Source organism: Aliikangiella maris (assembly GCF_040719265.1).
GTDB lineage: Bacteria > Pseudomonadota > Gammaproteobacteria > Enterobacterales > Kangiellaceae > Aliikangiella > Aliikangiella maris.
The window spans coordinates 1-57,671 of sequence record NZ_JBFDAH010000018.1; the positions used below are offsets into that span (position 1 = coordinate 1).

At 38.2% G+C, this 57,671-nt stretch carries 40 protein-coding genes and 1 other annotated feature; of the genes, 22 read left to right on the plus strand and 18 right to left on the minus strand.

Translation table 11 applies throughout. The annotated features are described in order from the left end of the window. Nucleotides 1–833: 833 nt before the first annotated feature. On the plus strand, nt 834–1,622 hold the full coding sequence (locus tag ABVT42_RS15235; RefSeq protein WP_353896515.1) for a TIGR00266 family protein: 789 nt from the start codon (nt 834–836) through the stop codon (nt 1,620–1,622). 358 nt (nt 1,623–1,980) lie between these two features. On the opposite strand, the gene ABVT42_RS15240 is transcribed toward ABVT42_RS15235, so the two are convergent. Then, entirely contained in the window at nt 1,981–2,592 is a 612-nt protein-coding gene (locus ABVT42_RS15240) for a protein-methionine-sulfoxide reductase heme-binding subunit MsrQ (RefSeq protein ID WP_353896516.1), read from the minus strand. Nucleotides 2,593–2,641: 49 nt separating this feature from the next. After that, the gene (gene msrP, locus ABVT42_RS15245; RefSeq protein WP_353896517.1) at nt 2,642–3,598 is read right to left on the minus strand and encodes a protein-methionine-sulfoxide reductase catalytic subunit MsrP; all 957 of its coding nucleotides are present in this window, start codon (nt 3,596–3,598) and stop codon (nt 2,642–2,644) included. A 386-nt stretch (nt 3,599–3,984) separates the two neighbouring features. Between msrP and ABVT42_RS15250 the strand changes: the two genes are divergently transcribed. Both ABVT42_RS15250 and ABVT42_RS15255 read left to right on the plus strand, forming a co-directional pair. Then, the gene (locus ABVT42_RS15250) at nt 3,985–4,257 is read left to right on the plus strand and encodes a DUF3579 domain-containing protein (protein ID WP_353896518.1); all 273 of its coding nucleotides are present in this window, start codon (nt 3,985–3,987) and stop codon (nt 4,255–4,257) included. Nucleotides 4,258–4,373: 116 nt separating this feature from the next. Continuing rightward, entirely contained in the window at nt 4,374–4,799 is a 426-nt protein-coding gene (locus ABVT42_RS15255) for a DUF4124 domain-containing protein (protein WP_353896519.1), read from the plus strand. A gap of 161 nt (nt 4,800–4,960) precedes the next feature. Here the strand turns inward: ABVT42_RS15255 and ABVT42_RS15260 are convergent, their stop codons facing one another. Both ABVT42_RS15260 and rlmKL read right to left on the minus strand, forming a co-directional pair. Then, nucleotides 4,961–5,233 (minus strand): glutaredoxin family protein, encoded by a 273-nt coding sequence (locus ABVT42_RS15260; RefSeq protein ID WP_353896520.1) that lies wholly within the window; start codon nt 5,231–5,233, stop codon nt 4,961–4,963. 147 nt (nt 5,234–5,380) lie between these two features. Further along, nucleotides 5,381–7,567, minus strand: a complete 2,187-nt coding sequence (rlmKL, locus tag ABVT42_RS15265) for a bifunctional 23S rRNA (guanine(2069)-N(7))-methyltransferase RlmK/23S rRNA (guanine(2445)-N(2))-methyltransferase RlmL (protein WP_353896521.1) — start codon at nt 7,565–7,567, stop codon at nt 5,381–5,383. A 397-nt stretch (nt 7,568–7,964) separates the two neighbouring features. Here rlmKL and ABVT42_RS15270 point away from each other — a divergent pair, with 397 nt between their 5' ends. Next, a complete protein-coding gene (locus ABVT42_RS15270) occupies nt 7,965–10,979 on the plus strand; it encodes a YfiR/HmsC family protein (RefSeq protein ID WP_353896522.1) in 3,015 nt (1,004 codons plus the stop codon). A 236-nt stretch (nt 10,980–11,215) separates the two neighbouring features. On the opposite strand, the gene ABVT42_RS15275 is transcribed toward ABVT42_RS15270, so the two are convergent. From ABVT42_RS15275 to ABVT42_RS15290, 4 genes are all read right to left on the minus strand, one after another. Continuing rightward, on the minus strand, nt 11,216–12,244 hold the full coding sequence (locus ABVT42_RS15275; RefSeq protein WP_353896523.1) for a quinone-dependent dihydroorotate dehydrogenase: 1,029 nt from the start codon (nt 12,242–12,244) through the stop codon (nt 11,216–11,218). A 95-nt stretch (nt 12,245–12,339) separates the two neighbouring features. Beyond that, nucleotides 12,340–15,018, minus strand: a complete 2,679-nt coding sequence (gene topA / locus ABVT42_RS15280; protein ID WP_353896524.1) for a type I DNA topoisomerase — start codon at nt 15,016–15,018, stop codon at nt 12,340–12,342. 398 nt (nt 15,019–15,416) lie between these two features. Continuing rightward, nucleotides 15,417–17,933, minus strand: a complete 2,517-nt coding sequence (locus tag ABVT42_RS15285) for an ABC transporter permease (protein ID WP_353896525.1) — start codon at nt 17,931–17,933, stop codon at nt 15,417–15,419. Further along, on the minus strand, nt 17,920–18,615 hold the full coding sequence (locus ABVT42_RS15290; RefSeq protein WP_353896526.1) for an ABC transporter ATP-binding protein: 696 nt from the start codon (nt 18,613–18,615) through the stop codon (nt 17,920–17,922). The genes ABVT42_RS15285 and ABVT42_RS15290 overlap by 14 nt, the downstream gene beginning before the upstream one ends. A gap of 104 nt (nt 18,616–18,719) precedes the next feature. Here ABVT42_RS15290 and ABVT42_RS15295 point away from each other — a divergent pair, with 104 nt between their 5' ends. Then, a complete protein-coding gene (locus tag ABVT42_RS15295; protein ID WP_353896527.1) occupies nt 18,720–19,418 on the plus strand; it encodes an arylesterase in 699 nt (232 codons plus the stop codon). Between the two features lie 281 nt (nt 19,419–19,699). Continuing rightward, nucleotides 19,700–20,905: a methionine gamma-lyase gene (gene megL, locus ABVT42_RS15300; RefSeq protein WP_353896528.1), complete on the plus strand. Its 1,206-nt coding sequence runs from the start codon at nt 19,700–19,702 to the stop codon at nt 20,903–20,905. A gap of 310 nt (nt 20,906–21,215) precedes the next feature. Here the strand turns inward: megL and ABVT42_RS15305 are convergent, their stop codons facing one another. After that, nucleotides 21,216–22,424: an aspartate aminotransferase family protein gene (locus tag ABVT42_RS15305; protein WP_353896529.1), complete on the minus strand. Its 1,209-nt coding sequence runs from the start codon at nt 22,422–22,424 to the stop codon at nt 21,216–21,218. A 541-nt stretch (nt 22,425–22,965) separates the two neighbouring features. On the opposite strand from ABVT42_RS15305, the gene astA reads away from it, so the two are divergent. The 5 genes from astA (at nt 22,966) to ABVT42_RS15330 (ending at nt 28,914) form a co-directional block, all read left to right on the plus strand. Continuing rightward, nucleotides 22,966–23,985 carry an arginine N-succinyltransferase gene (astA, locus tag ABVT42_RS15310; protein ID WP_353896530.1) on the plus strand — a complete coding sequence of 340 codons (1,020 nt, stop codon included), beginning with the start codon at nt 22,966–22,968 and terminating at the stop codon, nt 23,983–23,985. Between the two features lie 265 nt (nt 23,986–24,250). Next, nucleotides 24,251–25,588 (plus strand): N-succinylarginine dihydrolase, encoded by a 1,338-nt coding sequence (gene astB / locus ABVT42_RS15315; RefSeq protein ID WP_353896531.1) that lies wholly within the window; start codon nt 24,251–24,253, stop codon nt 25,586–25,588. 340 nt (nt 25,589–25,928) lie between these two features. After that, complete coding sequence (locus ABVT42_RS15320; protein WP_367024048.1) at nt 25,929–26,168, plus strand: cation:dicarboxylate symporter family transporter; 240 nt, start codon at nt 25,929–25,931, stop codon at nt 26,166–26,168. After that, nucleotides 26,159–27,235, plus strand: coding sequence for a dicarboxylate/amino acid:cation symporter (locus tag ABVT42_RS15325; protein WP_367024050.1), 1,077 nt, complete (start codon nt 26,159–26,161; stop codon nt 27,233–27,235). The genes ABVT42_RS15320 and ABVT42_RS15325 overlap by 10 nt, the downstream gene beginning before the upstream one ends. 1,109 nt (nt 27,236–28,344) lie before the next feature. Beyond that, on the plus strand, nt 28,345–28,914 hold the full coding sequence (locus ABVT42_RS15330) for a MarR family winged helix-turn-helix transcriptional regulator (protein WP_353896533.1): 570 nt from the start codon (nt 28,345–28,347) through the stop codon (nt 28,912–28,914). Nucleotides 28,915–29,268: 354 nt separating this feature from the next. Here ABVT42_RS15330 and ABVT42_RS15335 read toward each other — a convergent pair whose 3' ends face one another. The 4 genes from ABVT42_RS15335 to ABVT42_RS15350 all read right to left on the minus strand — a co-directional run bounded on the left by ABVT42_RS15335 (nt 29,269) and on the right by ABVT42_RS15350 (nt 35,420). Next, nucleotides 29,269–31,203 (minus strand): S9 family peptidase, encoded by a 1,935-nt coding sequence (locus tag ABVT42_RS15335; RefSeq protein WP_353896534.1) that lies wholly within the window; start codon nt 31,201–31,203, stop codon nt 29,269–29,271. A 64-nt stretch (nt 31,204–31,267) separates the two neighbouring features. Continuing rightward, nucleotides 31,268–31,918: a thiopurine S-methyltransferase gene (tmpT, locus tag ABVT42_RS15340; RefSeq protein WP_353896535.1), complete on the minus strand. Its 651-nt coding sequence runs from the start codon at nt 31,916–31,918 to the stop codon at nt 31,268–31,270. Between the two features lie 18 nt (nt 31,919–31,936). After that, the gene (gene sohB / locus ABVT42_RS15345; protein ID WP_353896536.1) at nt 31,937–33,049 is read right to left on the minus strand and encodes a protease SohB; all 1,113 of its coding nucleotides are present in this window, start codon (nt 33,047–33,049) and stop codon (nt 31,937–31,939) included. A gap of 151 nt (nt 33,050–33,200) precedes the next feature. After that, complete coding sequence (locus tag ABVT42_RS15350; protein WP_353896537.1) at nt 33,201–35,420, minus strand: hypothetical protein; 2,220 nt, start codon at nt 35,418–35,420, stop codon at nt 33,201–33,203. Nucleotides 35,421–36,224: 804 nt separating this feature from the next. Between ABVT42_RS15350 and ABVT42_RS15355 the strand changes: the two genes are divergently transcribed. Genes ABVT42_RS15355 through ABVT42_RS15365 form a run of 3 tightly spaced genes read left to right on the plus strand, consistent with a single transcriptional unit; the run spans nt 36,225 to nt 40,949 of the window. Further along, the gene (locus tag ABVT42_RS15355; RefSeq protein WP_353896538.1) at nt 36,225–38,147 is read left to right on the plus strand and encodes a PrkA family serine protein kinase; all 1,923 of its coding nucleotides are present in this window, start codon (nt 36,225–36,227) and stop codon (nt 38,145–38,147) included. Between the two features lie 15 nt (nt 38,148–38,162). After that, nucleotides 38,163–39,419 (plus strand): YeaH/YhbH family protein, encoded by a 1,257-nt coding sequence (locus tag ABVT42_RS15360; RefSeq protein WP_353896539.1) that lies wholly within the window; start codon nt 38,163–38,165, stop codon nt 39,417–39,419. Between the two features lie 9 nt (nt 39,420–39,428). Further along, nucleotides 39,429–40,949 (plus strand): SpoVR family protein, encoded by a 1,521-nt coding sequence (locus ABVT42_RS15365; RefSeq protein WP_353896540.1) that lies wholly within the window; start codon nt 39,429–39,431, stop codon nt 40,947–40,949. Nucleotides 40,950–41,101: 152 nt separating this feature from the next. On the opposite strand, the gene fadR is transcribed toward ABVT42_RS15365, so the two are convergent. Further along, entirely contained in the window at nt 41,102–41,836 is a 735-nt protein-coding gene (gene fadR / locus ABVT42_RS15370) for a fatty acid metabolism transcriptional regulator FadR (RefSeq protein ID WP_353896541.1), read from the minus strand. A gap of 512 nt (nt 41,837–42,348) precedes the next feature. Here fadR and nhaB point away from each other — a divergent pair. Continuing rightward, entirely contained in the window at nt 42,349–43,986 is a 1,638-nt protein-coding gene (gene nhaB / locus ABVT42_RS15375; protein WP_353896542.1) for a sodium/proton antiporter NhaB, read from the plus strand. Between the two features lie 200 nt (nt 43,987–44,186). On the opposite strand, the gene putP is transcribed toward nhaB, so the two are convergent. The 4 genes from putP to ABVT42_RS15395 form a co-directional block, all read right to left on the minus strand. Beyond that, nucleotides 44,187–45,710, minus strand: coding sequence for a sodium/proline symporter PutP (gene putP / locus ABVT42_RS15380; RefSeq protein ID WP_353896543.1), 1,524 nt, complete (start codon nt 45,708–45,710; stop codon nt 44,187–44,189). Nucleotides 45,711–45,765: 55 nt separating this feature from the next. Beyond that, nucleotides 45,766–47,334, minus strand: coding sequence for a glutamate--cysteine ligase (gene gshA / locus ABVT42_RS15385; RefSeq protein ID WP_353896544.1), 1,569 nt, complete (start codon nt 47,332–47,334; stop codon nt 45,766–45,768). Nucleotides 47,335–47,751: 417 nt separating this feature from the next. Further along, the gene (locus ABVT42_RS15390) at nt 47,752–48,147 is read right to left on the minus strand and encodes a DUF2802 domain-containing protein (protein ID WP_353896545.1); all 396 of its coding nucleotides are present in this window, start codon (nt 48,145–48,147) and stop codon (nt 47,752–47,754) included. A gap of 140 nt (nt 48,148–48,287) precedes the next feature. Then, nucleotides 48,288–48,788 (minus strand): chemotaxis protein CheW, encoded by a 501-nt coding sequence (locus ABVT42_RS15395; RefSeq protein WP_465251063.1) that lies wholly within the window; start codon nt 48,786–48,788, stop codon nt 48,288–48,290. 527 nt (nt 48,789–49,315) lie between these two features. Next, nucleotides 49,316–49,414 (plus strand) — a sequence feature (Trp leader region). Nucleotides 49,415–49,666: 252 nt separating this feature from the next. Here ABVT42_RS15395 and aroF point away from each other — a divergent pair. The 7 genes from aroF to trpA all read left to right on the plus strand — a co-directional run bounded on the left by aroF (nt 49,667) and on the right by trpA (nt 57,580). Continuing rightward, nucleotides 49,667–50,683 (plus strand): 3-deoxy-7-phosphoheptulonate synthase, encoded by a 1,017-nt coding sequence (aroF, locus tag ABVT42_RS15400; RefSeq protein WP_353896546.1) that lies wholly within the window; start codon nt 49,667–49,669, stop codon nt 50,681–50,683. 74 nt (nt 50,684–50,757) lie between these two features. After that, entirely contained in the window at nt 50,758–52,455 is a 1,698-nt protein-coding gene (locus tag ABVT42_RS15405; RefSeq protein WP_353896547.1) for an anthranilate synthase component 1, read from the plus strand. 14 nt (nt 52,456–52,469) lie between these two features. Further along, the gene (locus tag ABVT42_RS15410; protein ID WP_353896548.1) at nt 52,470–53,120 is read left to right on the plus strand and encodes an aminodeoxychorismate/anthranilate synthase component II; all 651 of its coding nucleotides are present in this window, start codon (nt 52,470–52,472) and stop codon (nt 53,118–53,120) included. A gap of 15 nt (nt 53,121–53,135) precedes the next feature. Further along, entirely contained in the window at nt 53,136–54,158 is a 1,023-nt protein-coding gene (gene trpD / locus ABVT42_RS15415; protein ID WP_353896549.1) for an anthranilate phosphoribosyltransferase, read from the plus strand. A gap of 4 nt (nt 54,159–54,162) precedes the next feature. Next, on the plus strand, nt 54,163–55,527 hold the full coding sequence (gene trpCF, locus ABVT42_RS15420) for a bifunctional indole-3-glycerol-phosphate synthase TrpC/phosphoribosylanthranilate isomerase TrpF (RefSeq protein WP_353896550.1): 1,365 nt from the start codon (nt 54,163–54,165) through the stop codon (nt 55,525–55,527). 49 nt (nt 55,528–55,576) lie between these two features. Next, complete coding sequence (trpB, locus tag ABVT42_RS15425; RefSeq protein ID WP_353896551.1) at nt 55,577–56,761, plus strand: tryptophan synthase subunit beta; 1,185 nt, start codon at nt 55,577–55,579, stop codon at nt 56,759–56,761. 12 nt (nt 56,762–56,773) lie between these two features. Beyond that, the gene (gene trpA / locus ABVT42_RS15430; RefSeq protein WP_353896552.1) at nt 56,774–57,580 is read left to right on the plus strand and encodes a tryptophan synthase subunit alpha; all 807 of its coding nucleotides are present in this window, start codon (nt 56,774–56,776) and stop codon (nt 57,578–57,580) included. Nucleotides 57,581–57,671 lie beyond the last annotated feature (91 nt).

Sequence of the window (57,671 nt, forward strand, 5' to 3'; positions counted from 1 at the left end):
TTTCACAACCCTGTCAACGTTTATTTTTAAAAGTTTTTTTAACTTTTAAACCGCCAACCTTTGCCTCAACTTTGCTTTCGCTTTTCGTTGAAGCGGGGCGCGCATTATACAATGCCTTTCGCCCTTGTCAACACTTTATTGAAATCTTTTTTTCTTCAATAACTCGTTGACTTGCCAGAAGATTTTAGTCTTTCTCAATCTCCCGAAGTGGCGCGCATTATACAGTGCCTTCGCCACCTGTCAATCATTTAATGTCATTTATTTTTGCATTATATCATTGCGTTTAAACTTCCAGTTCGTTTCTTCGTTTCCCCTCGAAGTGGACGCGCATTATAGGCACTCCTCACAACTTCGCAACCTTTTTATGAAACTTTTATTAAATTATTTTTAACTTGGCTATTAAGCATACTAAAAGGTTTAAATTTTGGTCAAAGGTTGTTTGTTTTTTATCTCATTTGTATTTTTTGGATAAGATTACTAAGTTGATATTAATAAAAATCTAGCGACATTTATTCTGAAAGACAGATAAATAATTCGCTATTTAACTCGAGCTATCTATATTTTTTCATCGGTAACTAAAATAAATACCAGCTATCCGGCATAATAGCATTACATTTTGCGCAAAAATCATTCAACATTTAAAAGCAGATACTAAATTTAATTGATACTCTTACTAGGACTCTAAATAAGATTAAGCAATTTGGTAATGAATTTAGAATGGAATAATTGGTTTTTCGTTAGGATTAGTCTCGCATATTTGATTAAATAACAACGAGGCTTGAGTTTAAACTCAAATCATTATCAGCTAGTTTAATTAATAAAAGGTAATAAATATGAGATGTCATGAGGTTGATTACGAAATTATCGGTCACGATATTCAGCTGGTTGAGGTTGAATTAGATCCACACGAAACCGTAATTGCTGAAGCAGGCGCAATGAATTATATGGAACAGGGAATCGACTTTGCTACCAAAATGGGTGATGGCTCAGATCCTGATCAGGGCGTGATGTCGAAATTGTTTTCTGCAGCCAAGCGAAAATTAACGGGAGAATCTATTTTTACGACTCACTTTACTAATACGGATAACCAAAAGCGCAAGGTTGCCTTTTCAGCACCCTATCCCGGCACGATCGTTCCCTTAAACATGGCTCAATTTGGCGAAAAAATTATTTGCCAAAAAGACTCATTTGTTGCCGCCGCACTAGGTACCAAAATATCAATTACTTTTAATCGTAAGCTTGGCGCTGGCTTTTTCGGTGGTGAAGGTTTTATTTTACAAACCATTGAAGGTGACGGTATGGCATTTATTCACGCAGGTGGCACCTTGGTGAAAAAGGAACTACGCGGAGAAACACTACGCGTAGATACGGGCTGTATTGTCGGCTTTACTAATGGTATTGACTACGATATTCAACGAGCTGGCAACTTAAAATCAATGATTTTTGGTGGTGAAGGTTTATTTTTGGCAACTTTAAGTGGTCATGGTACTGTCTGGTTACAAAGCCTACCATTTTCAAGATTTGCAGATAGAATCTTTGAAAATGCCCCTAGTCATGGCGGAAGCGATCAGGGTGAAGGTTCAATTTTAGGTGGCTTAGGTAGAATGGTTGATGGAGATTAAGTTTAAAATTGCTAGATAGATATGTCAGCAAAGATTGTTTATCTGCGGGTCGGTCATAAAACATAGCCTAGCATGGGCAAAGTACTAGCTTATATTAGGCCGACTTGAATAAAAGTTAAACACGTACCTGAGCACAGCAAAAAGTTAGTTGCTATGTGAAATAGATTGAAGAGCTTACCTGTAATTACTCACCAAATTTATAATTCAGCAATCGACTAGCTCACCAATAGTCCAACTCACAAAATGCTGGATTTACCGAGTTGTTGCATGCACCATCTCTAACGGTCGTAGTTTAATCTGAATAATACTCCTGTTTATAATCTCAAATAAAAATTATCCAGGTTGGAATTTGATATAGTTACTCTGCCCGCCGCCGCCAGAAATTAAATGAAAAATTTAGAAAGGATTTGTCATATATTCGACGCATGATAAACAACAGTATCGCCCAGATAATATAAATAAGCGGTTCATTTAGATCTGATTTGCTTTGCCATATAAAATGTATCAATACCAGAATAATAATGAAATAAACAAGCTGGTGTAATTTTTTCCAACGCTGCTTTAACCTTCTTTGTGCAGCCTTGGTCGATGTCAATACCAATGGAATTAACCCTATAAATGCCAACATGCCAAACCAGATGTAAGGCCGCTCAACCGTTTCATTGATGAATTCACTTAAGTTAAAATCCAATATAAAAATAAAGTAACTTAACAAATGCAGTAATGAGTGAAATGCGGCATATAATCCGAGCATTCGCCGAAATTTAACCCAGGGAATATTCGGGATTACATATCTTGCAGGCGTCATACTTAAAGACAAGAGTAAAAACACCATCCCCCAGTAACCTAACTCATGTAATAGTTTTTCTTGCGGATCGGCCCCTAGTTGATTCGTGAAAATTCCGAAAATTAACCAAGTTAATGGCAACATTGCGGCAACATGAGCAAAAATTCTGACTGTTTTTATCATTGACTAAAACAACATTATCTTAAAAGTTTTGATATTTAACCTAAATTCCCTAAAAATAGCGGGTTAAATCGATACCTTTGTAAAGTTCACTGACATAATCGCCATAGCCATTAAACATTTTAGTCGGTATCTTTTTTACACCAAAAAATGACTCATCAGAAATACGCCGCTCCGTAGCTTGACTCCAACGTGGATGATCAACCTTGGGATTTACATTAGCGTAAAAGCCATATTCATTTGGAGCGCGTTTATTCCAGGTTGATTCAGGCTGCCTAGTTGTAAAACGTATAGAAACTATTGACTTAATACTTTTAAAGCCATATTTCCAAGGCAATACCAAGCGAACTGGTGCACCATTTTGGCCCGGCAAATTTTTTCCATAAACACCTGTGGCTATAAACGCTAAAGGATTCATCGCTTCAGCCATTGTAATCCCCTCGGAATATGGCCAAGGCAAGGTATGCATTCCAAATGTTCCTCGCTTTTGTCCTGGGAAAACTTTGCTGTCGTGCAGGGTTTTAAACTCAACAAATTTTGCTTTAGCCGTGGGTTTAACTCTTTCTATTAATTGACTGAGTTGAAAACCATACCATGGAACAACCATCGACCAAGCTTCAACACAACGTAACCGATAAATTCGTTCTTCCTGATTAACCCAGCTTTTGATATCACCCAATGAATAACTGCCACCATTTTCAACTTCACCACCAATTTCGATTTTCCAATCATCTCCTGGTTTAAAGTCTTTTGCCATTTCAGCTGGTTTTTGTTTACTCGTCGAAAACTCATAAAAATTATTATGATGTGTAATAACATACTCACTACTTAATTGGTCTTGGAGCGCTTTTCCCTGTAAATTATTTTTTGAGTCGGCACCAGCATAAAACGCATAACCTAAGCCAAAAGACGCAGCCCCCCCCACTAAAGAACGAATAAACTCTCGTCGTTTCCAAAATAAATTTTCTGATGTAACAGAAAACTCTTTTTCATCAGAATTAAATTTCATTCAATACCTCGATTTATATTTTATGACCCAACATAATTTCCATTTCAGTTAATAGACTAAAAGCTAATTAACTTGTTACACGCTACAAGGAAAAATAACTGCTTTATTCCAAGGACACCGATAAATTTAGAAATACCTATAAAAGACGATAGCGACATTTTATGGTTCTTCATGTCGCATATTAATATACGCAAGAATTAGGAAATAATAGCGAAGCTTTTTATATTTGCTAAACTTAGTAATGAATGAATACCGTTCAAGTCAAATTCAAATCGGGTTTCAAATTAAATTAATTCGATAGCAACCTGATTCGGGTCTATTGACTTTAACAGGTAATCTGGCATCATGCCGCGCGACCAACAAAAATGTATGAGAAGTCATTACCAATGAATCAAGTTGATTTCACTCGATTGATCCTAAAAGGGGTCACTATCGAAGGTAGCAAATTTCGTCCTAGTGACTGGGCAGAACGTTTATGTGGTAATTTGTGTACTTTTCGAAATCGACGTATGTATTATTCTCCACTATTACGCCCCGCAGTTATCGAAGGTATCAAGTGCGTTATTGTTGATTCAAAACTTAAGCAAGAGCATGCTAATTTACTTAATGATGTAATCCACTTTGCCGAAAAGAACCATTTACAAATAGAAAAAGAGTAATAAGCATCTCAAAATTAAAGATTTTTTAATAAAATTCTTAACTTTTAACCCTATTTAAGTCTATATTAGCCATATTGGTTTTTTATCAGGTATCTTGTATGAAAATAAGTATTTTATTGTCCATTTTCTTGGTTTTAACTTCGGGATTTGCACTTTCCGACTCGGACGATCAGTACATTTATAAATGGAAAGATTCTGAAGGTATGGTTCACTACACCGAAAGAAGACCTGAGCCAGGAATAGAATATGAAAAAGTCCGTCGGCCATCAAATAAAGCATCTTCTAGCGTTCCAGTCAATAAAGTTGAAGAAAAGATAGAAGAGTCAACTGACAAAAAAGATGATCGATACACGGCTTGGCGTAAAGAAAACTGCCGCATTGCAACAGAAAACCTAGATGTTCTGCAAAACGCATCCAGAATCGCACAAGATGACGGCCAAGGCGGCACTCGCTTAATGACCGACGAAGAGAAAGCGGCTCAAATTAAACAAATGCAGGAACAGATTCAGAAGTTTTGTACTAAGAAAACAGACGAACAATAGTCATCATTTTAATCGCCATAGTTTTGAATAACTATGGCTTTATTCTTAATACCTTTCCTGTAACTCTAAATTCGTTTTTTATTTAATAACCTACTTTAATGATTTGACTGCCCTACGAAATTCAAAATAAGACATTTATAACAAACTAAACACGCCAACAATCAAACAGACAAATCCCCGCTCAACCATTCACTTAACTGGTGTAGTTCAAACGGCCAGCCTAATTCTGACCTTTTACCATTATACGCTCTTATGAAAACAGGTATGCGAATTCCGTATTCATCAACTAGTTCATCTTTATCAATGATATCAATAAGTTGCAAGTCAAAGTTTTGCTTGATATTTTCATCATTGGCAACCAGATATTGAAACATAGCATGGGCTTGTTCACATAAGTGACAACCAGCAGTTGTCATTAATTGAATTGTTAACACAGATATCCCTCTACAAAACATGCATATTTGCTAAAAGTAGAATACTCACCAGTCAATCGCTCAGCCAATTTAATAGTCACCACTAACTTGATCATTTGATTGATAGCGCATTCTTTTCTATAAACAATTTGACTAATTAATATTTGATTAAACAGCGTCTGATTTATAAGTTATTTGCCAACAGCGATGTAAGCTACGCCGAGCAAAATCAGGCGTTACGGTTTGTGAAGTGATCTCTTTAACTTGAATACGCTCAGAAGACTCCACCATCATTTCAAACTTTTGAAAATTATTAGAAAAGTATAAAATTCCATCTTTATTGAGTAACTGCAAGCATTGTTCTATCAAGACCGGATGCGATCGTTGAACGTCAAAATGCTCGATCATCCGCTTTGAATTTGAAAAAGTCGGTGGGTCTAGAAAAATAACATCAAATTTTTCATCCAACTTAACCGCTTCGGCGAGCCATTGAACACAGTCTTCTCTGATAAATTGGTGCTTTTGTAAATTGATATGATTTTTATTAAAGTTTCGTTTTGCCCAGTCAAGATAAGTGTTTGATAAGTCGACATTAGTCGTTGATGTTGCCCCGGCGGTGGCAGCATAGACAGAAATACTGGCGGTATAGCAAAACAGATTGAGTAATTTGTGTCCTTTAGCCTGCTCAGCAATTAACTGACGAGTTTTGCGGTGATCAAGGAAAAGTCCCGTATCAAGAAAATCACTCAGGTTAACAATGAATTGACGCCCAGCTTCTTCAACTAAGAAATCATTTGCATGTGCATCGTTGTTCGTGTGCTGGGTCTGGTATTGCCAGTCGCCTTTTTGCTTTTGGCGCTGTTTTAAATAAACCTGATTCCGTGGAATTTGAAAAACACCAGCAGCAACTCGTTCAATATCTTTTAGTCTTCTCAGCGCTAATTTTTCATCAATGTTTTTTGGTGGTCGATATTCCTGTATATGCAATTTATCGCCATAAACATCAATGGCAGCGTTATAATCTGGTAAGTCGGCATCATAAATTCGATAGCAAGAAATGTTTTCACTGTTTAAATATTTTTTTAGCTTCTGGCGATTTTTTTCCAGTCGATGGCATAACTGTAATGCTTGGTCAGTCAGCTTTTCTTTAAAATCTGTTTCGACCTGATTATATGACACACGTTGAACAAATTGTTTTTCTTCAATCGACAAATTCAATAATTCACAAGGGATACTACCATTATTAAATTTATAAATTTTCTTCGCCCTGACACCCAGTGCGTGACCAAATGCTTTATCAGGTGACAATACTGAAGCTCGCCATCCCACAAACTGACTTTTCAACAATTGACCCAGTTGAGTATATAAAGCTTTGACTTCTTCAAATTCGCCCAATCGTTCACTATATGGCGGATTAACGATAATTAATCCCTTTTCTTCTGGCTCAATAGGTAGAGCCAGTTGTTCTACCTGATCGATGCCACCAATAAAAACCTTTATTTTTTCTTCTAAAGATAATAAAGCACAATTCATTTGTGCATTTCGAACGGCGCGAGGGTTAATGTCACTTCCGATAATGGTTACACCTGACTTATTCAGCCCCTGCTCTGCTCGCGCCTTTGCTTCATCAACTATTTGTTGCCATAGTGGCGCATTAAACTGCTGCCATCTTGCCAATCCATTATGTTCGCGATGCAATCCTGGCGCAATATCATAGGCCATTAATGCAGCTTCTAGCAAAAATGTGCCAGAACCACACATAGGATCATAAATAACTCCTTGCGGCTCAGCAGACCAGCCTGCACGGATCAGCAATGCAGCAGCCAGATTCTCTTTAATTGGTGCACTCCCCCCAGTAATTCGATAACCTCTTCGGTGCAGTGCCTGACCAGCTAAATCGATCGATAGTGTAACTTTATCTCGCTTGACGCGACAATGAATCACAACATCGGGTTCGTGGAACTCAACATCGGGACGCTTTTCATCGTTGTCAGCAAAATAATCAACGATAGCATCTTTAATACGCTGTGATATATATTGTGTATGTGACAACTTTGAGCGAAAACTCTGAGAATTAACCAGAAAACAACCACCCGATGGAATATGCTGTAGCCAGTCAATCAATGAAGCCTGTTGATAAAGCATATCATCGTCTTTCGCCTCGAAAGTTGCTATTGGATAAAATAATCGACTGGCTACCCGGCTCCACATGAGCACTCGATAAGCACCGGCCCAGTCACTTTCAAATTTAACCTGCGACAAACCTTCTTTAGGATTATCAATTTGTAAAGACTTTAGTTCATCAACCAGTAAATACTCCAAATCTTTGGCACAGGTCGCAATAAATTGAGGCATGAAGAAGGGCCCTATAGAAAAACAAAAGATAACAGTTTATAAAGGCCAGATTATACGCTGCTCTAACAGTTTAAACACGAATAATAACAGTTTAATTACTTTGATTTTTATTATTCAAACATAATAATCAATAATATAATGGTGATTTTATATCAGACTGTAAAAAACATGTTAGGCTGGAAAAGCAGTTAAAATCGGCTAATATTGGTTATAAATATGTTAATGATATTACGTAGTAATTATAAAATAGTACACAAACCTGCCATAGCACTAACAAACCGATTAAATTTAAAACAATTTCGATTTATGGAAAATCTGATAGATGGTGCGTAAAAAGCCTCAATTCCGCAAACCTAATTATTTCTTTAACTTCCGACACTTTAAGGCTAAAGCCTGCTTGTTGATAAATAATAGACAAAATCAACATACTTTTGGTTTAAACTCTCTTTCACATATTTTTCAGTTAATACTCTTGCTAATGTTAGGGACAATCTGGCTTTTACCAGTAAATGCGGAACAACAAGCCACACCTAACATGGAACGAGCGAAAGTCATTACAGCGTTGCTCAAAGAGATTAAATGGGCTAATCATCAATCAAAAAAAGACATTCGCTTAGGAGTGATTGGACAATCTGATGTGCTGGTTGATTTGCTAAAAAAACAAATCCCACAAACATCACCAGTTTTAATCTCTAAAGAAAACGCACAAAACGCATCGCGCAAGCATCAACCTTATGATATTTTATTTATCCACAATCAACATGATCATATTTTACCGCTCATCACCTCAAAACTCGCCGATAGCAATACCATTGTTATTTCAGAAAATACTCAGCACAAGATATTCTCAACAATTAACTTACAATTTATAAACGGCGGTATCAAGTCATTTGAAATCAACCCCATAAGTTTGGAAAATAGTCACTATAAATTAACACCAGCCCTTTTAAAACTTGGTGGTAAAACACTTAATCAACAAGAGCTCATGCAACACGCTAATCAAGCATTCATTAATCAGAATGATTTGCTACAGCAACAGCAGATTTTAGTCAGTCAATATCATGCTCGAATGAATGATTTGCAACAAAATAATACAGCTGCGCCAAACAAAACTTATATTATTTCGAGCGAACAACAAAACTCACTATTACAAAAACAAAAGCGCAACCTGCTAGCACAAAGTGAAACTATTAAAACACAGCAAGGCTGGTTAATTTTTGTCGGTTCGTTATTGTTAATCATAAGTGCTTCTCTCGGGGTAATCATTTATTTAAATACCGCAAGAAAGAAATCTAACTATGAATTAATGCAAAAAAACATCGCACTGAACAATGCACAAAAAGCACTTAGAATAGCACGAGATCAAGCACAACTAGCCAATGAAGCAAAGTCATCATTTCTAGCCAATATGAGTCATGAAATTCGGACACCAATGAATGCCATAATTGGTATGCTTCATTTAACCCAAAAAACAGAACTGTCAAACAAGCAAGAAAATTATATTCAAAAAATTGATGCAGCTGCCAACTCACTTCTCAAGATCATCAACGACATTTTAGATTTTTCAAAAGTTGAAGCGGGTAAATTGACTATTGAAAATATTGAGTTTGATTTATCCAAAATATTGGATAATCTCACTCACTTAACAGGAATAAAAATACAACAAAAAGATCTTGAACTATTATACGATATAGACCCGCAAATTCCTGAAAAATTAATTGGCGATCCTTTTCGTTTAACTCAAGTACTTATCAATCTAACCAACAATGCAATGAAATTTACCGCTTCGGGTTTTGTTAAATTATCTGTTGAATTAGATAGCATCAAGAATGATAAATTAAAGCTTTACTTTAAAGTATCAGACTCTGGTATTGGTATGACTAAAGAAGTCTGTGAAAAATTATTTAACCCTTTCGATCAAGCTGATAGTTCAACCACTCGAAAATTTGGTGGGACAGGGCTTGGTTTAGCAATATGCAAAAAGTTAGTTGAGTCAATGGGTGGTAATATTTCAGTCAGTAGTAGTCCTAATCAAGGCAGCATATTTCAATTTACGGTTGAATTGGGATATCACTCTTCTACTAATATTTTACAGCGAGCTGAAAAATATCAGCCATTAAATAACTTTTGTTTTTACAGCTTTGTTACCAGTGTACAAAATGGCTCAATTATTCAATCAATCTTGCATAACTTTGAATGCCATTTTATTAGTTGTTCAACACTTGATGAATTTGTCGCGCAATTAAATCAAAACCCTAACTTTAAACCCGTATTAATGATTGATTTTTCGCTGGCAGAAAAATACCAATTACCAATAATTCAATTGAAAGAACAGCATCAATTTCAGCTGGTAATTCTCTCCGTGACAATTTGTGAACAAGAAACTCAGCAGTTGAAAAACTTAAAACCCGATCTTGTCATCAAAAAACCGCTTACCCCGTCTTCAATTCTCGATGGTTTGATGATACTCAAAGGGATAAAAAACTCAATTAAAAAATCCAGTCGTCTGGTTTATTACGCAGATAAAGATGAGTCCGCCAAAATTTTGGAAAAGCTAGCAAGTGCCCATGTTTTAGTTGTCGAGGATAATGAAATTAATCAAGAAGTTGCCAAAGAAATTTTATCACAAATTATCGGTAAGGTTACACTTGCTAATAATGGTGCAGAAGCCGTTAAATTAGTTTGCCAAGAAAAATTTGACTGCATATTAATGGATATACAAATGCCCATTATGGATGGCTATGAAGCAACCCGAACAATTCGTCAACAATATTCAAAATTGGAGTTGCCGATTATTGCCATGACGGCCAATGCACTTGGAACTGACCGAGAAAAATGTCTTGCTGTGGGTATGAATGAACATATTTCAAAACCTATAAAAATTGCCGAGTTGTTTCAAGCATTAAATTATGAAATTAATCGTAATGACAATTATAATTTTGAGCATAATAAGCAGAGTATTTCACCTGTTTCACTTACAAAAAGTACTTCTAAAGCTTTAGATAACATGGACAACACAACTTTATCTAATGCCAAAAAGCAAACAGTTACCGAAACCGATACTGATATTAATATTGATGTCGAAAGCGGTAGTGAAATGATGGGAGGCACCCAGGAATTTTTTGACCTATTGGATAAATTCAAGTCTCAACAAAGTGATTTTATTAAGCGATGTAATCAATTCTATGCAAAGCAAGACTTATCTTATATTGCAAAAGAAGCGCACAATTTAAAAGGGGTCTCAGCAAATTTATTTATTCATCAATTACCAGAGCAAGCACATCATTTAACGCAGGCTTGTCGGCAGGAGAATAGAAATCTGGTCAAACAAAGGCTAGAAGAGCTTGGAGTAAGTTTAAGCAACGTATTTCAACAGATCGAGCGATTAAATCGGCAGAAAGTACAAGATTAGCTCTGCACATTGGCATTCAAAAGAAATGTTTTATTGAGTGCTCAAGACAATGTTAAAAATTTTAGCGAATGATTTATCCAAAGATATCCAAACCATTGGTTTTAATTTGCCCGAGGTCATTTAAATCCAATTCATTTAATAGTAAGTCATTTAATCCAAAGTTATTTAACATCAAGTTATTTAACATCAAGTTATTTAACATCAAGCTATTTAAACTGAATTTATTTGGCCTAGAATTATTTAGCCAGCCCCTTTGCTATTTGTGGTATTAAACCAGGTCCCTGGTATATGAAACCCGAATAAATTTGCACTAATGAAGCACCTGCTTGTATTTTTTGCTGTGCTGTTGCAACGCTATCAATACCTCCAACACCAATAACAGGAAATGCGCCATCAATAAACTTGACTAATTGTGCAAGAACTTGCGTGCTTTGTTCAAACACAGGGCGCCCACTCAAGCCGCCTTGCTCATCGGCATACTTTAAGTGCTCAACACCCGCGCGTGAAAAAGTTGTATTCGTAGCGATAATGCCATCAACCTGATGATCAACAAATGTTTTTGCCAAAGACTCAATTTCAACCTTTGACAAATCAGGCGCAATTTTTATTAATACAGGAATTCGGCGGCCAAATTGCTGTGCCAGGGAATCTTGCTTAGTTCTAATTGCACTCAACAATTGGCTTAATGCTTCACCAAATTGTAACTGTCTTAAATTAGCCGTGTTGGGTGAAGATATATTGACGGTAATATAGGACGCATAAGGATAAACTTTTTCCAAACAAATTAAATAGTCATCAACTGCTTTTTCGACTGGTGTATCAAAGTTTTTGCCTATATTAATACCAAGCACACCCGTATATTGAGATTGCTTAACATTAGCTATCAATTGATCAACACCTAAGTTATTAAATCCAAATCGATTAATTATTCCATTGGCTTGAGGTAAACGGAACAATCTTGGTTTTGGATTACCCGGTTGTGGTCTTGGAGTTACTGTACCTACCTCAATATGCCCAAACCCCATTGCAGCAAAAGCATCAATGCAAGCACCATTTTTATCGAGTCCCGCCGCTAACCCTAATTTATTGGGAAATCGAATGCCAAATAATGTAACCGGATCTTCAACCAGTTTTTGCGTAATTAATCCTTTAAAAGCAGAGTGTTGAATTTTATTTAACCAAGAAAGTGTTAAGTCGTGGGTCTTCTCAGCGTCTAGGCAAAATAATAAATTTCTAATAAGCGGATAAGTGACATTCAACATCATGAGGTGAGGGTTTAGCTAAATAAAATTAACCGACATTATAACGCGAGCCATTTAAAATGTCGCGCCAAGTCGGTTAATTCTATCTCAAAGAATAATTATTTCTTAGTTGCCGTTTTTTTCTTGGTGGTTTTTTTAACCGCCTTTTTCACAGCTTCCTGCCATCGGTTATCAATATAATGCGCAGTCCAACCGGTGGCTTTAGCATCTTTTTCAGTCATCACATACTGTTCTTTATTTTTTCGACTAAAGCGTAAAATTGCTTTATTTCCATCAGGATCTTCTGTTGGAGCCGAAGTTAAATAACTGAATTTTGGATCGAGTTCATCTTTAACCGTCAACAGCTCTTCGACGGTTGGAGCCCGAGTTTCTCTATTTTTAGGAAACTGACTGGCAGCTAGGAATAAACCTGAAGCACCATCACGTAGGACATAGTGATCATCAACTTTCTGACACTTTAAATCAGGCATCGCAATAGGGTCGGCCTTTGGTGGAGCCGCTTCACCGTTGCGTAATAATTTGCGAGTATTTTTACATTCTTCATTAGTACACCCAAAATATTTACCAAAACGGCCTACTTTCAACTGCATCTCACTACCACACTTATCGCAATCGATTATCGGTCCGTCATAGCCTTTAATTTTAAAACTACCTTCTTCAATAAAGTAGCCTTTGCACGTTGGGTTATTACCACAAACATGTAATTTTTGATGTTCATCAATCAAATAACTATCCATTGCTGATTCGCAAACTGGACAGCGTTTCTTGAGCAACAGGTTACGACTTTCAGCCTCTTCATCTTTATCAACAGCTTCAATTTCATCACCAGGAATCAAATTCATCGTATGTTTACAGCGCTCTTTGGGAGGTAATGAAAATCCGCTACAACCTAAGAAGGTCCCCATTGAAGAATTTCGAATCATCATGTTATTGGTCTGACAACTTGGACAAATCATATCCATTTCAACAGATTTAACATTATCCATACCGCCTTCTTCAGCGGGCAATTCAGCTTTACCTAACCGTTCCGTTAAATCAGCATAAAACTCGCTAAGCGTTTGTTTCCACTGTTTGTCGCCATTTGCAATAATATCCAGAGTTTCTTCCATGTTGGCGGTGAAAGAATAATCCATCAAATTATTAAAGCTTTCAGATAATCGGTCAGAAACAATTTCACCAATTTTAGTTGCATAAAAACGTCGACTTTTGACGACTACATAGCCGCGATCCTGAATAGTAGAAATAATTGATGCGTAAGTTGAAGGCCGACCAATTCCGCGCTTTTCAAGTTCTTTAACTAATGCGGCCTCACTATAACGCGGTGCAGGTTTGGTAAAATGCTGTTTTGGTTCTAATGATGATAGTTTTAAAACTTGTCCTTTTTCAACAGCAGGTAACACAATATCATCATCGTTTTTCGATTTAGGTGGCTGCACTTTAGTCCAACCATCGAAGCGCACAACACGCCCTTTAGCGGCTAGTTTAAAATCACCTGCCATCACAATCAAACTAGTGACATCATAAACCGCATCGGTCATTTGGCAGGCAATAAATTGTCGCCAAATCAGGTTGTATAGTTTGACCGCATCATCATCTACATTTTTTAGATGTTTTTCTACAGTACGAGCATTCGTAGGACGAATTGCTTCATGCGCCTCTTGTGCCCCTTCTTTATTCGAGTAGTTGCGTGGCGAATCGGGTAAATATTTATCGCCATAATTTTCCTGAATGTAGTCACGACACATATTTAATGCATCACCGCTCAGAGTTGTTGAATCGGTTCGCATATAAGTAATATAACCCGCTTCATAAAGACGCTGAGCCAACATCATGGTTTTCTTAACATTAAAACCTAATCTGGTACTTGCCGCCTGTTGCAAAGTAGAGGTAATAAACGGAGCTCCCGGCTTACTTTTAGAGGGTTTAGACTCACAGCTATCAATAACAAAAGACTGCGCTTTTAAAATCGCCTGTAATTGATCGCTCTGTTGTTTATTTTCTGGACGATACTTTTCATTTTGATAACGTCTAACCTCTAGCTTCAGCGGCTCAGTATTTTCCGTTAGCGTATTGGCCCATAAAGTCCAGTATTCATCGGGGATGAATGCTCGAATTTCCCGTTCGCGTTCAACGATAAGCTTAACAGCTACGGACTGTACTCGTCCGGCCGAAAGCCCACGTGAAACTTTTTTCCAAAGTAACGGTGATACCATAAAGCCCACAACGCGATCTAAAAATCGTCTTGTTTGCTGAGCGTTAACGTAGTTCATATCTAATTCAGAAGGATGAGAAAAGGCTTCCTGAATTGCTTTTTTGGTAATTTCGTTAAATACAACACGCTGATATTTGTCGCTGGCACCACCAATTTCTTCTCTCAAATGCCAGGCAATGGCTTCCCCCTCACGATCCAAATCCGTTGCGAGAAAAATTTTATCAGCATCTTTTGCATAGCTTTTCAGCTCTTTGATAATTTTTTCTTTACCCGGAAGAACCTCATAAGTTGCTTGCCAGTTTTTTTCCGGATTAATTCCCATCCGTTTAAACAGTGCTTCTTTAGCAACCTTTTGTTTATGTTTTTGTTTAGCTTCTGGAGATAGCTTACGGGTTTCCGCAGCTTTTCGAGCGCGTTCTTTTGGATCAACTGGCGAAGTAGCAACCTTGGTCGGTAAATCTCTCACGTGACCAACACTTGACTTTACAATAAAATCATTGCCAAGGTATTTATTGATTGTTTTCGCTTTTGCCGGTGATTCGACAATAACTAATGACTTACCCATTCGAAGTATATCAACGTTCCAAAATAGTAATAGCGGTAAATATTGGTCTTTAGTTTTCTAATGACTTACTTTTTAACGCTTACACTATATTTAATTAATTGAATAAATTTAGACTAAAAAGTCTCCGAGTTAAACCAGTTAAGTATAAAATCTTTATCGCCAACAGAGTGATAAAACCGTCGCGAATTAATCGCAATCAGTCTGCAAAAATATCAATTACGCTTACTTAACTACCCCCAGAGAAGATAATTCCCTGATTTTCGGGGATGTTCCTTTTTTATTTTATGGCGAATTACCCAGCCCGAGTCAACCATTAATTTGGCTTTTTTTATCTTTATAGTGCAATCGTTTATTTTTGCAACAAATTTAATTCGATTATTTCGCGATGATAATTGTCCTTAGGAAGCGTTATCTCCCTGACGAAGTAATACCATAGGTGAAGGTGAAGTGACTCTTTTAACGCCTCTCCAGGATGCCAGCAGCATCAGAATAATCGTTGCAGCGGGTAAAATAGCCCACAATTCCCAGTGTATTTCAAAAGGTATTTCAAAGACTTGTTGATAGAGAAAATAAGATATTGTTTCTACCGCAGCAATAGCCATCACTGAAGAAAGTAGCGCAAGCCACAAATATTCAAAACGGAAACTTCGCACAATAAATGATTTGCTGGCCCCTAAGGTTCTTAAAATAGCTGAATGTCGGTATTTCGCTTCAAAAGTATGCTCAAGCGCAGCCCAGAGTAACCCCATTCCGGCAGTAACCACAAATATCATAATGAGTTGCACAGCACCAGAAACTTTATGAATGATACTTTGTACTTCTTCTAATATCAGGTCTAGCTCAACAATTGTGATGCTTGGATAAGTTTTAACCAGCTCCGCTAATAAAGGCTTTTGTAATTTGGGTAAGCGAAAACTAGAAATATAAGTCGCACTAAATTGCTCGAGATTACCCGGCTTGGTAATAATATAAAAATTAGGGGTAAAGGTTTCCCAGTCAATTGAGCGTATACTGGTAATTTGTGCATTCCAGGCCTGCGAACCAATAATAAAATTGAGTGTATCGCCTATTTTTAATTCAAGTGCTTTAGCTGTTTTTTCTTCAATTGAAATTTGATTGTCTGTTGTCGCATCCTGCCACTGCCAGTTCCCATCAACAATTTCATTACCTTTTGGTAGTGATTCTGACCAGGTAATGTTCAATTCACGTCGCAAAGAATTGTGTTGCTGCCCTTCCTCTGACACAGCAGTTTTAATATCTTCGCCATTGATGCCAACAATACGCCCTCTGATCATTGGATAGAGGCCAGAGAAAGTTAAATGATTTTGTTCAAAAAAGTTTTGTAATTGTGGCACTTCATCAGGCTTTATATTGACCATAAAATGGTTTGGTAAATCATTACCGAGGCTTTGTTGCCATTTCGTCAGTAATTCACTTTTAATTAACACTATCAAGGCAATCACAAAAAGAGTAATACTAAATGCCAGTAAATGTAGCAGTGTAATATTTTTGTTCGCTTCTAATTGTCGTAAACTGAAATTGACAGCCGCACTATTACTTTTTGCCATTTTTTTCAATATTTTTAAGATAGTTACCGCAAATAAAGTAAAGATGACTGTCACTCCGGCCAGCCCCAGAATGACGGTTAATATTAATTTGATATTCCCTGCCTGCAACCACATGACAAAAGTAATCGTTGCAACAGCAATGCTATAAACTAACAATCCATTTAATCCCATTGGGGTTAATTGACGGCGTAAAACCCGCATTGGTGAAACAGCTTTTATTTGAATTAATGAAGGAAATGAAAAACCAAATAATAAAATTATCGATGCAACCAGTGGCAAAGCTAACACGGCGTAATTAGCCGCAGGCAGATTATCAACAAACTGTTCCGCAAAAAAGAAAACGATCACTTCCTGAATTATTATGCCAAGTAAACTGCCAACTAAAACACCGCTAACACACACAAAAATTAAAACCAATGCAAATATTTTGAGGACTTCAGTATTTGTCATACCAAAACTTCGCATCAACGCGCTAGTATCAAATTGACGACGCGCATAACGGTTAGCCGACATAGCAATCGTAACGCCCAACAAGATCATCGTTAACAGGCTGGATAAACCAATATACTGCTTGCTGCGAGTGATTGCAGAACCGGCTACTGGTGACTCATCATAAACAGTACGAAGGCGTTGCGAAGTAGTAATTTGGAGTTTTAATTTGGCAGCAAATGATTGTATATCAGATGGCTCTCCGGCGAATAAATATTGATAATAAATTCGGCTTCCAGGTTGGATCACTTGAGTAGTGGGTAAATCTTTTACATTAATAATTGCACTTGGAGAAACATTAAACAAGGTATTTCCCTGGCCCGGTTTTAACATCAAAACGCCAGCAAATTGAAAGTTTGCATAACCCAACTCTATGGCTTGATTAGATTGTATTTCAAGCATATTAAATATTCGCGGTTCGACCCAGATTTTACCACTGTCAGGAGCGCGATTCATCAGGCGGTTTTGTGCATAAGGCGTATCAGCAATTTCAACACGACCTTTCAATGGATAATTGTCGGAAACTGCTTTAATTGATGATAGTTGCAATTTGTCATTAGCAAAAAGAACACTGGAAAACTCTACACTAAGCGCTTGTTCAAGGTTTAATTCTTGCGCCAGACTTAACCACTGAGGATTAATTTCTTGTGGAGAAGAAATAACCAGATCAGCGCCTAAAATATCAGCAGCCTCTCGTTCAGTGGCACTTTCAATTCGATCGATAATCAAATAAATCACACTGATTGATGCCATAGAAATACACATGGCAAACAACAAAACCAACAAATCTCCTCGATGCCAATCGCGCTTGAATATTCTAAGAGCAATATTAAAAAGCAAACCATTACCGACTTTCATTATTTTGCACCTGCGCTGTTCTGCTGCTAATTATTTTTCCACCATTTAATGTTAATGATTCCTGACATAACCCAGCAAGATGTGTATCGTGCGTGACCAATACTAAAGTGGTATTTAACTCTTCATTCAAGGCAAACATTAGCTGAATAATCTTTTCACCTGTCGCAGTGTCCAGATTACCAGTTGGTTCATCAGCAAATAGCAGTTTTGGCTGAGTTACAAATGCTCTGGCGATGGCAACTCTTTGCTGCTCTCCACCAGAAAGCTGGTTGGTATAATGTTCCAGTCGGGCGCCCAATCCAACTTTAGTTAACATTTCTCGAGCTTTTTCTCGAGCTTTATTGTCACCACGCAACTCTAAAGGCATCATGACATTTTCAAGTGCAGTCAAACCAGAAATTAACTGAAAACTCTGAAAAATAAATCCAATAGTTTCTTTACGCAAATAAGCGCGTTCTTCTTCGCTCAACTCAAATAACGATGTTTGATTGATTTCTACACTACCTTGAGAGGGAGAATCTAATCCAGCCAAAATACCTAACAATGTTGTTTTGCCTGATCCTGATTCGCCCAATATTGCCAGACTTCGACCACTCTCAAGCTGAAAAGAGATATCATCCAGTATGGTTAGTTCGCTATTGCCGGTGAAAACTTTCTTTGATAATTTTTTTGCGGTTAACATTTATACACTCATTTGTGATATTCAAGCTTGAATGAATTATGCTAGATTGTTAATAATAAAATGACTTAATTCACACAACTAATTTGATGGTAAATCGATTTTTGATGAAAACAATTACTTTTATACGATGTTTTTTTATCTTTGTCTCACTTTTCACTTGTCAGTATTTATTTGCACAAAATACCACCAACCAACAAAGCCCAAAATCTCATGCTTCACTATCAATTTTGGTTTTTGGAGACAGCTTAAGTGCAGCATACAACATTCAGCGCGATCAAGGTTGGGTTAGTTTGTTACAAGATTTTGTGCACCAGTCTTATCCTCAAGCTGTAATTACCAATGCCAGCATCAGTGGAGAAACTACCGATGGTGGTTTAGTGCGCTTACCGGCAGTATTAAAGCAAGTTCAACCAGATATTGTAATCCTTGAACTGGGTGGAAATGATGGTTTAAGAGGCTTTAATTTAGCAACAACCCGTGTGAACTTGCAAAAAATGATCGAATTAGCCCGCCAACATCAAGCACACGTGCTGTTAACTGAAATTCAGCTTCCCCCTAATATGGGAAAAACCTATACACAGCGTTTTGCCCAAATTTACAGTGATTTAAGCCTAGCCGACGATGTTACTTTGATTCCTGGCTTCTTAACAGAAGTAGGACTTAATCCCGAATTCATGCAGCCAGATGGCCTACACCCTAATGCAAAGGGACAACCAATTTTAATGCAAACGGTGTGGCGATATTTAAGCCCCTTAATAAAAGAATTAAACACGTCTGATTTGACCTCACACCAAAGAAAATAAGATAATAGCCACCGCAATATGCGATTATTTAAATTTAATCGCTATTTTGTACTTAGTTGATGACTAATTAACCCCAAACTTCAAAGCATTTTCTTTTTATTTATTCTTAAAAAACACACAATAACATTATTATATTTTTATTTTTAAAAATACATCAAAATTTTATTGCGGCCTAATTAAATCTCAATATACTTTAAATCTGTTTTCTATCAATTTTAATTAGCTATTCACTGTTAATTCAATTATTTTGGTTCAGTGAACGGGAAATAAAGGAAGCCTTTATGACAGATTCAAAGCATATTGAAACGCTCACCATTCATGCTGGCAAAATTAAAGACAAGCAGTTTGGTGCATTAAGCACCCCTATTTTTCAAACTTCGACATTTACCTTTGAAAATGTTCAGCAAGGCTCTGCCCGATTTATGGGAGAAGAAGAAGGCTTTATTTATGGTAGACTTGGTAATCCAACAGTGCGTGAACTTGAACTGCGCATGGCGGCATTAGAGTTTACTGAAGATGCAGCCGCATTTGGCTCTGGAATGGGCGCTGTATCAGCTACTTTGCTGGCTAACGTCAGTCATGGCGACCATGTCGTTGCATCAGCAGCACTCTATGGCTGTACATTTGCCCTGTTAAATCATAAGTTTGCGGATTTTGGTATTGAGGTCAGTTTTGTCGATATGACCAACGAGAACGAAATTCGTGCAGCGATAAAGGAAAACACTAAAGTTATTTATTTTGAGACACCAGTAAATCCTAATCTGGTTGTCATTGATATTGCCATGATCGCGAAAATAGCCAAAGATCACCGCTTAATCTCGATAGTAGACAATACATTTATGTCGCCAGCTCTGCAAAATCCAGCTAAATTCGGCATTGATTTAATAATACATAGTGCAACAAAATACTTAAATGGTCATGGCGATGTTATTGCAGGAATTACTTGTGGCAGTAAAGAACAGATAGAAAATATCAAGCTAACGACGCTAAAAGATATGGGAGCCGTCATGAGCCCTCAAGATGCCTGGCTTGTCATTCGCGGTTTAAAAACATTATCCGTCAGAGTTGAGCGACATTGCAGCAATGCCCAAAGAGTTGCAGAGTATCTCGAAGCACATCCACGTATTAAGCAAGTCAACTACCCAGGCTTAAAATCGCATCAGGGTTATTCGCTGCTAGGCCAGCAAATGCGTTCGGGCGGCGGTATCATGGCTTTTGAAATTGAAGGCAGTTTCGATGATGCAGTTCACTTTATGAACAACCTGAAAATGTGCTCAATTGCGGTCAGTCTGGGTGATGCAGAAACACTGATCCAGCACCCAGCTTCAATGACTCATTCACCATATGAGCCTGAAGAAAGAGCTGCGGCAGGAATTAGTGAAACACTGGTTAGGCTATCAGTTGGACTGGAAAATGTTGAAGACATTATCGCCGATCTCGCTCAGTCACTAGAATCAATGGAAAACAGACTGAAACAAGTCATATAAAAATCGAAAAGCATTTAATTTAATTTAATTCAATGCTTGCAAATGATCCTTTTCAGATCATTTTCCTCTGAACAGTTCAAATGTCTGGTTTACTACTGAGTCAACCAGACTTTGAATTTAACAGTCAGTTCATGATAAATCCCTAAATCTCATCCAATTAACACCACCTAAAATTAAAGTCATTTTAAGAATATAAATCAGGTATAAAAAAACATAAAAAAAGAGCGATATAATCACTCTTTTTTTGTCATATAAACCTGTTTTTCAACTGGGTAAATATTTATAGGCATTCTTGAATCACAAGGTATTGTTATCCGTTTACAACTTTGGCAACTGCTTTTTCGAATGCCACCATACCTTTCTCAATTTCGGCCTCTGTAACCACTAATGAGGGTGCGAATCGAATAACATCAGGACCAGCCATCAAAATCATTAAATTCTGTTCCAATGCTGCAACCATAAAGTCACGAGCTTGTCCGAGATATTTTTGATTAAGCGCGGCACCAATTAATAAGCCTTTACCTCTAACCTGTTCAAAGACATCATATTTTTCATTAATCATTTGTAATTTGGCTTCAAAAAGCGCTCGTCTTTCATTGACTCCATCGAGTAAAGCTTGGTTGCTAATTAAGTCAAATGCTTTGCTCCCCACAGCACATGCCAACGCATTACCACCATATGTGCTACCGTGACTCCCCACATTTAAAGCTGTCGCAAATTTTTCTTTTGCTAACATTGCCGCAATTGGGAATCCACCGCCAAGTGCTTTGGCACTGGTCAACAAATCAGGTTCGACACCATAATCCATATACGCATAAAGCTGACCAGTCCGCCCCATGCCAGTTTGTATCTCATCCAAAATCATGATTGCATTGTATTTGTCACATAACTCTCTGACTTTCTGCATGAATTCCTGAGTAGCCGGAATAACCCCACCCTCACCTTGCACAGGTTCAAGAACAACAGCACAAGTTTTATCGCTAATGCTTTTTTCCAGCATTTCAATATTATTAAATTCCAAATGGGTGATGCCTTGCGGTAGCGGACCAAATCCTTGAGAATATTTTGGCTGTCCACCCACGCTAACAGTAAATAATGTACGTCCATGAAATGCTTGCTTAAATGCAATTATTTCATGTTTCTCTTCACCATAGTTATCAAAAGCATACTTACGCGCCAATTTAAATGCAGCTTCGTTGGCTTCACCGCCAGAATTGGCAAAAAAGACTTTATCAGCAAATGTGGCATTGACCAGCTTTTCAGCCAACTCCAAGGCCGGCTCATTGGTAAATACATTGCTTAAATGCCATAGTTTCTCAGATTGTGATTTAAGTGCATTAACCAACTCAGGATTACAATGACCTAACGCATTAACTGCGATTCCTCCAGCAAAATCAACATATTCGTTACCCTCTTTATCCCACAGACGAGCCCCCTCACCTTTCACCGGAATAATTTTAAGTGGTGAATAATTGGGAACCATGACCTTATCAAATGTTTCCCGAGATACGTTTGACATATATTTATTCCTGTAAACTAAAATGACTGTTATTAATATTTGAATGATTTGAAAATCAACAAGCCCTATCATCGCTAATTTCGTTACGAGTTTCCAGTATTTAAAACCAATTAATGAGAATCTCGGTGAAATTGCGCTGACATGTCGATTAACCTTACTCAATAATTAGCATAGCGATTGCGGCACTATATGAAACAGCGTAATCTTGCAACGCGATTCGAACTTGTTCAAATAAAAATTTGTTCCTAAGTTACTAAATCCGGTTAAAAATCTCATATGCATCTCATTATTTTTTGGCATTCAAGATAAAATTACGCCAACCTTACTTTATTAATTATTTGTCTAACCCGCTCAACTTAAGTCCCCAAACTTATATCACCTAATTCAGCACTTATTTACTTCTCATATCGATAAATAGTTTGTCTAGTGACAAAAAATGAAGCCATGTTTTATAAAAATAGGCTTTTAACTTCTGTCTATAAGTTGCGTATAATGTGGCAATATTGACTTGAATAAAAAGGTATCTTGGAGAGCAACACCGATGATGGTAATTCGTCCAGTAAAAATGGAGGACCTTGATTATATAGTAGATTTGGCGGCAAAAACGGGAACCGGTTTAACAACACTCCCAAACAACGCAGCTCATCTTGCAGCTAAAATACAAGGTTCACTTGATGCATTTGCAAAACCAGATGGTAAACCTTCTGACGAATGCTATTTATTTGTTTTAGAAGATACCACTACAGGGCAAGTTGTTGGAACCAGCGGAATCGTTGCTGCTGTTGGTAGTCGACAACCATTTTATACCTACAAAATTAATACTGAAGTCCACTATTCTCAATCTCTAGATATCTATCGAAAGCTTAATTTTTTAACCCTCACTAATGACTTCACCGACGCCTCAGAAATTTGTACCTTATTTTTATCTCCAGATTTTCGCGGTGGTGGAAATGGGATATTATTATCAAAATGTCGCTTTTTGTTTATGGCACAGCATCCACATCGTTTTGGGGATATTGTCGTTGCAGAAATGCGTGGCGTTTCTGATGAAAAAGGGCATTCGCCATTTTGGGAAAGTATCGGCCGACATTTTTTTGGTGTCGACTTTGATACTGCCGACCAAGTTAACGGCGAAGGAAATAATCAATTTATCGCCGAACTAATGCCACACCATCCGGTTTATGTACAAATGCTTTCTGAAGAAGCACAGCGGGCACTTGGCCAAGTTCACCCACAAACTCGTCCTGCAGTACAAATGCTCAAGGCGGAAGGTTTTCGTTATACTGGTTATGTCGATATATTTGATGGCGGCCCAACAATTGAAGCACCCGCAACTGAAGTCAATTCGATTAAAGAAAGCATTGAACTGGAAGTTGCTATTGGAAACCAATTACCAAAGTCTGCAACTAATGCGCTAATTAGTAATACTCAGTTTCGCTCATTCAGAGCTTGTCTCGCAAAGCTTGCTGCTCCCAGTGGACACAAAGTGATAATTAATGATGAAACTGCTGCTGCGCTTATGGTAAATTCGGGAGATATTGTCAGAGTCAGATTTTATTAACAAAAATAAGATTCTAGTGTAATTTGTCGATTTAATCATTCGGCTATAATGGTTCAGATTCTAGAATTGAGAATAAAGAACAGACATTAAAGCCTACACATTGAAGAAAAGTCCATCGGGTCAAAATAGAATGATGGTAATTCAAATAGCCTCATTTACCTGCTCCCGATTAAATGGCTTAATTCCGGTTTTATAAGTGAATGGTCTTCCACTTACCCAAGCGACCACGTAAGAAAATCAACCTATAAAACTTAAAGGTATTCACATGAAAGCTTTTGAAGTGAATTTTGATGGTCTCGTTGGACCCACCCACAATTATGCGGGACTTTCTGTCGGCAATGTAGCCTCATTAAAAAATGCAGCCCAAGCATCAAGCCCTAAGCAAGGTGCCCTACAAGGTCTTGCAAAAATGAAAGCATTAGCTGATCTGGGTTTAAAGCAGGCAGTACTGCCACCGCTAGAGCGACCCGATGTTAATGTTTTACGACAACTCGGTTTTTCTGGTTCTGATGAACAAGTTATTAAACGCGCAGCCAGTGATGCTCCCAGCATTTATGCAGCAACCTGTTCAGCCTCGAGCATGTGGACAGCCAACGCCTGTACTGTCTCACCCAGTGCAGACACCCATGACAAGCGAGTTCATTTTACTGCGGCTAATTTAGCAAACAAGTTTCATCGGTCGATTGAAGCCCCCACTACTGCAAAAATTCTTGAAGCAATATTCAGTAACGAGCAATTTTTTAAACATCACTCTCCTCTGCCACTTGGCGATCACTTCGGTGATGAAGGCGCAGCAAATCATACTAGGTTTTGTGAAGATTATGCGCAAGCCGGTGTCGAGTTTTTTGTCTTTGGCAAGTATGCATTCGACACAACAAAACAAGCTCCGGTAAAATTTCCCGCACGACAAACTTTTGAAGCGTCACAAGCCGTCGCCCGATTGCATGAACTCAGTTCAGCTAAAACAGTTTTTGCCCAGCAAAATCCAGATGTTATTGATGCAGGCGTCTTTCATAATGATGTGATTGCTGTTGGCAATCAAAATTGCCTCTTCTACCATGAAAAAGCTTTTTTAAATACGGTACAAGTAAAACAGGACTTACAAAACGCCTACGGTAACTCTCCCCTCCACTTTGTCATGGTGCCTGAAAATCAAGTCAGCGTTTATGATGCAGTACGTTCTTATTTATTTAATAGTCAGTTAGTCACGCTGGCGCCAGGACATATGGCATTAATAGCACCAGGAGAATGTCAGGAAAATTCAAATGTAAAAGACTATCTGGACTCACTAGTTAGTCAAAATGGTCCCATCAAGGAAGTCAAAATATATGATGTAAAACAAAGCATGCAAAATGGCGGTGGTCCCGCTTGTTTGCGCCAACGCGTCGTATTAAACGAAGCAGAAATTGCTGCCTCAAATCAGGCTGTTTATCTGGATGACACTCTATATCAGACATTATGTCAGTGGGTCAATAAACACTATCGGGATTCACTAACTGAAAAAGATCTGGCCGATCCGGCCTTACTAATAGAATGTCGCCAGGCGTTGGATGAACTCACCAAAATTCTAGCCTTGGGTTCGGTTTATCCATTTCAGCGATGATGAACTTACACTATGCTATTTATGTGACAACATAAAAATAATGACAATTTCATCATAGTGAGAGCACAACAATATCAACCAAAAAGGTCGTTAAACGACCTTTTTTGTGTATCGTAAACCAAAACTCAATAGCCATTCATTCAATCACTTATTCAATTAACTTAACTATGGATATGCCGCAGCTGAATACTACAATCCGTTAGATAATTTGGTTTCCAAGCATTTTCACCCAAAGTTAACCATCTCAATTTCTTAATTTTATTAATATTCATTAACCCGCTTTCGTTTCCATTTTATTCCTGTTAGGCTAATAAAATAACAATAATGCATTGAGGATATCATGTTCGCTCGGTTTTCTAATTTAGGTTTGAGCTCACAAATTTTTGTTGGGTTAATTGGTGGAATAATTTTTGGTTTTATTCTAGTTCTGCTAAGTTCATTTAACGACACATTAGCCAACTTTATTACTACCTATATTATTGGCGCATTTGATATTATTAAAAAACTTTTTGTCAATGCGCTAAAAATGGTTGTCGTCCCATTAGTGCTCGTTTCTCTCATTTGTGGTACTTGCCGTTAAGTGATCCAAAAAAGCTTGGCTCTTTAGCAGGAAAAAGCATTTCACTCTATTTAATTACGACCGCCATAGCTATTACACTCTCACTAACTTTGGCGAATATTTTTGACCCCGGTGCCAATATCACAACCCAAACAACTGATTATGTTGCCAAGCAAGCCCCAGCATTAACTGAAGTATTAAGTAGCATTGTGCCCGATAATCCAATTAAAGCGATGGCTGATGGGAATATGCTTCAGGTTATTATTTTCGCCATTTTATTCGGTATCGCCATTTCTCGAGCCGGAGAAAGTGGTCAAAAAATAGCATTACTATTCAATTCATTTAATGAAGTTGTGTTGAAACTGGTTACCTTAATCATGCAAATAGCGCCCTATGGTGTTTTTTGCATTATGAGTGCTGTTATATTGCAAACAGGTACTGAATCCATTTTAAATCTAATCAAGTACTTTATCTTGGTCGCTGTTTCGCTATTGATTCATATGAGCATTACCTACCCACTATTGTTATTAGTTTTTACCGGTCTTAGCCCTTTACCACTATTAACCAAATTACGTCCAGCTATGTTATTTGCTTTTTCAACCTCTTCGAGCGCTGCAACTTTACCTGTTACGATGGAAGTTGCTCGTAAACGATTAGGTGTTGATAAAACGACGGCATCATTTACGCTTCCCTTGGGTGCGACAATTAATATGGATGGCACAGCAATTATGCAGGGTGTTGCGACGGTATTTATTGCCCAAATATCTGGTGTTGATTTAACAATGTCTCAATACCTCACCGTTATTTTAATGGCAACACTTGCATCAATAGGAACAGCAGGTGTGCCTAGTGTTGGTTTAGTGATGCTGACTATGGTATTGACTCAAGTCAACCTGCCAACTGAGGCAATTGCTATGCTACTTGGTGTCGACCGCTTATTGGACATGATGCGAACGACAGTTAATATTACCGGTGATGCGACTATTGCAACAATAGTGAGCAAAAGTAATGGAGATCTGTTGACTGATGTTTACAATGATAAAGATGCTGGACATAAATTTGAAAATACCGAATTAAAATCCAATTGATACCTGACTAAATAAAATTTAAAAGACGAGCTTATTTTAATTTAGTAAGTTCGTCATAATATTTATAGTTATCTTTGTTCAATGATCTTGTAACTTCAATTGCGTTATAACTTCGATTATCTTATGACTTCGATTATCTTATGACTTCAATTATATTTATTATTCGGTTTAAATTTACTTGACGTTTTGTAATCTGCCGCTCAGCATACCACATCATCAACCCAAGTCGTTTTACACAAATCTTCAATTTCTTCAGTCCAATTATTCAATCAGCGCTAAAATCGTAAATAGTAAACTTGTTATTTTTGTTTTTTTGTGAGCTTTTTTAAATCTTTAAAACTAGGCATACTTAATTTTTTTTACATATTTTAACAAAGTCAGGCTCTCACAGATTTTTTACCTAATTGAAAACTCAATCCGACTTTAATTATGTCATTTTAATAATTTGTTCATTCTACCTAGCGATAATTAGCAATCGTTTTAATTATATATTTAAAAGTGTAGAAGCGTTGTTAAACCTGAAAAAAAAACAAAACCAACCATTTGGTTTGCTGGCTTATCAAAGTCATCGCTTTAACATCGTGTTCAACTTTTTTTAAGTAAGTTTTTTTATTAATTACTAAATATTTTTTTGAGCAAATGTAAGAAATATTCCGGAACAAATATCGCAGGCAGACATAAATAACAATTAGTTTATTAGGTAGTATCCGTTCAGTAGTCTGATGGTGCTTTTTATCGGTTTGTTTATCACTGATACACTAAAATTCTGTTAAAAAGTAAATAGATATTTTAGGTTGATTCAATAATCAAACAGATAAAATGAATAGATTATTTTTTTATACTACAAAAAAAATTTTTAATACCACAATCGACAAACCCAGTCACCTAAAATAGTAATAATATTTTCTGAACTTATATTTTTATCTCATTTTAAAAATAAAAAGAACAATAAAATAACAAAAGAGTTATAATAAAGTCCCTTGCGTACAAAGATAGAACAATTGACTAACCAGGTTTCGCATCAATACCGTTTAGTTTAACGGTGGTGAGTTACCCGTCAAAATTGTTTAAAACAAAAATAAAATGAATACACGACAGGTTAATTAAGAATGAATAAAATTGATAAAACATACAATCTCCTCGAACGTATAAGCACACTGTTCCGCAGTGAGATCAGACTTGCGGGAATACAGCACGGATTGCACCCGGTACATATCGAGGTACTTTCGTATCTGTCACGGTGTAACCGTTTAAGTAATACACCGGCCAGTGTTTCTGAGTATCTTGGCGTTACCAAGGGAACCATCTCTCAATCGATCAGTTTATTAGAATCGAAAGAGTTATTAGAAAAAGTAGCAGACGAAAAAGATCGACGCGTTGTTCACCTTAACCTAACAGATAAAGGCAAGCAGCTCATCGAAAACTCAATGCCACCAACCAGCTTTCGTTCACCTTTAGAAAAATTTTCTGAAGATGAAGTCGATAATCTGCACCGCCTTTTAGATACTCTGTTAAATGGCATACAAAAGTGTAATAAGCGAGCTGGATTTTCACATTGTAAAACTTGTGTTTTTAACTCTCCCAAATCACCATCTGAATTTTACTGTGAGTTAACCAAGGAAGAATTACCGTGGGAAGATGGCTATTTGATTTGCCGAGAGCACGCAATGTGTAAATAAAAATCGATGAATTTATTTTTGACTTAATAGACGGATCTAATGCCATTTAAATCCGTTTATTAGTCAGATATTCAGCCCAACTAAAAGTTAACAAACATAACCCGGTTATTTTTTATCGGTTCTTGTCCTTATATTTACTTGAATTTTCAATCAAAAAAACAAAACAAGTTATTCAATAATTAATTTCATTAACCAAGTAACCAGCAATCACTATAGTAATCAGGCAAATTAACTTGGAAAATACCATTGAACAGCCACAATAATTAACTTTTCATCAACAACTTTTCAATCAGCATTTATTATTTTCCATATAATCAATACTAATCACGTTAACAGCATATGCCAGAGAAAAACTTATAAATTATTAATTGCTAATCGTTCAATATTTTCTTCGGATTGAATTGATAATATTTGTCGATAAAAGTCCAGCTCAGCATTTAATGCTTTAACGATAGTATCAGCTTTACGAAAACCGTGCCCCTCACCATCAAAAAGCAAATAAGCATAAGGTAATTTCTTTGCCTCAAGTGCCGCAACCATTGCTTCTGCTTGATTAGGCGGAACAACCTTATCCTCGCGCCCCTGCAATAGTAAAATTGGGCAGGACAATTGTTCAGTAAAATGAATGGGAGAGCGACTTTGGTAAATTGCTTTGGTTTCAGGATACGGCCCAACCATAGTGTCCAGATAACGTGATTCGAATTTGTGACAATCTGAAGCCAGTGTTTCCAAATCAGCTATGCCATAACGACTCATACCTGCAGCAAACACATCGGTGAAAGTTAGCGCACACAATGTGGTATAGCCGCCAGCACTGCCTCCTCGAATCAATAATTGTTTGGGGTGGGCTAATTGTTTTTCAACTAGATATTGTGCCGCGCCAACGCAGTCTTCAACATCAATAATTCCCCATTCACCATACAAGCGCTGGCGATACTTTTTACCATAGCCTGTGCTTCCGCTGTAGTTTACATCAACTACAGCAAATCCACGATTTGTCCAAAATTGAATTCCCCCATCAAGTGAATTATTTGTATAGGCCGAAGGTCCGCCATGACTCATCACAATTAATGGCGGTAAACTTCCTTCTGGAGCTGTATATTGTGAATTTTTGGGCGGATAGTAAAATGCGTGGCACAATCGATTTTGCTTAACTAAAAAATCGATCGGCTGAGCAATACTGATATCTTCAATTGGTAATGGAAAGCTGGTTGTTTCGGTCAATAAAGTACATACTTGCGTTTTAATATGAAAACGATAAATACCAATATCAACTGCTGGGCCAGCTGCACAGAAGTATAAATAGTCTCTATCGCCTAATAATGCCCCTTGAAAATGCTTTAATGATAAAGCGATAGGTTCTATGTGACCAGTTTTAGGATCAATATGGCTTAGCTGTTGCTGTCCATTTTCAAAATAAAGCGCATACAAAGTTCCATCGTCTTGAATCACATAAGTTGCTTGCCCAAGCTCCCATTGAGGAACACTGAATTCCCTATCAATCGGAGTCAGCGCGTTGAGTATACCATTTTGATGCGAGTAAATATTGCTCCAACCACTGGCATCACTAACATAATGTAATATACCGCTCTGGCTCCATTCAGGCTGAAAAATACAAACACCATCACCACCAGTCACATGATGCTTGGCGCTAACATCGCCATCTCCATTGAGATCAGCCAACCATAATTGTGCGGCATCCCACGGCATATCAGGATGACGCCAGCAAGTCCAGCAAATACGATTACCAGCTTTGCTAACTCGGGGCGACATATAAAAATCAAAACGATCATCAATGACAATCACCGTTTTGTTTTGAATATCGATACGCACCAGTTCATTAATAACTAAATCAGCCTGGTGAGTTTCTCTCACTGCAAATAAAAATCGCTTTTGCTTATCTAGACAAAACTCGGCAAAACGGAACTCTTTACCTGACTCGGTTGGTGTAATTGCCTCACACTCACCTCCTAGCCGGCTATTAAATTGATAAACTCGTCCGTCTTCGGCATTTGAAAAATAAACAATCCCTTCATCAACTAAAAAGTCTCCACCACCATATTCATGAACTTTACTGCGAACACTAATATGCTTTGGCAGTACTTCTTCGCGGACTTTATTCGCACCGCATTTAATAATTACCCCACGTCCCTTTTCCGAAGAACGCACTTCCAGCCAATATAACTCATCGCCATCCACAACCATATGACCATAACGTCGACCTTTATTGGCTAGAATATTTGCGGTTAATTGAGATGGCCAACTGCCGTGGGGTTTTACTGATTTCATATTTTTTTCTCTAGTGATGAAATAGTTGCAGGCAATTTGAAAGACGTCAAAACGTACTATTCATTTACCACTGAATTAAATAAACACATTCATTAAAAAAGGTTAAACCTTTTTTCGCAAATCTAGGTTCAGCTTTAATTATATCTTTGGTATACACTTTTTCAATTTGTGCAAAATCAAAAAGTTGAGAAATTTCTTGAGAATTTACACTATAAGGGGGACCGGCCAGTTGTTGCTGATTATAATCAACTGAAATTAACATCATGCGAGCACTGCCCAAAATAACGCGTAAATGCCGCGCATATTGCGCGCGCACCTCAGATGTTAAAGCTATGATTGATGCTCGATCGTAGATAAATTCACAATCGCCTACTTGCTCGGAGCTCAACTTAAAAAAGTCACCACAGTAAATAGTGATGTTATCACTTTGATAAATTTTAAAATCAGCCTGTTCACTAACCCAAAATTTGAGATTATTTTCCTGAAAAAAAGATTCAGCAGCTAAAGCACTTAATTCGACACCGACAACATGATACCCCTGTTCAGTCAGAAATATCATATCCAGCGCCTTACCACATAAAGGCACAAAAACTTTAGCCTTAATGGCTAACGAACCAGTAAATTGCGCAATAAACTTTTGTAATAAAGGATGAGGACGCTGCATATGAAAGTTAATTTCATTATGCTGCCATCTATCTAACCAATACTGCGTCATCTACCCGCCTCTATTCCATTAGCCGCGAAACAAACGTGACTCAATATTTTTCTTCCAAATCACAGCAACCCCTTTTTCAATAGCCGATTGCACCGAAAAAGATAGCCGTTCTGCCAAAGGTTTTTTCACTTCATATGAGATTCCAAAAATCTCTCGCTCTTCAGCTTGAGATAATAAATAATCATCGCTGGTTTTAATTTCATCAATCAATCCAAGCGTTAATGCTTGTGAACCATACCAGTGTTCGCCGGTAGCAACTTTGTCTACTTCAAGCGCCGGTCTGTTTTCATTAATAAACTGTTTAAACAGTCCGTGTGTTTCTTGAAGCTCCTGCTTAAATTTAGTACGAGCTTCATCGGTATTTTCTGCAAACATGGTCAAGGTTCGCTTATATTCACCCGCTGTATGCTGCTCATAATCAACCTTATTATGTTTTAACAAACGGTGAAAATTGGGTATTTCCGCCACCACGCCAATTGAGCCAACAATGGCAAACGGAGCAGCAATAATTTTATTGGCAACACAAGCCATCATATAACCACCGGAGGCCGCAACTTGATCAACGGCAACCGTCAAGATTAACCCGGCATCCTTAATTCGTGACAATTGAGAAGCCGCAAACCCATAGGCGTGTACCATTCCGCCAGGACTTTCTACCTTAACCAAAACTTCATCGCCTTTTTCAGCCGCACTGATGATCGCGGTAATTTCTTCGCGCAAATTTTCAACAGCCGAAGCCTCAACATCGCCATCAAAGTCTAAAACAAATAAGCGCTTACTTTGCTCATCGCTATCAGAATCATCCTCTTCAGTTTCGTTCTCCGCGGTGTTTTTAGCATTAGCTTTTGCTGCAAGTTTGGCAGCTTTCTTCCTTTCTTTTTGTTCTGCTTTATCCTTTTTCTTTTTCTCTTTAAGTAATAACTTATACTCTTCGTCCGATAAAATCTCTTTTAGCATGCCGTCTTTAACTTCTGAATATTCTTCAGATAAATTAATTATCTCTATATGTCCAGCAGGCTGCTTTTTGTTTTTCTGTCCGGCATTGGCAATTGCGCCAATAACCAACATGATAGCAATAACTATCGTAATTGCTTGCGCCAGAAACATGCCATATTCTGCTAAAAAGTCCAAAAATCACCTCAAACCATTAATCATTTAATAAATTTAAATACTACCAATCGACTGATTCTACGGTAAAACCGCTATTGAATAAACAAAAAGCCGCAGTCATCACTGCGGCTTTGATTGATTTAATTGTAAATAGCTGTAACGAATAAACAGCTTATTCTGTCAGTAACAATGCCGGATTAGCAACTAATACCGCTTTAGAGCTTTCGGGAGAAGCCAAAAAGCTGGCAATTTGGGTTTGAAGTTCTGTGGTTATTTCAATCCCGCCTTCCGCCGGTGACAATACCGATGAATGAGTTCCTGTATTAAACCTGGAGAACAAACGAGCACCAGCCACATATCCAGGCTCGGCAACATTGACAGGATCGAGTGCCAACATAGCTGCCAGCGGTGTTGTACCCGAAAGCGGTGCATTAGCAACTAATGCAGGAATCACTGTATCGTTGGCCACTTGCAACATCAGCGTTGGTACACCATTAGCTACCGCATAACTCGAAACAGCAGCAGGATCCATCGGATCTAAAACGGTCTGCATTGCGAACAAAAATGCCTGATATTGGGCGCTGTATGGCTCGATACCCGCAGCAGCCAATCCATCACGAATTCTTTTTCCAAACTGTTCTGAAGCACTCAACATTAATGCCAAACCACCAGAAGGATTAGCCAACACGGCAGCCTTCACATAGTCAGAATGCCCAATAAAACCCGTTCCTAAAATGCCACCCAATGAATGTCCCATAAATTTGATTTGCTGATAATCAAAATCTGGTTGAGTGTCGCCATCAACATCCATGAAGCGAATGGCTTTTTCAAGGGCTAATAAATCAAGGATAGCCTGACGCCCATTATCACGAGTGGTCAATAAGTTTTGCAAATTAATCGCATGTGCACCGGATGGATCTGGTAATGTATCTGGGCCAGGAGCACCATCAGAGTTTGATATATAGTCAACACCAAAAGTTCTTTCACGGACGTCACCCGCGTCATAACCGGCAAAAATTCCTAACAGACCATTAGAAGCCATTTGCAAGCCTCTATGCACAGCGTTATCGGCGGCAATTCCATGCAATGGCAAATCCATCGCAACCACGGCGGTACAAACCGGTGACTTTGCCATGGTATCGGCAATACCCAACATGGAAGTTCGATTCGAAGTTATCCCATGTTGAAAAATCATGACCGGATAACCCGCTGCTGGTTTTGGACAATTCTCAGCCTTGGGCATTGAAACTAATAAAGGTGCAATTTCAACGCCGGTAATTGCTGGTAGCTTATTGGCATAAGTGACCACATCACCCGCAAACGGATTTGGCACAGATAATTCAGCCGACACAGGTATTTCGGCAGCCCCCAAGAAAAAGTCATTTAACACTGACAAGGGATCGGGTGAACCAGGATGCGATTGATTGAGTAAACTATCAGGGGCAGTTAAATAATAATTAAGGCCAATTTCACCTTTATAGAGATTTGCTTCTCCTCTACCAGTAAACGGTGTTGTATCAGTCATTAATGAACTAAATGCCGTGTGAGGCCGAGCCCCTAGAGCTAAAGGCGTGTCAATGTAGGCAAGCTTAGCAGTCGCAACCACATCACCAACAGACTGTACCGTAAACTGATAACTCAGCACTATATTCTCTTTTGCAATGCCAGCCGAAGTAGCGGTATTTTCCATTGCATTAACCAGTTGCCGTAATGGCTCTAATGCAGAAGTTGAGTTGCCAGGCGGAATTGGATCTTCAACTTTGGCAATCGCATATTGACCATCAGCAATAATCGCGTTGTCATTGGCATCTTTAATACCGTTTGTCACAACCACCATATAGCTAGCTTGCGGTGTTAACGGCTTGGTCGGCACAACAGCTACCGTCAATTTGGCAGCATGTGCCACCACAAAATCTGTCCCAGGCTGAAGCTCTTTAACAATCCCCGTAACTGGCCCAGTAGGCGCAAGAATCCCGGTTCCTGGAACGGCTTCAGGTCGATTCACATTCACTTGAAAAATACGGATAGTAGTTCCGGCAACCACGGTTGAAGAATTTAAATCAACTCCCCGTGTATTTGAAAAAGCAATACTGAAAGGTGCGGTGGCTGACCAACCATCCAGTGAACTTATGGCCACTAAAGGATTGCTAAAATCTGACTCATCTGCAACCGGAATATTGAGTGTCAAATTCTGTGTACCAGAAAACAGTATGTCGTTTGGTAACGGCAGTTTACCTTCACTCGGAATGAACACTGGTTTAGTTAAGGCAACACCACCAACGCCTCCAGAACCATCTGTTCCATCAGGAATAAGTGGTTCTTTCGGTCCGTCACTACAACCAACTAATGCCATCCCGGTAGCAAAAGCAAATCCTAACATGAGGTTTTTCATATATTTCTCCCAGCAATTATTTCCATTTGCAAAAGGTTTCGATAGACCAAACAAAACAGTCCCTATCAATCAAAAGAGATGATTATTTGTTCAACACTTACCTTTCGAAACTGAAAATTGTTCCTCTCAATTCATGTTGGCCACATGAATCTTGAATTAGTTTTAATTGATTAGTTTAATTTTAATCTGAACACATGACAGACTTACAGGATAATTTTAATTAACAGAATCACCAATATAAATAGCAGCAAATTGATGACACTGTGCAACGAATGAACGAATACTAAACAAACAATTCAATCACTGCTAATCTTGCTATCCTAATAAAAACACCACAACAATATCAAGTGTTCAGACCAGTTAATTTGATACTCTCATTTAATTCCCCCATTAAACCCAGGTAAATTAATAAAATTTAAATATTTGGTATTCATATTGTTGTAATGCACCAAATAAAATTTATAAACCATAATTAAGCCATTGATGCGAACAGACTTTATTCTCTGGTTTTATCCTTGGCTTTAAATTTTTTAATTTGTAACACATTTTCTACTAAAAGTGTCTTAACTTTAAGTAGAAAATCACGAGTTCATAAAAAATATTAAAAATTTTGGATCTAATACAGCAAATTTTTATGAACACAGCTAAGCTTAAAGTAAGCCCAGTCATTTTGTTGTATGAATCTCATACCAATTTGACAAAGTGGCATTTTTTGACCAGATCGAATGCCCGATTTTAGCTTTTATCAAATAAAACGAGCTTGAGTAAGTTGGTGATTCTACACTTAAAATTGTGGAGACAAATATGAGTATTTTTAATCAATATCAACAACGCTATGAAAGCCAACAAGAAGAAGAATATACACTTTCAGAGTATTTAGATTTATGTAAAAAGGATCCCTCCGTTTATGCCAATGCCGCAGAAAGAATGTTGCTTGCAATCGGGGAACCAGAAAAAATTGATACATCCAAAGACCCAAGACTCAGCCGAATTTTTTCTAACAAAGTCATTTCGACTTATCCCGCATTTAAAGAGTTTTATGGTATGGAAGAAGCGATTCAACAGATTGTTTCTTACTTTACTCATGCGGCTCAAGGGTTAGAAGAAACCAAGCAGATTTTGTATTTATTGGGGCCAGTTGGTGGGGGTAAATCCTCATTGGCAGAAAAACTAAAGAGTCTGATGCAAAAACAACCTATTTATGCGATTAAAGATTCACCTGTTTTTGAATCACCGCTAGGTCTGTTTAACCCAGACGAAGATGCGGAAATTCTTGAGAAAGAGTATGGTATTCCCAAGCGTTATTTAAACAACATTATGTCACCTTGGGCAGTAAAACGACTACATGAATATGGTGGAGATATTTCTCAGTTCAAAGTGGTCAAAATCAAGCCATCCATTCTAGATCGAATCGCCATCAGTAAGACTGAACCCGGCGACGAAAATAATCAGGATATCTCTTCACTAGTGGGTAAAGTTGACATTCGTAAACTAGAAGACTTTTCACAAAATGATCCTGATGCTTACAGTTATGATGGTGCTCTATGCCGTGCGAATCAGGGTATTATGGAGTTTGTTGAGATGTTCAAAGCTCCCATAAAAGTCCTTCACCCATTACTGACAGCCACTCAAGAAGGCAACTTTAATGGTACTGAAGGTATGTCAGCTATGCCATTTCAAGGAATCATACTTGCTCACTCTAATGAATCAGAATGGACCAGCTTTAAAAATAACCGAAACAATGAAGCCTTTTTAGACCGGGTTTACATTGTTAAAGTCCCATATTGCTTGCGTGTTAGAGAAGAAGTCAAAATTTATCAAAAACTGTTAATTAACTCTTCACTACATGACTCGCCCTGCACACCAAATACTTTACAAATGCTGGCTCAGTTCAGTGTATTGTCACGTATTATCAAGCCTGAAAACTCCAGTATCTATTCAAAAATGAAAGTCTATGATGGTGAGAGTTTGAAAGATACCGATCCGAAAGCCAAATCTTATCAGGAGTATCGTGACTATGCCGGCGTCGATGAAGGCATGAATGGCCTTTCGACTCGTTTTGCATTCAAAATTTTATCTCGCGTATTTAACTATGATCAAACGGAAATAGCTGCTAACCCGGTTCATCTGCTTTATGTTTTAGAACAACAAATTGAAAAAGAGCAATTTCCGCAAGACACCCATGACCGATATTTGGCCTTTATAAAAGAGTTCTTAGTACCTAACTACGTTGAATTTATCGGCAAAGAAATTCAAACAGCTTATCTGGAATCTTATTCTGAATATGGACAAAACCTGTTTGATCGATACGTTACTTATGCTGACTTCTGGATTCAAGACCAAGATTTCAGAGACCCCGAAACAGGTGAAAATTTCGACCGAGGTCAATTAAACGAAGAACTTGAAAAAATCGAAAAACCTGCTGGTATATCGAATCCCAAAGATTTTCGTAACGAAGTGGTTAACTTTGTCTTACGTGCCAGAGCCAATAATCAAGGCCGTAATCCAAAATGGACCAGCTATGAAAAACTGCGTGGTGTTATCGAGAAGAAAATGTTTTCTAATACAGAAGATCTGCTACCAGTTATTTCGTTTAACGCTAAATCGTCGAAAGAAGACAGTAAAAAACATGATAACTTTGTCAATCGTATGGTTGAAAAGGGTTACACCAAAAAACAAGTTCGATTATTGTGTGAATGGTATTTGCGAGTTCGTAAGTCCTCTTAAACGAAGGAACTTGATATGCAAATTATTGATCGGCGTTTAAATCAGAAAAACAAGAGCACGGTAAACCGCCAACGCTTTTTAAGGCGGTACCGTAAACAAATCAAGCAGGCCATAACCAAGCAAATCAGCCAGCGTGGTGTCACTGATATTGATCAGAGTGAAAATATTTCGATTCCCTCTAAAGATATTAGTGAACCGACCTTTCGTAGTGCTCAAGGAGGCGTTAAAGAAAGAGTTTATCCTGGTAACAAAGAGTTTGCACAAGGTGATAGAATTCAACGTCCACCGCCAGGTGGTGGGCAAAGCGGCAAGCAAGCCAGTGATCAGGGAGAAGGACAAGATAACTTTGCTTTTGAAATTTCTAGTGATGAGTACATGGAAATTTTGTTTGAAGATCTTGAGTTACCTAATCTCAAGAAAAACAAACTAAAAAAACTCATTAACTATAAACCAATTCGCTCTGGGTTTAATACGGATGGAACACCTTCTAATATTGATATTGTTCGTTCGTTAAAAGGTTCTTTAGCGCGCCGGATTGCTTGTCAATCACCATTAAAGAAGCAATTAAAAGAAAAACAGGCACTACTTGAAGAATACATCAATACCAATCAAGTTGAATTACGCCTAAAGATGGAACAGGAAATTGAAGAAATAAAAAGACGTATTGCTCGAATTCCTTATTTAGATACATTTGACTTACGTTACAAAAATTTCGACAAACTCCCTCAACCAACCACTAATGCAGTAATGTTTTGTCTAATGGATGTTTCAGGTTCAATGGATCAACAAACTAAAGATATGGCAAAACGCTTTTTTATTTTACTGTATATGTTTTTGAAACGGACTTACAAAGATGTGGAGGTAGTTTACATTCGCCACCACACACAAGCTAAGGAAGTTGATGAAGAAGAGTTTTTTTACTCTCAGGAAACTGGCGGCACAATCGTTTCAAGCGCACTGAAATTAATGGTGGAAGTGATGAACGAGCGATATCCTGCTGATGACTGGAATATTTATGCAGCGCAAGCTTCAGATGGTGATAACTGGAATGATGACTCACGAGTTTGTCATGACTTGTTAACGAGTAAAATATTAAAAAATATTCGTTACTATACCTATGTAGAAATTACCCAGCGCGAACCACAAAATTTGTGGCATGAATATACCAGAATTAAGGAAAATCATGATAATTTTGCAATGCAAAAAATTGCAGAACAACAGGATATTTACCCCGTATTTCGAGAGTTTTTCCAAAAACAATCGCTTAAGTAGGAGAATCTTTTGAGTAATAAAAAGGCCAAACCTATTTCGACTACTGCAGATTGGACATTTGAATTAATCCAGGAATATTACGATGTTATTGCAGGTATTGCGGCAGATTTCGAACTAGACACTTATCCCAATCAATTGGAAATTATTAGTGCAGAACAAATGCTCGATGCTTATGCCAGCATAGGTATGCCGATTGGCTATAACCATTGGTCATTTGGAAAACACTTTATACATAATGAACAATCCTATCGCCGCGGGCGTATGGGACTGGCTTACGAAATTGTGATTAATTCCGATCCCTGTATTGCTTATTTAATGGAAGAAAACAGTATGATGATGCAGGCACTGGTAATGGCACATGCCTGCTTCGGACACAATTCATTTTTTAAAGGTAATTATTTATTTAAAACCTGGACAGATGCCGAAGCAATTATTGACTATTTGGTATTTGCCAAAAATTTTGTCGCACAATGTGAAAGACAATACGGTGTAGACACCGTTGAAAATGTTATCGATTCTTGTCACGCTTTGATGAATTACGGTGTTGATCGATATAAACGACCTTATCCGGTATCGATGCGCCAAGAAAAACAGCGCCAAAAAGATCGTGAAGAATTTTTACAATCACAAATCAATGAACTTTGGCGAACCATTCCACAAAGTGAGCAGAATACCAAAGATAAAAATAAAAAGCGTTTTCCTGAGCATCCTCAAGAAAACATTCTGTACTTCATTGAAAAAAATGCTCCTCTTATTAAACCTTGGCAAAGAGAAATTGTACGAATTGTCAGAAAAATAGGGCAATATTTTTATCCTCAAAAACAAACACAGGTAATGAACGAAGGTTGGGCGTGTTTCTGGCACTACACCATCATGAATGAACTCTATGAAAGTGGGCATGTTACCGAAGGATTTATGCTGGAGTTCTTGCAAAGCCATACCAATGTAGTTGCTCAACCCGACTTCGATAGTCCTTATTTTAATGGCATAAATCCTTATTCACTAGGTTTTGCGATGATGTGTGATATTCGCCGAATTTGTGAAAATCCTGATGATGAAGATAAACGCTGGTTCCCAGAAATTGCGGGTTCAAATTGGCGCGAGACATTGGAGTTTGCCATGAAAAACTTTAAGGATGAAAGTTTTATCGCACAATTCCTGTCACCCAGATTGATTCGAAAGTTCAAGTTCTTTTCGATTCTCGATAATGATGAAAAGCCAGAGCTGGAGGTTTCTGCAATTCACAATGACGCAGGCTATCAGTACATAAGACAAAAGCTTTCTGATCAATATAATCTTAGTATCAATGAACCTAATATCGAAGTTTATAACGTCGATTTAAAAGGTGATCGCTCTTTAACCTTGCGCTACCGCCCCTACCAAAGAGCACCACTAGCAGAAAACTTTCCTGAAGTTCTTAAACATTTACACCGTTTATGGGGTTTTAGCGTTAAACTCAAAGCTGAAGATATCGAAGGGAATTTATCAGAGATAGGTAGATGCCCAGAATTAGCTGAGGGACAAGTTTAAATACATATACGGATTCAGTGTCATCATTAATTCAGCAGTATCATCTATGATACTGCTGAATTTATCCAAACAAATTTGTCTTGAGTAAATAATAATTAGAACGACCTTCTACACACTTGCTTCTAATTAAATTGAGTCGAATAAAAACAAAATCAGCTGGCAGCTAATTCATCAATTTGTTTTAACGAGGTTAAATTTGCACGCATGGTATTCCAGTAATCACCAGAGCGACGACCATAATTCCAGATAACTTCGTTTAATTTATTGACATCGTTCGCTAAAACTATCTGTTTAAGATTACGATAATACTCTTTGGCAAATTTACGCGTTTCAGGATTGGTAAAATAAAACCGGCCAATGCGGTAATATATTTTCTTAAAACCATTAAGGATTAAAATATAAACAGGGTTACCCGATAAAGTGGCGCATTCATGCTGAACCCACCAATCAAATTCAATATAACTTTCGGCATTTTCTTCAATATCTTCAATTTTAGAAAGTACTTCTGCCATTTTTTCACGATTTTCTTTCATTGCTAATCGCAAATAGACTGCGCCAATTTGCGTGCGAACATCCAATAATTGGTCGGCCAGTTTAATTGAGCCTTCATCGTCGAGTCGAGTAATAGTTTCTAAAATATGTAATCCAGCAGTTTCCCAAATATCATTAACTTTCGTTGGTTTTCCATGCTGAATTGTTAACCAGCCATCGCGAGCCAATCGCTGTAAAACCTCTCTCAATGTCGTTCTGGTAACACCAATTAATTCAGACAATTCTCTTTCGGCGGGTAGAATTGTTCCTGGCGCGAACTTACCATTCCAGATTGAATCAACAATATATTCTTCGGCAAAAGCAGCAGGACTACGAGCTGTTATAATATTAGTCATTTAACATTCCTATCTTGATAACTATATTTGTGTTGTCGTTAAATACCGCATTATTCTCGTTAGTATTGCGGTAATATATTTTTCTTGATCACAGAGTTTTATTAATTCAAAAATCTCTCTTAATTCCAAACTTCTCTCAGGTTTAAATCTTGCTCAAACTAAAACTACGTACCAATCAAAGGAACGATTTAATTATTAGGAATACCTGTGTAATCTATGCAAGGCAAATTTGTAGAAAAGCCTTTGTAAAATATACTTTTATAGCAACAAATATCTTTTAATCAGTTAACAATCCTTTTATAAAATACGCTGTTTACTTAAAATTTCCAACTCAAGCATTTAATTTATAAGTAATTTTCTATTATTTTTTATACTAAAGCGCTTTGAAAACAGGGCATTAACGTCTAAAATTTCAAGATATGTATTGAATTGGTGTAAGTATACCATCACTCAGGCATAAAAACTTAAATTTAAAGGTGAATAAAAATGCAAATATTGAATAAGGAAACATCATGAGCCGCTCAATTCCCTCAGCATTTATCGCAAATTTTCTTGGTAACGCGCCGGCATGGTATAAAATCACAATTTTATTATTTTTGCTTGTTAATCCAATGTTACTTGCAGTTGCAGGCCCCTATATTACTGGCTGGGTATTAATTTTAGAATTTATTTTTACTCTTGCTATGGCGTTAAAATGCTATCCGCTCCTGCCTGGTGGTTTATTGGCGATAGAAGCCGTATTAATTGGTTTAACTTCTCACGCCACCGTGTTACATGAAATAGTCAATGCGCTTGAGGTTATACTGTTATTGATATTTATGGTGGCAGGTATCTATTTTATGAAGAGCCTGTTGCTGTTTATTTTCACCAAGTTATTACTTGGTGTTCGCTCAAAAGTTTTATTATCAGTCATGTTTTGCTTTGTTGCGGCATTTTTATCGGCCTTTTTAGATGCTTTAACAGTAACGGCAGTAGTTATTGCAGTGGGAGTCGGCTTTTATGGCATCTTTCATAAAGTTGCTTCAGGTAAAAAGTTTACCTCCGATCATGATCACGGCACTGACGATGAAGTGCACGAATTACACCGAGAAGATCTCGATGCCTTTAGAGCATTTTTACGAAGTCTAATTATGCATGCTGCGGTTGGGACAGCACTTGGCGGGGTTTGTACACTGGTAGGAGAACCACAAAATCTGTTAATTGCAGAAAAAGCCAAATGGGAATTTATCGAGTTCTTTTTGAGAATGGCACCAGTAACAATTCCTGTCTTAATTTGTGGCTTATCTACGACCGTCATTCTGGAGTTAACCGGCTGGTTTGGTTATGGACATAAACTCCCAGAAAAAGTACGCACCGTCATGGAAGAATATGCCGAATATGAAAATGAACAACGAACAAATCGCGATAAAGCGGCCTTGATTGCCCAAGCTCTTACCGGAGTCTGGTTAATTATTGCACTAGCCTTTCACTTTGCACCTGTTGGCCTTATTGGTTTATCCGTAATCATTTTTGCGACTGCACTTTGTGGTGTTACCGAAGAGCACCAAATCGGCCATGCTTTTGAAGAAGCCCTCCCCTTTACTGCATTATTAACTGTATTTTTTGCTATTGTGGGCGTTATTGCAGACCAACATTTATTTAAGCCTATTACTGACGCTGTATTAGCACTCGATGGTAATACTCAAATCGCCATGTTTTACATTGCCAACGGGGTTTTATCGATGATAAGTGACAATGTTTTTGTGGCGACCGTTTATATTAATGAGGTTGCAAAAGCAGTACTTGATGGCACCATTTCCCGCGATACTTTTGATATGTTGGCGGTTGCAATTAATACTGGCACCAATATCCCCAGTGTAGCAACGCCAAATGGTCAAGCTGCATTTTTATTCTTATTAACATCAGCCATTGCCCCGCTTGTTCGATTATCCTATGTTAAAATGGTTATCATGGCATTCCCTTATACAATCGTCATGAGCACTGTGGGATTGATAATGGTATTAACCAGCTTGCAAACAGCAACTCATGCGATGGAAGATAGTGGATTGATAAAGCACCATACCGCAGAGCAGTTATGCTTGTCTTTGGGCGGTGATTGGAAAGGCGAAAGTTGCTTATTGGAAGAAAGTCAGTCAAAGTCGGGCCATTAAACTGGCATAGATTAGCCATTTAGCTTAATCGACTTAAATTAACCGACACTAAAATTGACCGACATAGATAAGACCATGCTGGATAATATAATTTACTCAATATTATCTGGCATAAATCAGAAGTTTTATTGAACGTATTAAATAAAAAATGGCACTACCAAGTGCCATTTTTTTTATTTCAGTGTTGTCTGCGCAAACGATTAATCTTCGCGCATTGCCAGCTTAAATCGGTCAAAATCTTCCCCAATTAATGGACTGTTTTTTGGTCCCCATAAACTCACCGTATAAATCGCCAAACTGGCCAGCAATACTCCTGGGATCATTTCATAAAGACCAGCAAGTACACCAAGATCTGCCTTAATCTGAATCCAGATTATAACCGTAAATGCACCAACTAGCATGCCTGACAAAGCACCCCACAAGGTCATATTGCGCCATAACAACGAAAATAAAATAACGGGTCCAAAAGCAGCACCAAAACCTGCCCATGCATTAGCAACCAAGGCTAAAACTTTTGAGTCTTTGTCAGTGGCAATAAACATGGCAATCGCTGCAACTACTAAAACAGCAATTCTGCCAACCAACACCAATTCTTTATCCGATGCACCAGGTTTAATCAGTCCACGATAAAAGTCTTCGGTCACAGCACTGGAAGACACCAATAGTTGAGAGTCAATGGTACTCATTACCGCAGCTAAAATAGCAGCGAGCAAAAATCCGGCAATCCACGGATTGAACAGGATTTTAGTGGCTAATATAAAAACTTGCTCAGGATCGCTGGCTAATAATGCCGCCTCTGGTTTATTTGCGAAATAGGCAATTGCAAACAAACCAACAGATAGTGATCCAACCATACTGATAGACATCCAGCTCATGGCGATTCGTCTTGCGCCGTGCACTTCTTTTACAGACTCAGCTGCCATAAATCTTGCTAATAAATGTGGCTGCCCAAAATACCCTAATCCCCAAGCCATCAAAGAAACAAAAGAAACTGAAAAAATATAATCAGCAGGTGATTTGCCAGCAAACCAAGATGCCTTCAATGTACCAGTCGCTTCATCCATTTGATGGGTAATTTTCATGGTTTCATCTAAACTGCCCAGTTCAGCAATTATTACCAGAGGAGCGACCACTAAAGCCGCGGCCATCAACAAACCTTGTACCATGTCTGTCCAGGAGACAGCCAAAAAGCCACCAAGAAAGGTATAACTAATAATAACAATACCTCCAGCAATCAAAGCAACGTGGTAATCCATAGCAAACGAAGCCTCGAACAATTTAGCACCAGCAGTTAAGCCAGATGCCACATAAACCGTGAAAAAGACCAGAATAATTGTCGCAGAAATAATTCGAATTAATTTGCTTTCGTCACGAAAGCGGTTAGTTAAATAGTCGGGTAAGGTCAGTGAGTTGTTTGCAAATTGAGTATACACTCTCAAGTTTGGTGCAGTGACTCGCCAATTAAGATAAGCCCCAAGAAAAAGTCCCAATCCTATCCAGGCTTCGCTCAGGCCACTGGCATAAATTGCCCCCGGCAAACCAAGCAGCAGCCAGCCACTCATATCTGATGCGCCGGCGCTTAAAGCAGTGACCCAGCGCCCGAGTTTTCGTCCACCTAGAATATAATCAGAAAGATCTTCGGTTTGTTTAAAGGCATATACCCCAATTCCCAACATCATGACCAAATAGATCAAAAAAGTAATAATAGTTGCCGTTTGCTCCATAGAACAATCCTCTATTGTTATTGTTTTGCCCCTTAAGGGAAGTTATGTAAGCGGATTACCGATAATAACTTGCCAGAAATTCTTCAAATGATAAAGTATCACCGTCTTCAATCTCCGATTTTCTGGTATGAGATAGTTGAGCTTCCTGCTGATATTGTTTCAATTTATCGGGCGTTAACTGATTTTGTGCGAAATATTTTTTATGTTCGCGTGAAATTTCCATCGCGTAGCCAAAAAAGCTATCTTCACGTTTTTCTATTTGATTGACAATCCGACCAGAAAAAGTACTGTTCAGATCAGATAATTGATGAGTCAAGCGGTTAACTTCTGATTGATGGTCATTCACTTGATAAACTTCGTCGAGTAATTGAGCAACAGGTTTAAGCTGGTTTAAAAGATTACCAGCGAATTCTTGTAGTGATATGCAATGATTATTCAACATTAAATTCAAATCAGGATGACGGCCCTGTCGCACAACTCTTGAAAAATTATCCTGATATTCTGCGGTTTCGCGCAGATTAATTCCTGGCGAATTAGAAAATAAACAAGCAACAAGAAAAGTATCAATCAACGCTATTTGTGATTGAGTGACACCGACGGGAGAAAATGGATTCAGATCGAGAGCTCGGACTTCAATATACTCAACCCCGCGACGCTTGAGCGCTTTAGTGGGTCTTTCACCGGATTGGGTAACACGCTTGGGTCGAATACTGCTATAAAATTCATTTTCGATCTGTAAAATTTTATCTGATAACTGAATATACTCACCATCTTTCTTTACCCCAATCTCGGCGTAGTAAGGATCAGGAGTCGAAATGGCCGACTCTAGTCCCTGAATATATTCTGCAAGTGAGTTGTAACTGATATTCAAACGGCTTTGCGCTTTATTCTGATACCCCAAATCACTCATACGCAGTGAAGTGGCGTGTCGACCATAGCGCGTACCTGGTGACAACACATCCAAATCAATATTACGTACCTTTAAAAAACTTTCACATAACGCTGGCGATGCACCATAAAATAATGGAATCAACCAAGAATATCTTAAATAGTTGCGAATCAGCCCCATATATTTTTCAGAGACAAAAGTCTGAAAATCAAGCGTATTAGCTTGTTGCGAGTTTTGTTGTTGATAAAGTGCTTGCCAGAAAGAGTCTGGCAATGAAAAATTATAATGAACACCGGCAATAGTTTGCATAAAACGACCATAACGATATCCTAAGCCGATTCGATAAATCTCTTTCATCTGTCCGCTATTTGAGCGGCCATAACGTGCAATTGGAATATCTTTTTCTTCGCCCATTGAACACGGCATACTCAAAGGCCATAACAACTCATCTTGTAAAAATTGATGGGTAAACTGATGGATTTCTGTCAGTTCTTCAATAGGACGGGTTCGTTCTGCCGTTGCTTTAGTAATAAACTCAGGCAAGGCTTCTGAATAATCTGTAGTAATGTGCGGATTGGTGAGTGTTGCGCCGAGTTCCACTGGATGGGCTTTTGGTGACAAACGCCCCTGTGGCGTAATCCTTAAACTTTCTTTTTCGATTCCTCGTTTTATCCCAGGCAAATGCTCAGCTAGTGATTGAACAATAGAAAAATCAGGTATTTCTAACGGTTGCATATCTTCTCGCTATATCAGACCTTTCTGGCCAACAGAATTGTCAATCAGCAGGTACTACAATGGATAGCTAAGTTTGCGGCTTAGCGCCCTTTGGGTCAAGTATTGGAATATTAATTGTTGCTAATTATTGAATATAAAGCCTGCCTGATTATAAAAAAAATCTATATCTAGTAATAATGTGAGGTCATTCAAAATAAATTGCAAAAAAGATTTCTTCCCCAAAATAGTTCAATAAAAACTCAAAATAAAAGTAAAAAAACCTACATTTTATTGCTCGCTATAAATTATTAGGATATCGGATATGGCAGATAGGTTTAAATTAGATATAACTTTCTAAAAACAGTTAAATAGGCCGGTTTAACAGACTAGCTCAATAGTAACGGAAAACCTTTGTATAAAAATTTAATGGTTGTGGTTTTAATGTGAGTGGGTAGGTGCAGAATTACGCATGATTGCCAGCAATTCGGCTTCTGCCGGAGAAATATCAAATGCTTCAACAACTTCATCAATCGATGCCCCACGTGAAAGTAGCAATCCAGCTTGTTCAAAACTGCGCGATGATGTTTGATGCTGCTCTTGCTGTTTGTCGAAATAGCGATTCTCAACATTAGCCATATTTTGAACAACACGCTGTATTTCGCGCCCCATCCCTAAATGACCACTGTTAATCGCTCGCATCTCATTTTCTAATCGATTAACCGACTGATGCAAGTGAGTGATTTTACGATTGAGTTTAACGATATAAAAAGCAATGGCTGCACTAACGATTAGCGTGCCACTGATAATTAAAATTTCGATTAATGATGAAAACACAAAATCACTCTTCCTATCTATATTTACTATGCATCTGCTTACTATGCTTCTATTTACTATATTCCAGGTTGACTAGATTTTTGATTAAAAATAATACCTCTAAAACTAAAAGAGAGTTACTAATCACCGTCCAACAAAAATTAATAATCAAGAAAATCAAGCTCATCCCATTCTTCTTCGCCTAGTAATTTATTTAAATCAACCAAAATTAAAAGTTCTTCACCTCGGTGCGAAACCCCTTGAATAAATTTAGCGGATTCATCATTGCCAACATTTGGCGTCGATTCGATTTCCGACTCTTTCAAATAAACCACTTCGGCAACAGCATCAACCAAGATACCGATAACCTGATGATTAGTTTCAATAATCACAATCCGAGTGTTGTCGGTTAATTCAATAGGTTGCAAACCAAATCGTTGGCAAGTATCGATAACTGTAACGACATTACCGCGCAAATTAATGATCCCCAACACATAAGGCGGCGCCCCGGGAACCGGCGCAATATCGGTAAACCGCAATACCTCTTGAACCTGCATAACGTTAATGCCGTAAGTTTCGTTCGATAATCGAAAAGTGACCCACTGTAAGACAGCATCGTCATCACTATCGCTATTTGTCAAAATCTTGTCATCTGCACTCACAACCAAAGATTCCTATAAATTGTCAGATTATTGTCGGATTTACGCTTATTGGTCCGTTTTAGTTGATAAGGCATATTTCATACCAATTTCTCAAGGTCAGAGGACTTGTAGTGGTGATGAAAAAGCTCCTATCAAAAAATCTGCTGTTTAAAGACCGAATAGCAACATTCAGGCAGGCAAATTGCCTAAGCATAACAAACACATGAGCATTGCGTAGCCATACAGTATAACTATAGCCAATTTTGAAAAAGTTGCGCTTTTTAATCGATAAATCATAATAATTAGCTATACCAAAAAATTGACGCTTGACAAAGACTCACTAAATCAATTAACTTGCTTCCTAACGAAGTGTTAGTGTTTATTTAGGTAAGACACTATTATTTAAGCGACATTTAATTAATGTAAAGCATAACACTTGTACAATTAATACTAATTAACTGAAAAATTAAGCCATGAACCCAAAACAGCCAATACAACAAAATCAATCAAACAGCCTTCATGCTGTTGAAGTTGTATTAGTTAATGGTCAATGGTGGTGGCGTCACTCACTTTAGTGGGTTATTGCCTGTTGATTAATTAAGTAAAAGAATCAAAGCAAAGCCCGCATTAAACGCGGGCTTTTTTTTAACCAAACGAAAATATTTTTATTGTATATTAAACAACTAACGGATACAGACAATTAAGCATGAATCAATCAATCCAAAATAATGCGCAAGTCGCAATCAGCCTGGGTAACTGGTGGTGGAACTCATTAAATTGAGTGGGTTCGATTGTGCTTAAAAAGCTAAACAAAACCCGCTCTAACCAAGCGGGTTTTTTATTATTCAACTAACAACAATGACTTTAAAATTAACTACTGAGAAATATAGGATAAACCAATGATTATTGTACTAAAGCCAGAAGCAACTGAGACTGATGCTAAAGAAATCTTAAACCAGATTGAATCAGTTAATCTTAAACCACTCTATATGCCAGGTACTGAGCGCATTGTTTTAGGCGCACTCGGGGATGAAAGAGTTCTGCACAACCTGAATATTGCTGCCCACCCTATGGTCGAAAACGTCAAACCCATTTTAAGTACCTATAAACAAGTCAGTCGCGAAATGCAAAGCCATGATACTCAGGTCAACTTTGGTCGTAATACGATTGGTGGCGGTACATTTACAGTAATCGCTGGTCCGTGTGCGGTTGAGAGCAAAGAACAAATGTTTAAGTCTGCAGAAATCGTCAAAAAATATGGTGCCGTTGGAATACGTGGCGGTGCATTTAAGCCGCGTACTTCACCTTATAGTTTTCAGGGACTGGAAGAAGAAGGGTTAAAAATCTTAAAAGAAACTTCTGCCGAATATGGACTGCCCTGTGTAACTGAAATTATCGATGCAGGACATGTTGAAATGATGGAGTCTTACGTTGATGCTTTTCAAATTGGCGCGCGCAACATGCAAAACTTCAAGCTGTTAAAAGCGGTGGGACAATCTCAAAAACCGACAATTTTAAAACGTGGTATGTCTGCCACTATCGAAGAATTATTACTTGCTGCCGAATATATTTATAACGAAGGAAATAAAAACGTGATTATTTGCGAACGAGGCATTCGCACCTATGAAAAAGCAACCCGCAACACGCTCGACCTAAATGCAGTTGCGTATATTAAAACCAAAAGTCATTTGCCTGTTATTGTTGATCCATCTCATGGTACAGGTATTAGAGAACTTGTTGCTCCTATGGCAAAAGCAGCCGTTGCATGTGGCGCAGATGGCGTTATTGTTGAAGTTCACTATAATCCACAAATTGCCCTCTCAGATGGTCAACAATCATTAGATGAAAATCATTTTGCCAAATTGATGAGCGAACTTAATCCTTTTGTGCAAGCCGCAGGTAAAGTATTAGTTTAGCTAACACGATTAAACGACAATAAAATAACTTAACAGCAACAAACTTTAACGGATAATAATTAAGACAACCGATTATGAATGACGCATTAAATACCGATTCACCTTCAAAGGATAAGACAACAAACCGTCAATCCAACCCGCACTTACAACCGGGCAAGGTAAACACGATCAGCAAAGCGATTGATATTAATCTGGAGCCTGTTGCTTTATTTAAAGCACTTAATCAGATTAGCCCATTAAATAATGCTGTATTACTTGAATCCAGCGAAATTGAATCAAAGAAAAATGTTAAAAGCATTTTAATGTTACAGGCTGCCATTAGAATTGAGTGTCACGGTCAACAAGTTAAGTTTGTTGCTTTAACTACGAATGGTCAAAATGCATTAGATCACATAGCTCACTTATTAAAAACTCAAGCGATTCTTACCGAGTATGATTTGCAATCAGTGAATCAACAGACAGGTCAAGCATCTGCCTTAAATCAACTTATCATTCGTTATCCAACCCATGAAGGTTATCTCGATGAAGATAGCAGGCTTAAACAAGCAAACGCAATCGATGCGTTGCGTACTGTACAAAATGCATTTAAATCAGCAATAGCAAATGAATATTCAGTTTTTCTAACGGGGTTATTTGCTTTCGACTTTATTGCAAATTTTGAACGCTTACCTGAACTCAGTGAACAAGCAGATGATTGTCCCGATTATGTATTTTATCTTGCTGAATCACTACTGGTATTTGATCACAGACTCAATCAAAACCGCTTATTCAGTAACCACTTTTCAGGCAAAGATGGTGAAAAGACCTATTTTGAAATGTCTCGCTCTTTCGAAAATATCGAACAGAAAATCCACCAATTAAAACTCGATAAGCCATTTTGCTTAAGTGCAAGTTCAAGCCAACTAGACTTTTCATCAGTTAATGTTGACATACCAAATGCTGAATATGAAAAAACAGTTGAAGCGTTAAAACAACACATTATTCAAGGGGATATTTTTCAAGTAGTCCCATCAAGAACCTTCTCGCTTTCGTGCCACTCCCCCATTAACAGTTACCTTACACTTAAACACACTAATCCAAGTCCTTATATGTTTTACATGCAAGATCAGGATTTTATTTTATTTGGTGCATCACCAGAAAGTTCATTAAAGTTTTGTCATGAAACCCGAAGCGTAGAACTCTATCCGATTGCAGGCACCAGACCTCGAGGTAGACTTACCGATCATGAAATTGATCTGGATCTCGATGCACGCATCGAAGCTGAACTTAAACTGGATCAAAAGGAAGTTTCTGAACATATGATGCTGGTTGATCTGGCACGCAACGATATCGCTAGAATAGCAGAATCAGGTACAACATATGTACCACGTTTATTAGAAGTCGATCGATATTCACAGGTAATGCATCTGGTTTCTTGTGTCAGAGGTACACTGCGCAGCGATCTGGATGCCTTACACGCCTATCAAGCCTGTATGAATATGGGAACATTAACCGGCGCTCCCAAAATAAAAGCAACTCAATTGATTCGCCAGGTTGAAGGTAAACGCCGAGGCAGTTATGGCGGTGCTGTCGGTTATTTAAATGGGCGTGGCGATATGGATAGTTGCATTGTCATCCGTTCTGCTTTTTATAAAAATGGTACAGCTTACATCCAAGCTGGCGCGGGTATTGTTTATGATTCAGTTCCAGCCAGTGAAGCCAAAGAAACCGAAAATAAAGCGGCTGCTGTCATTCGAGCAATACTGTTAGCCAATCAACAAGCCAGTCTGTGACAGGAAAATTTCATATGAAAAAGCCGTTAACTCTAATCATGATCGATAACTATGATTCATTTACTTATAATCTGGTTAATCAGTTTCGCCTACTTGAAACTCAAGTGGTTGTTTATCGCAATGACACACCAATCGAACAAATTTTTAATCGTAAAAATATCAATGCTTTTAATAACGAGAATTCAGTCATTGTAATTTCACCGGGGCCGGGTAACCCAGATAGCGCCGGAAACTCTCTTGCAATCATTGAGCAATTTGCAGGAAAAATTCCTATTCTCGGCATTTGTCTCGGACATCAAGCAATTGTACAACACTTTGGCGGTAAGGTTGTTCAAGCCAAACAAATTATTCATGGGAAAGCCGATAATATTTTTTACCAGCCTCACCCAGTTTTTACTGATTTACCCAATCCGTTTCGCGCTGCCAGATACCACTCACTAGTCGGCAGTCAATTACCAGAATGTTTATCAGTTATTGCGCAAACAGAAGATGAAGTGATGGCAGTACAACACCGAGACTTAAAAATACTTGGCTATCAATTTCACCCCGAGTCAGTATTAACCACATTTGGCAGTCAATTACTCAAAGCTTCGTTAGACTGGTTAACATCATCTGCGCAATCTAGTCAGCGATTGCCCCAATCAACAGTCAGCGTTTCAAATTAAATTCAGGGGTTATTTATGCAAAATTTAATCGATTTACAAGAAAAACTATTTCAACAGCAGGATTTAACACAACAAGAATCTGCTGACTTATTTACACAACTGATTTCAGGAAATGTTGATCCTATTTTAATTAGTGCTTATCTGGTTGCACTAAAACTAAAAGGAGAAAAGCCATCTGAAGTTGCTGGTGCAGCGGCTGCATTAAGACAAAATGCGAATCCCTTTAATAAACCGAACTATTTTACCGCTGACAGCTGCGGAACTGGTGGTAGTGGAAAACACACTATTAATATTTCTACCGCAGTTGCTATTTTAGCTGCCACTTTTGACTTAAAAATGGTGAAACATGGGAACCGCTCAATCTCTAGCAAATGTGGCTCAGCAGACGTACTGGAACAACTGGGTGTTAAAATCGACATGTCACCAACTATCGCCAGACGCTGCCTGGACGAAGTGGGTGTCACCTTTTTGTTTGCCCCACTCTATCATACCGCGGTCAAACATGTTATGCCTGTTAGAAACACACTAAAAACACGTACCATCTTTAACCTTTTAGGCCCGCTAATTAATCCAGCCAACCCCGAATTTCAATTAATGGGCGTCTATTCACCAGAATATTGTTTTGCCGCAGCCGAATCACTTCGTCTTTCAGGTTGTCACAATGCAATGGTTGTACATAGTTCTGGATGTGATGAAATTACTCTCGCAGGTACAACCCATGTCGCTGAACTCAAAGCCGGTAACATCATAGAATACCAGTTAACGCCTGAAGATTTTGGATTACCAGAAGTGCCATTAAGTGCTTTGGTTGGTGGTTCTCCCGCAGAAAATGCACAAAATTTTGTTGATATTTTACAAGGCAAAGCACACCAAGATATTTTAAATACGGTTTGCGCTAATGCAGGAGCATTGTTTTATTTATCAGGAAAAAGTCAATCACTCAAACAGGGTGTGACTGATGCACAAAGCCTCATTACCAAAGGCGAAGCCTATACAACTTTACTTTCATTGGCTAAAGTCAGCCAAAGTGAGGAATAAAGCAATGAAAAATGTATTAGCTGAAATTGTACAACACAAAGTACAAGAAGTTGCAGAGCGAAAAATTACACGCCCTTTAAGTGAATTTAAATCCCAGCTTGAACCATCGGCACGCAGTTTCTTTGATGCTTTATCGAATGAACAAGCTGATTTTATTTTAGAATGTAAAAAAGCGTCACCATCCAAAGGATTAATCAGAGAAGATTTCGACCTAGATTATATTTTGTCGCAATATCAAGACTATGCCAGTGCCGTTTCGGTATTAACTGACAAACGCTATTTTCAAGGTGATTTCAGTTATCTTAGTAAAGCCTCTCAAGTCCTTAATGTTCCGGTATTATGTAAAGACTTTTTTATTGATACTTATCAAGTTTACGAAGCTCGCTCATATGGCGCAGATGCAATTTTACTCATGTTATCAGTACTTGATGATGCTCAATATCAAACACTTTCAGAAGTTGCACAATCGCTTAACCTGGATGTATTAACAGAAATCCATGATGAAGCAGAGTTGGAGCGAGCACTGGCATTAAACGCAAAAATTATTGGTATTAATAATCGTGATTTAAAAAGTCTGACGATTGATTTAGCAGTTACAGAAAAACTGGCACCTAAAATTTCATCTGATCGAATTATTATTTCAGAGTCAGGTATTGAAACACATGCCGACGTTAAGCGGCTATCGCCATTAGTCAACGGCTTTTTAGTTGGCTCAAGCATCATGGCACAGCAAGACATTCGTTCGCACTGTAAAGCGCTAATATTTGGCCGCGTAAAAATTTGTGGATTAACCAAAGTAGATGATGCTCAAATGGTAGATCAATGTGGCGGATATTATGGTGGCTTTATTTTCTACCCTAAATCACCGCGCAATATCAATCTGTCAACCGCTCAATTAATAACACAAGCGGCGCCTTTAAATTACGTTGGTGTCTTCGTTAACGCCGATATTGCTTTAATTTGTAATTATGTTGAACAATTAAATTTATATGCCGTACAACTACACGGTGAAGAAAATGCCGATTATATTACAAAATTAAAACAGCAACTACCTAACACCCCCATCTGGAAAGCAGAGCGAGTTGGTGAAAATATTAATTTTACACCACACCCTGACATAACGCTGTATTTGCTAGATGCCTATTCGCCACTTGCACAAGGCGGCACAGGTCACCAGTTTAATTGGCAGCTTTTAGACAATTTAAATACCCAATCAATTATTCTTGCTGGTGGCATTAATCCAGAAAACGTCAATGAAGCAATGGCACAAAACACCTATGCTATTGATTTAAGCTCTGGTGTTGAAAGTTCACCAGGAATAAAAAATCACGCTTTGATTAAGCGTATTTTTGATCAATTACATGCTTAATCATGAATAAAATATTCGTTAAACTTAAACTGAGAACAGGCAATTACACATGACTATACTCAATCGATACTTTGGTGAATTTGGCGGTATGTTTGTTCCCGAACTACTCGTTCCAGCGCTGCTACAACTCGAAGAAGCATTCGACAAAACCAGTAAAGATCCAGACTTTGTTCAGGAATTTAAATCACTCTTGAAAAATTATGCGGGCAGACCAACACCGCTTACCTTAACCAGAAATTTTTCACCCAACAAAAACGTAAAAATTTATCTGAAAAGAGAAGATTTATTACACGGTGGTGCCCATAAAACCAATCAGGTTATTGGCCAGGCATTACTCGCCAAATACATGGGCAAAACAGAAATCATTGCAGAAACCGGTGCGGGCCAACATGGCGTTGCCACTGCAATAGCTTGTGCACTGCTTGGACTCAAATGCCGTATTTATATGGGCAAAGTTGACTGCGAACGCCAACAACCCAATGTGTTTCGAATGGAGTTAATGGGTGCAACGGTTATTCCAGTAACCGCCGGTAGCGGAACGCTCAAAGATGCCGTAAATGAAGCACTGCGAGACTGGTCAGCAACTTATCAAAACACTCACTACTTATTGGGTACAGCCGCAGGCCCACACCCCTTCCCCACCATTGTTAGAGAATTCCAAAAAATGATTGGCGAAGAAGTTCATTCACAAATTATTGAAGCGGAAGGCAGACTGCCCGATTACGCAATTGCTTGTGTTGGTGGTGGCTCCAATGCCATTGGCCTTTTTACCGAATTTCTCGATAAAGAATCTGTTAAATTAATCGGTGTCGAAGCTGGCGGTAAAGGCCTCGACACACACCATCATGGTGCAACACTGGTCAAAGGCACTAAAGGCATTTTACATGGGTCACATACTTTCATTATGCAAAATGAAGATGGCCAAATTGAAGAATCTTATTCGATTTCAGCAGGACTCGATTACCCAGCCGTTGGCCCACAACATGCCTATTTAAAAGAGTCTGGTCGCGCAGAATATGTTGCAATTACCGACAGCGAAGCAATTGCCGCATTTAAGCGATTATCAATGAGCGAAGGCATTATTCCTGCACTGGAATCTTCTCATGCACTAGCTTATGCCACTAAACTTGCCGACCAGGTTGCTGATGGTTCAATTATCGTGGTTAACTTATCTGGACGCGGCGACAAAGACTTAAGTCACGTACGTCAAGTTTTACAACAACAGCAACAATAAGGAATGGTATTCATGACTCAACGATATCAACAATGTTTTGAACAGTTAAAAGCAAAACAGCAAGGCGCTTTTGTTCCTTTTGTCATGCTGGGTGATCCCACACTGGAAATCAGTTTACAAATTATCAAAACCCTTATTGATAATGGTGCTGACGCTTTAGAATTGGGTATTCCTTTTTCCGACCCAATTGCCGATGGTCCAGTCATTCAGGCAGCAGCTATTCGCGCTTTAGATAATGGCGCAACAGTGGCGCGTTGCTTTGATTTAATTAAGCAAGTTCGTGCTGAATATCATGATATTCCAATCGGTTTGCTGGTTTATGCTAATCTGGTTGCAGGCCATTCGATAGATCATTTTTATCAACAAGCACAAGATGCTGGAGTTGATTCGGTATTGGTAGCCGACGTCCCGATTATTGAAGCAGAACCCTTTATTCAATCGGCCAAGGCTCATCAGATTCAACCCATATTTATTGCCACCCCTAATGCTGATAATAACACCCTAAAATCAGTCGCAAAACTAGGTGAGGGATATACTTACTTACTCAGTCGAGCAGGCGTAACGGGTACAGATGTAAAAGCGGAAATGCCTATCCAACAAATCATTTCGGCATTGCGCGATTTTGCAGCCCCACCGAGTTTACTCGGCTTTGGTATTTCACAGCCGGAACAAGTGAAAAAGGCAATTGAGTCAGGTGCCGATGGGGCAATTAGTGGTTCAGCTGTTGTTAAAATTATCGAAGCACACCATGCAACGCCCGATAAACTTTATGTAGAGTTAGCGGAATTTATTCAACAAATGAAGGCGGCAACAATCTAGCGGCATATTATCATAAGACTTTTTTGTGGCAACGCACTTTTGCAGTAACACATTAATGCTTAATCATTAATAAATTATGGCATAATCGCCT

Excerpts from the sequence above, each read along its gene's own strand:
- ABVT42_RS15235 (WP_353896515.1), top strand. The coding sequence starts at position 834 with ATGAGATGTCATGAGGTTGATTACGAAATTATCGGTCACGATATTCAG.
- ABVT42_RS15240 (WP_353896516.1), bottom strand. The coding sequence starts at position 2,592 with ATGATAAAAACAGTCAGAATTTTTGCTCATGTTGCCGCAATGTTGCCA.
- msrP (WP_353896517.1), bottom strand. The coding sequence starts at position 3,598 with ATGAAATTTAATTCTGATGAAAAAGAGTTTTCTGTTACATCAGAAAAT.
- ABVT42_RS15250 (WP_353896518.1), top strand. The coding sequence starts at position 3,985 with ATGAATCAAGTTGATTTCACTCGATTGATCCTAAAAGGGGTCACTATC.
- rlmKL (WP_353896521.1), bottom strand. The coding sequence starts at position 7,567 with ATGCCTCAATTTATTGCGACCTGTGCCAAAGATTTGGAGTATTTACTG.
- ABVT42_RS15275 (WP_353896523.1), bottom strand. The coding sequence starts at position 12,244 with ATGATGTTGAATGTCACTTATCCGCTTATTAGAAATTTATTATTTTGC.
- topA (WP_353896524.1), bottom strand. The coding sequence starts at position 15,018 with ATGGGTAAGTCATTAGTTATTGTCGAATCACCGGCAAAAGCGAAAACA.
- ABVT42_RS15285 (WP_353896525.1), bottom strand. The coding sequence starts at position 17,933 with ATGAAAGTCGGTAATGGTTTGCTTTTTAATATTGCTCTTAGAATATTC.
- ABVT42_RS15290 (WP_353896526.1), bottom strand. The coding sequence starts at position 18,615 with ATGTTAACCGCAAAAAAATTATCAAAGAAAGTTTTCACCGGCAATAGC.
- ABVT42_RS15295 (WP_353896527.1), top strand. The coding sequence starts at position 18,720 with ATGAAAACAATTACTTTTATACGATGTTTTTTTATCTTTGTCTCACTT.
- megL (WP_353896528.1), top strand. The coding sequence starts at position 19,700 with ATGACAGATTCAAAGCATATTGAAACGCTCACCATTCATGCTGGCAAA.
- ABVT42_RS15305 (WP_353896529.1), bottom strand. The coding sequence starts at position 22,424 with ATGTCAAACGTATCTCGGGAAACATTTGATAAGGTCATGGTTCCCAAT.
- astA (WP_353896530.1), top strand. The coding sequence starts at position 22,966 with ATGATGGTAATTCGTCCAGTAAAAATGGAGGACCTTGATTATATAGTA.
- astB (WP_353896531.1), top strand. The coding sequence starts at position 24,251 with ATGAAAGCTTTTGAAGTGAATTTTGATGGTCTCGTTGGACCCACCCAC.
- ABVT42_RS15320 (WP_367024048.1), top strand. The coding sequence starts at position 25,929 with ATGTTCGCTCGGTTTTCTAATTTAGGTTTGAGCTCACAAATTTTTGTT.
- ABVT42_RS15330 (WP_353896533.1), top strand. The coding sequence starts at position 28,345 with ATGAATAAAATTGATAAAACATACAATCTCCTCGAACGTATAAGCACA.
- ABVT42_RS15335 (WP_353896534.1), bottom strand. The coding sequence starts at position 31,203 with ATGAAATCAGTAAAACCCCACGGCAGTTGGCCATCTCAATTAACCGCA.
- tmpT (WP_353896535.1), bottom strand. The coding sequence starts at position 31,918 with ATGACGCAGTATTGGTTAGATAGATGGCAGCATAATGAAATTAACTTT.
- ABVT42_RS15350 (WP_353896537.1), bottom strand. The coding sequence starts at position 35,420 with ATGAAAAACCTCATGTTAGGATTTGCTTTTGCTACCGGGATGGCATTA.
- ABVT42_RS15355 (WP_353896538.1), top strand. The coding sequence starts at position 36,225 with ATGAGTATTTTTAATCAATATCAACAACGCTATGAAAGCCAACAAGAA.
- ABVT42_RS15360 (WP_353896539.1), top strand. The coding sequence starts at position 38,163 with ATGCAAATTATTGATCGGCGTTTAAATCAGAAAAACAAGAGCACGGTA.
- fadR (WP_353896541.1), bottom strand. The coding sequence starts at position 41,836 with ATGACTAATATTATAACAGCTCGTAGTCCTGCTGCTTTTGCCGAAGAA.
- nhaB (WP_353896542.1), top strand. The coding sequence starts at position 42,349 with ATGAGCCGCTCAATTCCCTCAGCATTTATCGCAAATTTTCTTGGTAAC.
- putP (WP_353896543.1), bottom strand. The coding sequence starts at position 45,710 with ATGGAGCAAACGGCAACTATTATTACTTTTTTGATCTATTTGGTCATG.
- gshA (WP_353896544.1), bottom strand. The coding sequence starts at position 47,334 with ATGCAACCGTTAGAAATACCTGATTTTTCTATTGTTCAATCACTAGCT.
- aroF (WP_353896546.1), top strand. The coding sequence starts at position 49,667 with ATGATTATTGTACTAAAGCCAGAAGCAACTGAGACTGATGCTAAAGAA.
- ABVT42_RS15405 (WP_353896547.1), top strand. The coding sequence starts at position 50,758 with ATGAATGACGCATTAAATACCGATTCACCTTCAAAGGATAAGACAACA.
- ABVT42_RS15410 (WP_353896548.1), top strand. The coding sequence starts at position 52,470 with ATGAAAAAGCCGTTAACTCTAATCATGATCGATAACTATGATTCATTT.
- trpD (WP_353896549.1), top strand. The coding sequence starts at position 53,136 with ATGCAAAATTTAATCGATTTACAAGAAAAACTATTTCAACAGCAGGAT.
- trpCF (WP_353896550.1), top strand. The coding sequence starts at position 54,163 with ATGAAAAATGTATTAGCTGAAATTGTACAACACAAAGTACAAGAAGTT.
- trpB (WP_353896551.1), top strand. The coding sequence starts at position 55,577 with ATGACTATACTCAATCGATACTTTGGTGAATTTGGCGGTATGTTTGTT.
- trpA (WP_353896552.1), top strand. The coding sequence starts at position 56,774 with ATGACTCAACGATATCAACAATGTTTTGAACAGTTAAAAGCAAAACAG.